The 43383-nt window shown below is 67.4% G+C and carries 36 protein-coding genes, 2 tRNA genes and 1 pseudogene; 17 read left to right on the top strand and 22 right to left on the bottom strand.

Annotated features, from left to right (window positions below; all coding sequences use genetic code 11):
• Nucleotides 1-2: 2 nt before the first annotated feature.
• The 3 genes from ACR2MZ_RS11065 to ACR2MZ_RS11055 form a co-directional block, all read right to left on the bottom strand.
• Nucleotides 3-75: transfer RNA gene (locus ACR2MZ_RS11065), tRNA-Thr, on the bottom strand.
• A 74-nt stretch (nt 76-149) separates the two neighbouring features.
• Nucleotides 150-383, bottom strand: coding sequence for a trp RNA-binding attenuation protein MtrB (mtrB, locus tag ACR2MZ_RS11060; protein WP_434005094.1), 234 nt, complete (start codon nt 381-383; stop codon nt 150-152).
• Complete coding sequence (locus ACR2MZ_RS11055) at nt 370-4026, bottom strand: DNA polymerase III subunit alpha (RefSeq protein ID WP_434005093.1); 3657 nt, start codon at nt 4024-4026, stop codon at nt 370-372. Before ACR2MZ_RS11055 ends, mtrB begins: the two co-directional genes overlap by 14 nt.
• Before the next feature lie 212 nt (nt 4027-4238).
• Between ACR2MZ_RS11055 and ACR2MZ_RS11050 the strand changes: the two genes are divergently transcribed.
• Nucleotides 4239-4700 (top strand): DoxX family protein, encoded by a 462-nt coding sequence (locus tag ACR2MZ_RS11050; protein ID WP_434005092.1) that lies wholly within the window; start codon nt 4239-4241, stop codon nt 4698-4700.
• Nucleotides 4701-5116: 416 nt separating this feature from the next.
• Here ACR2MZ_RS11050 and ACR2MZ_RS11045 read toward each other — a convergent pair whose 3' ends face one another.
• The 11 genes and pseudogenes from ACR2MZ_RS11045 to ACR2MZ_RS10995 form a co-directional block, all read right to left on the bottom strand.
• Nucleotides 5117-6370 carry a class I SAM-dependent RNA methyltransferase gene (locus tag ACR2MZ_RS11045; RefSeq protein WP_434005091.1) on the bottom strand — a complete coding sequence of 418 codons (1254 nt, stop codon included), beginning with the start codon at nt 6368-6370 and terminating at the stop codon, nt 5117-5119.
• Complete coding sequence (locus tag ACR2MZ_RS11040) at nt 6367-7176, bottom strand: histidinol-phosphatase HisJ family protein (protein ID WP_434005090.1); 810 nt, start codon at nt 7174-7176, stop codon at nt 6367-6369. The genes ACR2MZ_RS11045 and ACR2MZ_RS11040 overlap by 4 nt, the downstream gene beginning before the upstream one ends.
• Before the next feature lie 111 nt (nt 7177-7287).
• Nucleotides 7288-8037: an anti-sigma factor gene (locus ACR2MZ_RS11035; RefSeq protein ID WP_434005089.1), complete on the bottom strand. Its 750-nt coding sequence runs from the start codon at nt 8035-8037 to the stop codon at nt 7288-7290.
• Nucleotides 8027-8617 (bottom strand): sigma-70 family RNA polymerase sigma factor, encoded by a 591-nt coding sequence (locus ACR2MZ_RS11030; RefSeq protein WP_434005088.1) that lies wholly within the window; start codon nt 8615-8617, stop codon nt 8027-8029. Before ACR2MZ_RS11030 ends, ACR2MZ_RS11035 begins: the two co-directional genes overlap by 11 nt.
• A 25-nt stretch (nt 8618-8642) precedes the next feature.
• A complete protein-coding gene (gene gatB, locus ACR2MZ_RS11025) occupies nt 8643-10046 on the bottom strand; it encodes an Asp-tRNA(Asn)/Glu-tRNA(Gln) amidotransferase subunit GatB (RefSeq protein ID WP_434005087.1) in 1404 nt (467 codons plus the stop codon).
• A complete protein-coding gene (gatA, locus tag ACR2MZ_RS11020; RefSeq protein ID WP_434005086.1) occupies nt 10036-11463 on the bottom strand; it encodes an Asp-tRNA(Asn)/Glu-tRNA(Gln) amidotransferase subunit GatA in 1428 nt (475 codons plus the stop codon). Before gatA ends, gatB begins: the two co-directional genes overlap by 11 nt.
• Entirely contained in the window at nt 11463-11759 is a 297-nt protein-coding gene (gene gatC, locus ACR2MZ_RS11015) for an Asp-tRNA(Asn)/Glu-tRNA(Gln) amidotransferase subunit GatC (RefSeq protein WP_434005085.1), read from the bottom strand. Before gatC ends, gatA begins: the two co-directional genes overlap by 1 nt.
• Before the next feature lie 10 nt (nt 11760-11769).
• Nucleotides 11770-12138 carry a hypothetical protein gene (locus ACR2MZ_RS11010; protein WP_434005095.1) on the bottom strand — a complete coding sequence of 123 codons (369 nt, stop codon included), beginning with the start codon at nt 12136-12138 and terminating at the stop codon, nt 11770-11772.
• Between the two features lie 96 nt (nt 12139-12234).
• A pseudogene (locus tag ACR2MZ_RS11005) lies at nt 12235-12303 on the bottom strand (zinc-ribbon domain-containing protein); the annotation flags it as partial.
• The gene (gene ligA, locus ACR2MZ_RS11000; RefSeq protein WP_434005084.1) at nt 12300-14276 is read right to left on the bottom strand and encodes an NAD-dependent DNA ligase LigA; all 1977 of its coding nucleotides are present in this window, start codon (nt 14274-14276) and stop codon (nt 12300-12302) included. The gene ligA and the pseudogene ACR2MZ_RS11005, both read right to left, overlap by 4 nt.
• Nucleotides 14273-16474 carry an ATP-dependent helicase gene (locus ACR2MZ_RS10995; protein WP_434005083.1) on the bottom strand — a complete coding sequence of 734 codons (2202 nt, stop codon included), beginning with the start codon at nt 16472-16474 and terminating at the stop codon, nt 14273-14275. Before ACR2MZ_RS10995 ends, ligA begins: the two co-directional genes overlap by 4 nt.
• Nucleotides 16475-16571: 97 nt before the next feature.
• On the opposite strand from ACR2MZ_RS10995, the gene ACR2MZ_RS10990 reads away from it, so the two are divergent.
• The 9 genes from ACR2MZ_RS10990 (at nt 16572) to ACR2MZ_RS10950 (ending at nt 24339) form a co-directional block, all read left to right on the top strand.
• Entirely contained in the window at nt 16572-17579 is a 1008-nt protein-coding gene (locus tag ACR2MZ_RS10990; RefSeq protein WP_434005082.1) for a hypothetical protein, read from the top strand.
• Nucleotides 17580-17671: 92 nt separating this feature from the next.
• Nucleotides 17672-18013 (top strand): hypothetical protein, encoded by a 342-nt coding sequence (locus ACR2MZ_RS10985; RefSeq protein ID WP_434005081.1) that lies wholly within the window; start codon nt 17672-17674, stop codon nt 18011-18013.
• Nucleotides 18010-18993: an FAD:protein FMN transferase gene (locus ACR2MZ_RS10980; RefSeq protein WP_434005080.1), complete on the top strand. Its 984-nt coding sequence runs from the start codon at nt 18010-18012 to the stop codon at nt 18991-18993. The genes ACR2MZ_RS10985 and ACR2MZ_RS10980 overlap by 4 nt, the downstream gene beginning before the upstream one ends.
• Nucleotides 18990-19604 carry a ferric reductase-like transmembrane domain-containing protein gene (locus ACR2MZ_RS10975; protein WP_434005079.1) on the top strand — a complete coding sequence of 205 codons (615 nt, stop codon included), beginning with the start codon at nt 18990-18992 and terminating at the stop codon, nt 19602-19604. Before ACR2MZ_RS10980 ends, ACR2MZ_RS10975 begins: the two co-directional genes overlap by 4 nt.
• Nucleotides 19604-20845, top strand: coding sequence for an NADH-ubiquinone oxidoreductase-F iron-sulfur binding region domain-containing protein (locus ACR2MZ_RS10970; RefSeq protein ID WP_434005078.1), 1242 nt, complete (start codon nt 19604-19606; stop codon nt 20843-20845). The genes ACR2MZ_RS10975 and ACR2MZ_RS10970 overlap by 1 nt, the downstream gene beginning before the upstream one ends.
• A gap of 5 nt (nt 20846-20850) precedes the next feature.
• Nucleotides 20851-21081: a ferredoxin gene (locus ACR2MZ_RS10965; RefSeq protein ID WP_434005077.1), complete on the top strand. Its 231-nt coding sequence runs from the start codon at nt 20851-20853 to the stop codon at nt 21079-21081.
• A 4-nt stretch (nt 21082-21085) separates the two neighbouring features.
• The gene (locus ACR2MZ_RS10960; RefSeq protein ID WP_434005076.1) at nt 21086-21757 is read left to right on the top strand and encodes a response regulator transcription factor; all 672 of its coding nucleotides are present in this window, start codon (nt 21086-21088) and stop codon (nt 21755-21757) included.
• Nucleotides 21754-23070, top strand: coding sequence for a sensor histidine kinase (locus ACR2MZ_RS10955; protein WP_434005075.1), 1317 nt, complete (start codon nt 21754-21756; stop codon nt 23068-23070). Before ACR2MZ_RS10960 ends, ACR2MZ_RS10955 begins: the two co-directional genes overlap by 4 nt.
• A gap of 177 nt (nt 23071-23247) precedes the next feature.
• Nucleotides 23248-24339, top strand: coding sequence for a hypothetical protein (locus tag ACR2MZ_RS10950; RefSeq protein WP_434005074.1), 1092 nt, complete (start codon nt 23248-23250; stop codon nt 24337-24339).
• A gap of 178 nt (nt 24340-24517) precedes the next feature.
• Here the strand turns inward: ACR2MZ_RS10950 and ACR2MZ_RS10945 are convergent, their stop codons facing one another.
• Nucleotides 24518-25630, bottom strand: coding sequence for an amidohydrolase family protein (locus tag ACR2MZ_RS10945; RefSeq protein WP_434005073.1), 1113 nt, complete (start codon nt 25628-25630; stop codon nt 24518-24520).
• Between the two features lie 78 nt (nt 25631-25708).
• Here ACR2MZ_RS10945 and ACR2MZ_RS10940 point away from each other — a divergent pair, with 78 nt between their 5' ends.
• On the top strand, nt 25709-25957 hold the full coding sequence (locus tag ACR2MZ_RS10940) for a DinB family protein (RefSeq protein ID WP_434005072.1): 249 nt from the start codon (nt 25709-25711) through the stop codon (nt 25955-25957).
• Nucleotides 25958-26279: 322 nt separating this feature from the next.
• Nucleotides 26280-27470: an IS481 family transposase gene (locus ACR2MZ_RS10935; RefSeq protein WP_434005071.1), complete on the top strand. Its 1191-nt coding sequence runs from the start codon at nt 26280-26282 to the stop codon at nt 27468-27470.
• Between the two features lie 10 nt (nt 27471-27480).
• Here ACR2MZ_RS10935 and ACR2MZ_RS10930 read toward each other — a convergent pair.
• Nucleotides 27481-27556: transfer RNA gene (locus tag ACR2MZ_RS10930), tRNA-Ala, on the bottom strand.
• Nucleotides 27557-27645: 89 nt separating this feature from the next.
• Between ACR2MZ_RS10930 and ACR2MZ_RS10925 the strand changes: the two genes are divergently transcribed.
• Nucleotides 27646-28245, top strand: coding sequence for a DinB family protein (locus ACR2MZ_RS10925; protein WP_434005070.1), 600 nt, complete (start codon nt 27646-27648; stop codon nt 28243-28245).
• A gap of 96 nt (nt 28246-28341) precedes the next feature.
• Here ACR2MZ_RS10925 and ACR2MZ_RS10920 read toward each other — a convergent pair whose 3' ends face one another.
• From ACR2MZ_RS10920 to ACR2MZ_RS10895, 6 genes are all read right to left on the bottom strand, one after another.
• Complete coding sequence (locus ACR2MZ_RS10920) at nt 28342-28560, bottom strand: hypothetical protein (protein WP_434005069.1); 219 nt, start codon at nt 28558-28560, stop codon at nt 28342-28344.
• Nucleotides 28561-28625: 65 nt separating this feature from the next.
• On the bottom strand, nt 28626-30314 hold the full coding sequence (locus ACR2MZ_RS10915) for an L-lactate permease (RefSeq protein WP_434005068.1): 1689 nt from the start codon (nt 30312-30314) through the stop codon (nt 28626-28628).
• A 53-nt stretch (nt 30315-30367) separates the two neighbouring features.
• Complete coding sequence (locus ACR2MZ_RS10910; RefSeq protein WP_434005067.1) at nt 30368-30625, bottom strand: hypothetical protein; 258 nt, start codon at nt 30623-30625, stop codon at nt 30368-30370.
• Nucleotides 30626-30671: 46 nt separating this feature from the next.
• Entirely contained in the window at nt 30672-33869 is a 3198-nt protein-coding gene (locus ACR2MZ_RS10905) for a DEAD/DEAH box helicase (RefSeq protein ID WP_434005066.1), read from the bottom strand.
• Between the two features lie 211 nt (nt 33870-34080).
• The gene (locus ACR2MZ_RS10900; protein WP_434005065.1) at nt 34081-35208 is read right to left on the bottom strand and encodes an MFS transporter; all 1128 of its coding nucleotides are present in this window, start codon (nt 35206-35208) and stop codon (nt 34081-34083) included.
• A gap of 50 nt (nt 35209-35258) precedes the next feature.
• Nucleotides 35259-35915 carry a CPBP family intramembrane glutamic endopeptidase gene (locus ACR2MZ_RS10895; protein WP_434005064.1) on the bottom strand — a complete coding sequence of 219 codons (657 nt, stop codon included), beginning with the start codon at nt 35913-35915 and terminating at the stop codon, nt 35259-35261.
• Between the two features lie 93 nt (nt 35916-36008).
• Between ACR2MZ_RS10895 and ACR2MZ_RS10890 the strand changes: the two genes are divergently transcribed.
• From ACR2MZ_RS10890 to ACR2MZ_RS10875, 4 genes are all read left to right on the top strand, one after another.
• Entirely contained in the window at nt 36009-39386 is a 3378-nt protein-coding gene (locus ACR2MZ_RS10890) for an ATP-dependent helicase (RefSeq protein ID WP_434005063.1), read from the top strand.
• Entirely contained in the window at nt 39338-42388 is a 3051-nt protein-coding gene (locus ACR2MZ_RS10885) for an ATP-dependent helicase (protein ID WP_434005062.1), read from the top strand. The genes ACR2MZ_RS10890 and ACR2MZ_RS10885 overlap by 49 nt, the downstream gene beginning before the upstream one ends.
• The gene (locus tag ACR2MZ_RS10880) at nt 42352-42711 is read left to right on the top strand and encodes a hypothetical protein (RefSeq protein WP_434005061.1); all 360 of its coding nucleotides are present in this window, start codon (nt 42352-42354) and stop codon (nt 42709-42711) included. Before ACR2MZ_RS10885 ends, ACR2MZ_RS10880 begins: the two co-directional genes overlap by 37 nt.
• Nucleotides 42712-42780: 69 nt before the next feature.
• A complete protein-coding gene (locus tag ACR2MZ_RS10875; protein ID WP_434005060.1) occupies nt 42781-43344 on the top strand; it encodes a hypothetical protein in 564 nt (187 codons plus the stop codon).
• Nucleotides 43345-43383 lie beyond the last annotated feature (39 nt).

Genomic DNA, 43383 nt, shown 5'->3' with positions numbered 1-43383 from the left:
GGAGCCCACGTCGGGATTCGAACCCGAGACCTCTTCCTTACCAAGGAAGTGCTCTACCGACTGAGCTACGTGGGCGCTGCGGAACGCCAGCCGGAAGGTGACGTCCGCTCGCCGATTCTAGCCGCTGGTCAGGCTCACTGCCCGCAGGGCTAGCTGCTCTCCACAGTGCCCACAGCAGTGTGGATCTCCGCCTTGCCGCGGATCTTGATGGCGGCAGTCGTCGAGGTGAACTGGGCGATCAATACCTCGCCGCGGTCGAGCCGCTCTGAGTGATGGGAGCGTGTATCGCGTCCTCGGGTCAGGCCCATGATCACCACACCGTCCTCCAGCGCCTTGATCAGCACGTAACCGCCCGTCTGCTCCTGTGACTCAGAAGCCGCCATCGAAGCTTCCATTGCCGCTCGCCCTCCCCTGTCCGTTCCCGTTCCCCGGCCCGCTCGGCTGGCGCCCCTCCCGGCTCTTCTTCCCCCTCACCATCTCAAAGCTGGTCACCTCCTGGCCGAAGCACTCGTCCAGCTCCGTCTTCAGAGCCGGTCCCGCCATGACCCGGAAGTGCTCACCCAGGCCCACTTCCACCAGCTTCGCATCGACCTCGATGTTGAGGACCACCGGATCACCGCCCGGGTGCCGGCCAAAGACAGGTACCAGCCGTTTCATCAGGTCAGGAGCGGTTCCCGCCGGCACCTTGACCACCGCCTTCTGCTGACGCGCCACTGGCACGCACTCCGGGTCGTCCCAGGCCCAGACGAAATCTGCGATCACCGCAGCCCGCTCCGTCTCCTCCTCAGCGACCAGCTCCTCGGTCCCGCCAAGCGTCGGCGCTGGCGCCCCACCGCCGCGCGCCAGTTCCACGGTTCCCTGCACGACCAGCACCCGGTCCGGCTCGAAGAGGTGCCTGTACTCCTCGTAGGAGCGAGGAAAGAGGGTCACGTCGATGCTGCCTGTCAAGTCCTCCAGCTCCGCATAGGCCATGATCTGGCCGCGCCTGGTGACAACGCGGCGTATCTGTCGAATCAGACCGCCCACCCGCACCTCGGATTGGCTGATGTCGCTCGTCACCTGCGCTGCCTGCGTGTCCGTCAGCTTGGCCAGCTCAGTCTCGATTCGGTTCAGCGGATGATCCGACAGGTAGAGGCCGAGCAGCTCCTTCTCCAGCCGCAGCTTCTCCTCTCCACTCATGGGCGGCACCTGCTGCAGACCGTAGTCGAGGGGCTGCTCGATGGGAGCGTCGACCAGTCCGAAGAGCGACGTCTGGCCCGACTCCCGATCGCGCCTCGCCTGCTCCGCCCGCTGACGGGCCCGTTCCATGGACATGAGCAGCTGGCTGCGTTCGCCCAGGGCATCGCACGCCCCACAGGCGATCAGCGACTCGAGCGCCCGCGAGTTCAGATCCTGGGTCCCGGCCAGGCGTTCGCAGAAATCATCCAACGAGCTGAACTCACCGCCGGCCAGGCGCTGGGCGACTATCTGCTCCACAGCACCCCGACCGACATTCCTGATCGCCGCCAGCCCGAACCGGATGCTGCCGCCACTGATCGAGAAGTCGATCCCCGACTCGTTCACCTCCGGCGGGAGCACCTCGATCGAGCGCTTCTTGCAGTCGACGATGGTCGTCGCCACCTTCTCGGCGCTGCCCTGCTGATGGATCAGGAGCGCCGTCATGTACTCAATCGGGTAATTGGCCTTCAGGTAGGCGGTGCGAAAGCTGATCACCGCGTAGGCAGCTGAGTGGGATTTGTTGAAGCCGTACTCGGCGAACTTGGCAATCGCGTCGAAGAGCTCGATCGCCTTGCCCTGCGAGATGCCGTTCTCGCCGCAGCCGGCGATGAACTTCTCGCGCTGCAGCGCCATCCTCACCTTGTCCTTCTTGCCCATCGCGGCCCGCAGGAGATCCGCTTCCGAGAGCGTGTAACCAGCCAGCTCGCGAGCGGCCATCATCACCTGCTCCTGGTAGATCATCACGCCATAGGTGTCGCGCAGGATGCCCTCCAGACGGTCGTGCATGTACTCGATCGGCTCCCGCCCCTGCTTGCGGGCGACGTAGGCGGGAATGTTCTGCATAGGCCCGGGCCGGAAGAGGGCGACAGCCGCGGTGAGATCCGCGAAGGACTGCGGCCTCATCTCCTGCAGCATCCGCCGCATGCCGGCGCCATCCAGCTGGAACACGCCGCCCGTGTCGGCGGCGGCGATCAATTCATAGGTCTTGGCGTCCTCCAAGCCGATCTGCTCAAAGTCGAGCTTCAGCCCCCGCTGCTCCTCCAGCAGGCGCAGGCATGTGCTGATGATGTCCAGGTTCAAAAGCCCCAGGAAGTCCATCTTCAGGAGCCCGATCTCACCGACCGCCTTCATGTCGTACTGGGTGATGACCTGGCGCTGGCTGTCGTCGGCCGCGCTCGAGCGGGGACCGTACTGCAGAGGCGCGTAGTGCACCAGCGGCTCAGGGGCTATGACGACGCCCGCCGCGTGGACGCTCACGTTGCGCGACACCCCCTCTAGCGCCCGGCCGATGTCAAGCAGCCGGCGCACGTCGTAAGTGCCGCTGGGGCCCGGCTTAGGCCCCGCGTGGTACGCCTCCCGGAGCTCTGGCACCTCTTTCAGTGCCTCGTCCAACGACTTGGACCGGCCCTGGTACACCGGGATCAATTTGGAGAGACGGTCGCATTCCTTGAGTGGCACGTCCAGCACCCGGCCGACGTCGCGAATCACCGCCTTGCTGGCCATCGTGGTGAAGGTGACGATCTGCGCCACCCTGTCGCTGCCGTACTTCTCGGTCACGTAGCGAATCACCTTCTCCCGTCCCTCGACCGAGAAGTCGCAGTCGATGTCAGGCATCGAGATGCGGTCCTTATTGAGGAAGCGCTCGAAGATCAAGCCGTGCGGCAGCGGATCCAGGTCGGTGATGCCGAGGCAGTAGGAGACCAGGGAGCCAGCCGCGCTGCCACGGCCGGGACCTGTCACGACCCCGTTCTGACGGGCGAAGCTGTAGAAGTCCCAGACGATCAGGAAGTAGGAGGCGAAGCCGGTCTGGGCGATGACTGCCAGCTCTTCCTGGACTCGTTCTTTGGCGCCCGTCGGCGGCCCGGCAGGATAGCGCCAACCCATGCCCTCATCCACCTTCTGGGCCAGGTACGCCTCCGCAGCCCTGCCGGCCGGGACTTGGAACGGCGGCAGCAGGTGACGGCCCAGCTCGAGTTTGAGATCGACCCGCGAGGCCACCTCCAGCGTCGCCGCGAGAGCCTCAGGTGAGTCGGCGAAGACAGCCGCCATCTCGGCCGGCGTCTTCAGATAGAAGTCCTGCGACTCGAAGCGCCAGCGTTTGGGATCGTCGAAGTTCTTGCCAGTCTGCAGGCAGAGCAGCACGTCGTGCGCTTCGGCGTCGCTCTGGTGGACGTAGTGCAGGTCGTTGGTGGCCACCGTCCGGAGCCCGAACTCCCGGGCCAGACCGCGCAGGGTCTCGTTGACCTGCTCCTGCTCGGGCATGCCGTGTCGCTGCACCTCCAGGAAATAGCTGTCAGCGCCAAACATGTCGCGGTAGGTGGCGACTGTTTCGCGCGCCCCGTCCGGATCGCCGCCCAGAATCTTCGTCGCGACCTCGCCGCCCAGGCAGCCGGAGAGAACTATCAACCCCTGCGAGTGTTGAGCCAGCACCGTCCGGTCGATCCGAGGTTTGTAGTAGAGGCCCCGCATCTGACCGATCGAGCAGAGGGCCATCAGATTGCGGTAGCCGTTGGCGTCAGCCGCCAGGACCGTCAGGTGATAGGGGTCACGGTCCACCCGGCCTTCGCGGTCGTCCAACCGCCGGGGCGCTACGTACAGCTCACAGCCGAGGATCGGTTTGACTCCCTTGCTGAGGCAGGCCTTGTAGAAGTGAATGGCGCCGTACATGACACCGTGGTCGGTCAGCGCCAGCGCCGGCATCTCGAGCTCGGCCGCCCGGGCGACCATGGCCTGGATGCGGCTCGCCCCGTCCAGCAGGGAGAACTCCGTGTGGTTGTGCAGGTGGACGAACTGGTCAGGAGCTTTCAATTGGCATGCTTCAACGGATTGCTGGAGTGGCGGGCTCCCCCGGCCCTCGATTCTAGTGGACGCCGGCCGCCCCTGGTGCTGCTTGGCTGGCGGCGCTGGGGGGCAGGGCGCAGCCCCTCGTTCCAGCTAGTGACGCCCGGCGCTTGGACTTAATATGGGCGTGTGAAGAAGTTCCGCCAAGAGATGAACGAGTCAATCCGGGGAGCGCACCTGTGACGAGCGTCGGCCTGCTGCTGCTGCGGCTGGCAGCTGGCGGAACCCTGATGGTGCATGGCTATCCGAAACTGTTTGGAGGGCCTGGCCGTAAGGCTCCCGAGCCGATCGCGAAGTTGTTGGGTTCCAACTACCCGGCGGCCGTGGAGGCCGGTGGACCCAAGGCTTTTGCCCAGAACCTGGAGCGCATGGGCGTACCACAACCTGAACTGGCCGCCTATCTGTCAGGCCTCGCGGAGTTTGGCGGAGGGCTGCTTCTGGCCGTGGGAGCGTTCACGGGAATCGCGTCCGCCGCAGTGATTTTCAACATGGCGGTGGCAGTTCAAAAGGTGCACTGGAAGGTCGGCTTCTACGGTCAGGGAGGCTTCGAGTTCCCCGCACTGCTGGCGGCGGCGGTCGCCACGATCGGCGTGTCGGGTCCGGGTGCTCTTTCGCTGAGCGGTTCCCGCGCGCGGCGCTGATCCAGACACCGCCACCTACGATCGGGCAAACCGTTTCACCCGCGCCGAGCTCAAGCGCTCGACGGTCCTACTGACTCGACGCTAAGCCGCCGCACCATCCGCCCCAACTAGCGTGTCCGGTCCCCGAGATCTTGAGAAGCTGAGCAGGCATTTTGCGTCCTCCCCCCGCAGGGCGGGGGGAGGCCCGGAGGGGGGCGTCGGCGGCCCGCGTTGCCCCGCCGCACTGTGGTGAGACCTTGCGTCCCAAGGTCCGTCAAACCCCTCTCGAGCGCTCAGGAGCTGGGGCGAGATGCCCAGGACACGAAATGGCGGCTCTGGTCCAGCCTGCAATCCAAGCCCCCCAGCTGCCTCCCCCCGAGGCGGGGGTAAGGACGACCTCAACCAAGAGCGTCTCAGCTACTCGGGAACCGGACAAACTAGCGTTCGAGCAGGGCGACAGACTCGATGTGATAAGTCTGCGGGAACATGTCGACCAGCACCGCTCGCCGAACTCGATAACCGCCCTGCACCAACAGCGCGAGGTCCCGGGCGTGGGTCGAGGGCTCGCAGCTGACGTAAACCAGCCGCTCGCAGCCCAACCGGAGAAGCTCAGCGATGGCGGCCGGCTCGCAGCCCGCCCGCGGCGGATCCAGCACCACTGCCTGATGGTCGCCCAGCCGGATCTGCCGCAGCGCCAGCTCGACCCGGCCGGGCAGCGGATGGAAGTTGTGACTGCCGTTGATCCGCGCGTTGAGCTGCGACAGCTTGACGGCGGCCGGGTTCTCCTCCACGGCAGTCACCGAGCCGGCTTGGCGGGCGACCGCCAGGCTGATCGTCCCGATGCCTGCGTAGAGGTCCAGGATCGCGTCACCCGGCCCCGCCGCCACCATGCCCAGCACCGCCTCGTAGAGCATGAGCATCTGGCTGTAGTTCGTCTGCAGGAACGTGTCGCTCCGGCAGCGAAAGCTCAGATCCCAAAACGATAGAGTCATGGCGTCGTCGAGCAGCACCTGATCTGGCAGCAGGTCGCTCGCGGCCGCCGCCAGCTCGCTGTTTCGGGCAGCCTCTCGGGGGCTCTTCCAGCGCGTGCGCCAGAGCAGGCCGCGACCCATCGGCTCGACGGTCAGGAGCAGGCTGGTCAGGCCCTGAGCGCCGGTCCTCTCCATCGCCTGGCGGAAGGCGAGCATCGCCTCCTCGATGCGTTCGTCATGGATGGGGCAGGCGCGGACTGGGAGAACTGCATGAGAGCGCATGCGGTGGAAACCGAACTCGAAGGACTCGGCCCGGTACCGGGCTTCGAACTCACCCCGGATTCGGTAGCGCCAGGGCTCGGCCATGCCTAGCAAAGGTGTGTCTGGAGGCAGCCGCAAGCCCGCCCTCTGCCAGGCGGCTGCCACCACCTGACGCTTGATCTCCAACTGCTGCGGATACGCAGCGTGCTGCCACTGGCAGCCACCGCAGGCGCCGAAATAGGGACAGCCGGGCTTGACTCGTGTCGCCGCGGCCTCGACCACCCGCTCGGCGCTCGCGTAGGTCAGGCCGCCGCGCCTTCCTCGCCCCCGAGCCTGCACCAATTCACCCGGCAGGGCGTAGTAGACGAGGTACGTGCGACCCGCGTCGTGGGCGATGGTCGCCCCGCCGTGGGCGGCCGCCTCGGCGCGCAGCAGCAGCAGCTCGGGCTCGGCGCTCAACGCAGCCAGTGCCCGGCTGGGTCGTCGTTAGCTCGAAACCCGGCTGCCTCCGCCAGCTGCGCGGCCTCCCGGAACCCTGCCGCGATGAAGGCCGGCTCATGTGCGTCGCTGCCGAAGGAGATGGCTCGACCTCCCTCCTCCGCCCACCAGCCCAGCACGCGCGCGCCCGGACAGAGGCCGCGCTCGGCGGGCGCACCGCGAGTTGTGTTGACCTCCAGCGCCGAACCGCGCCGGCTGAGCTCGCGGAGAATTGCGCGAAGCTCAGCCTCGAACTCGCCTTCGTCGTAGGTGAGCTCTCTATGCGGCCAGTAGCGCTTGTAGTAGTCGAGGTGAGCCAGCGCTGCGAACGGCTGCGGGGAGGTGACCAGCGCCAAGGCTTCCGCCAGATAGGCGCGGACGGCGGCCGGCGTCTCGGCCGCGGGAACTTCCTTCAGCTGCGAGGCGTCGATCTCCCGGCCTCGCCAGGAAAAGCAGTGGACCGAGCCCAAGACCCGATCCAGCGGACCGGCTCGCAGCACCTCGGCCGTTTCCATCGCATGCCTGTGCGGCTCGCCGAGTTCTACCCCGCTCACTATGCGCAGCGCCGGAAAGAGCGCTCGGCAGCGCTCGATCTCAAGCAGGTAGGCCTGCACGTCGAGCGGCCGCATATCGGCGTGCACTCTGAAGGCGAAGTCAGCGTGCTCGGTGAAGGCGACGGCGCGCAGACCGACCCTCAAAGCCTGCCTGCAGGTCGCCTCCATGTCGCCCCTCGCCGCATCCCACGAGAACTGCGTGTGCACGTGGAGATCGCCAGGCAGCTCACACACTCGTTCAGCCTACGGAGTGGGCGTCAAGCGAAAACGCGCCGCTGACCCGGAACCGAAGCTGCCGAACAGCCGTAGACGGCAACGACCGCCCCTCACCCCATCGGCGAGTGCTTAGCTGATCGAGCCGGTCAGTTGAGGTGTCTGCGTCGGAGCGGAGGTGCCGTCGGGGCCGTCCTCGACTGTCACTGCCACCTTCCGGACGCCGCGAACATCCCGGTTGACGACCAGCGTGTAAGTCCCCCGCTGGTCAGGTGTGAAGACACCTGCGGGCAGCGGCTTGCCGTCGTCGCCGATGAGCCACAGCTCGTAGACCTTGCCGGCGGGCGCCTGCGGCATCTTCTCGAACGAGACCAGCGCCAGCCGGTCCTGCGAAACCGTCGTAACCGTCGCCTGGGAACCGGCCATTTCCCCCTGACCGAGGATTTGATGGGAGGCGGGCGGCCGATTGAGCTGTTGCTGGAGATTCACGTTCCAAGCCCCCAACCCGAGGAGCCCTATGGCGAGCACGGCTACCGCCGCGTTGGATGCCCAAGAGGGCCACTCCCAGCGTGGCTGGGAGGATCGCCGCGAGATGCGGGAGCGCTGTAGAGGCAGCACGCGAGCCGGTCTCCGCTCGGCGCGTTCACCCGGCGGGGTGGCCGCGGCCGCGCTCAGAATCTGGCTCCTCAGCCGGCTGGGCAGCCGCACTTCGGCCACCGCCAGGGGGATCGCCGCAGCGGCCATCGAAAGCCGGTTCAGCAGCTCCCGGCAGCTGGCACAAGCCTGGATGTGGGCACCGACAGTCTCCTGCTCCTCCGGCTCCAGGGCGCCGAGGGCGTACGGCGCTACCATCTCTTCCAGGCTGTCGTGGTTAGGCGTCATCTATCAGACCTCTGCCCTGCAGATACGAATGAAGCTTCTCCAAGGCAAGTCGCATCCTGCCTTTGATGGTGCTGAGCGGCACGTTGACGCTCTCGGCTATCTCCTTCTGCGTGTAGCCGTGATAGAAAGCCAGTTCCACCGCCTGGCGCTGCTCCTGAGGCAGGCGCTCCAGCGCCTCCTGGATCAGCTCCCGCTCCATCCCCTGCACCACCTCCCGCCAGGGATTCGAGCCCTCGCCGGCTGCCTCGGCGTCGAAAGGTATCTCCCGCTCCTGCCGTTCGTGCGCGGCCCGGCCTCGAAGGTGGTCGATGGAGCGGTTGCGGACGGCGGTGATCAGCCAGGTGCGCAGCGAGCCGCGGTTGATGTCGAACCTGGAGGAGCTGTTCCAGAGCTTCAGAAAGCACTCTTGAACGACGTCCTCTGACCGACCGTGGTCGCCCAGGACGCGCATGGCAACTGAGTACGCAAGCGTGCCGTAGCGGTCATAAAGGCGCTCCAAGCCGGCAACATCACCTCGCTGCAGGGCCTCCGCGATGGCGCCGTCTGAGTCGTCAGCGTCCTGCCTCAAGCGGATTGCCATGCAAGAGAGGTACGCAGCGCGCGTCTCACTGCGACAATCTATCCCTGAGCAGGCGGCTGGCGACCTTGAGATTGGCGGTGCCACCTGTCCTCTGCTTGACAGCTGCCAGCAGGGCCCCCACCGCCTGCTGCTTGCCCGCCCGGAAGTCGGCAACCGCTTGGGGTTGCGCCGCGATGACCTCCTCGATAACCGCTGCCAGCGCGTTCTCGTCGCTCACCTGGGCCAGACCCAGCGCCTGGACCACCTCCTGAGGCGGGCGCTCGCTGGCCTCGGCCTCGCGCTGAACCTCGCGGCCCTGGTCCCGGTTGATGACACCCTGCTCGATCAGCCGCAGCAGCTCCGCCAGGTGTGCCGGACCGAGCTTCGGGTCGGCGGCAATGATCCAGTTGGCAGTCGTCCTGGCCTCGGCCCCCGCGGCCACCGTCTCCTCCAGCAGGCGGGAGCGGTCCGGATCTTCCACGAACAGCCTGGCGGCTGAGTCCGAGAGCCCGTACTGGCTGCGGAAGCGCTCCCTTTTTCGGGCCGGGAGCTCCGGCAGCGCCTGGCGAAGATGGCTTACCCAGGCACCGTCCAAGTGGAGCGGCGGCAGATCGGGCTCGGGAAAATAGCGATAGTCGTGCGCCTCTTCCTTCGAGCGCTGGGTGAAGGTTCGCTGCTGCGCCTCCGACCAGCCCCGCGTCTCCTGCAGCACCTGGCCGCCCTCCTCCAGCACGTCGACCTGGCGCTCGATCTCATGCGCCACCGCTCGCTGCAGGGCGCGGAAGGAGTTGATGTTCTTGAGCTCGGTCTTGACGCCGAGAGCACTCTCCCCCACTGGTCGGACTGACACGTTGGCCTCCGCCCGGAGCTGGCCCTTCTCCATGTCGGCCTCCGAGACGCCGACCGCTCGGAACAGATCCCGGAGCTCGATCGCGTAGTCCCGGGCCGCCTCTGCGGAGTGAAGGTCAGGCTCGCTGACCACCTCCATGAGCGGCACGCCGGCGCGGTTCAGGTCCACCAGCGACTCCTCAGCGCTGTGCAGTGCGTCTCCGGCGTGAAGCAGCTTGCCGGTGTCCTCCTCGAGGTGGACCCGCGTGATGCGCACTGTCCGCTCGCCGACCTGGAGGCTGCCGCCGCGCGCGATGGGCAGGTCGTATTGGCTGATCTGATAGCCCTTGGGAAGGTCGGGATAGAAGTAGTTCTTGCGATCGAACTTCGTGTGCTCGGCCACCTCGCACTGCAGGGCTACGGCCGCCTTGACCACCTTCTCAACAGCGCTTTCATTGGCGGTTGGCAGTACGCCGGGCAGGCCCAGGCAGACCGGGCAGACGTTGCCGTTCGGCAGCGCTGCCAGGTAGTCGCTCGAGCAGCCACAAAACATCTTGGTGCGGGTGGAGAGCTGCACGTGCACCTCCATGCCGATCACCGGCTCCCAGTCACTAAGCGGCATCGCGCACCATCTCATAAGCCCTTGCGACGCGAAGGGCCCGCGCGTCCTGCCAGTGCGGGGTCAGGACCTGCAGGCCGACCGGCAGGCCCTCAGAGGTGCCGCAGGGAACGCTGATCCCCGGCAGGCCGGCCAGGTTGCCACCCAGCGTGAGCACGTCGTTCAGGTACATGGCGAGTGGGTCGTTCATCTTGGCTCCGATCTCAAAGGCCACAGTCGGCGCCGTCGCGCTGACAATGGCGTCGCAGTCGCGGAACGCGCGCTGAAAGTCCTCGGCGATGAGCGTCCTGATCTTCTGCGCCTTCAGGTAGTAGGCGTCGTAGTAGCCGCTGGAGAGTGCGTAAGTGCCTAGCATCACGCGCCGCCTGACCTCCGGGCCGAAGCCCGCCCGGCGCGTCCGCAGATAGCTCTCGAGCAGGTTCGGGGCCGACTCGTCGCGAAGCCCAAAGCGCACCGAGTCCATCCGAGCCAGGTTGGACGAGCACTCGGCGGGCGCGATAATGTAGTAGGCGGCCAGGCCGTAATCGGTGTGAGGAAGCTCCACGTCCACCAGCTCCGCCCCCGCTCGCTCCAATCGTCTCAGCGCCTCCTGGACGGCGCTGCGCACGCCCGGCTCCAAACCCTCCACCTGGAAGTACTCGCGCGGGACGCCGAGCCGCAGCCCTTCGACTCCGGCCTCCAGTTCGCTCAGGAAGTCGACAGGCCGGTCGGCGGAGGTGGCGTCGCGCGCATCCACGCCGGCAATCGCCTCCAGCACGAGCGCGGCATCCTCCACGCTGCGGCTGAGTGGACCTACCTGATCCAGGCTGGAGGCGAAGGCGATCAGTCCGTATCGGCTGACCCTGCCGTAGGTGGGCTTCATCCCGACCACGCCACAGAGTGCGGCCGGCTGCCGGATTGAGCCGCCTGTGTCCGTGCCCAGCGCGTAGACCGCCTCGCCGGCTGCCACCGCGGCCGCGCTCCCGCCGCTGGAGCCGCCGGGCACCCTTTGCGGATCATGGGGATTGCGGGTGACGAAGTAGCCCGAGTTCTCAGTCGAGCTGCCCATGGCGAACTCGTCGCAGTTGGTGATGCCGAGCAGCACCAGCCCCGCCGCCTTGAGCCTGGCCACGGCTGTCGCATCGAAGGGCGGCCGGTATCCGGCCAGGATCTTGGAGCCGGCGGTGGTCTCCACACCCTGCACCGAGAGGACGTCCTTGATAGCTGCCGGGATGCCTGTCAGCGGTCCGACCGGCCCCCCTTCCCGAAAGAGCCGGTCAGCCGCCTGGGCCTGCGCCCGGGCCAGCTCGGCTGTGAGCCGGAGGTACGCGTGCACCCGCGGCTCCTGCTCCTCGATCGTGGTCAGCTGCTCTTCCAGAAGCTCGCCGGCGCTGATCTCGCGCCGGCCGAGCCGATCGTGAAGCTCGCTGATGCTGGCCACTAAGCGTCGCCGGCGTCCTGGATGGCCTTGACCACGAAGTAACCGTCGCGCGTTTCCGGTGCGTTGGCCAGCGCTTCTTCAGGCGAGAGCCGGGGCAGCGGCTCATCCTGGCGCAGGCGGTTGGCCAGGGGCACCACCTGCGCTGTCGGCGGAATCGCCTCCGTGTCGACCTCTCGCAGGCGGTCGATGTGGGCCAGGATCCCGCCCAGCTGAGCGGCGTAGAACTCCTCTTCCTCTGGCTCCAGGCCCAGCCGGGCGAGCAGTGCCACGTGCCGGACGTCCTCACGGGAAAGCACGCGTGGGAGTTTACCGGCGGCCGCCGGCGACTGAGCTGGAGGCAGAAAGCGGCCGCCAGAGGAAGAAGATGACCACCGCCGCCACCGGCAGCGCCACGCAGGTGAGGCTCCAAAGCGCCGCCGCCACAGTCGCCACAGGCTTGGCCCAGCGCTTTCCGAGCGTCAGGCCGATCGCCGCCACCACGTGACTCAGGCAGAGCAGCCCTAAGTAGACGACCACGAAGATGACTACCTGGCGCAGCGCGCCGCTGTCGATCTTCTGCGCTGCAGCCGCCTGGCTGAGGGTGTCCGGCAGCACCAGTCCTATGGCGTAGAGCAGGCAGAGAGCCAGGCTGAGCCCGGCGCCGAGCCAGTAGAGCACTGTGATCCAGACGCGCACCCGCGCCGGCCGGGCAGGTGCTTGGGCAACAGTTGGCTGCCAGCTCGCTGCCGGCCAGGCCGGGCTCGCCGCCGGCGCGCCGTCTGCGGTCAGGGGAGCGCCGCAGTAGCCGCAGAACCGCGCTTCTTGCGGGAGCCGGCCTCCGCAACGCGGGCACGCTATCACCTGCCGAGCAGCTCGAAGAACGATTCCTCATCCAGCACCTGCAGCTTCAGCCTCTGTGCCTTCTCCAGCTTGGAACCCGCCGCCGCCCCCGCCACCACGTAATCAGTGCGGGCGCTGACGCCGCCCGTGGCCTTGCCGCCCAGCTGCCTGACGAGCTCCTCCGCCTCGGGCCTGCTCATCCGCTCCAGCGACCCCGTGAAGACGAAGATCTTGCCTGTCAGCGGACCCTGCGGCGCGGCGGCCACCGGCTGCGGCCGGACTCCGGCGTCCAGTAGGCGGCGGGCGAGCTCGCCTCCGGCGCCGGCAAAGAACCGATGGATCTCGGCAGCCATGCTGGCGCCCACTCCCTCCACCCTGATCAGCTCTGCCTCGTCGGCTTCGGCCAGCCGTTCCAGAGTGTTGAACTCGTGGGCCAGCAGCTCGGCGGTAGCGCTTCCGACCTGGGGAATGCCGAGGGCGTAGAGGAAGCGGTCGAGCGGCCGGTCCCGGCTCTCCTGCAGTCGCTGGAAGAGCTTCTCGGCTGACTTCGTGGCAAAGCGATCCAGCTCGACCAGCTGCTCTAGTTGGAGCCGATAGAGATCGGAGGGGTCTTGAACCAGCTCTCGCTGGATCAGCTGCTGCAGCGTCGCGAGCCCCAGCCCGTCGATGTCCATCGCCCGCCGGCCGGCAAAGTGGCGAAGCCGCTCCAGCCGCTGCGCCGGGCAGAAGGGATTGATGCAGCGGTGGGCGATGTAAGGCTCTTCTCGCACCACGTCGCCGCCGCAGACAGGGCACTTGGCTGGCATCTGCCAGCCTGGCTTCGGGTCGCGGACGGAGACCACTTCGGGGATGACGTCTCCCGCCCTCTGGACCACCACCGTGGCGCCGGGATAGACGCCCTTCTGGTTGACCAGGGCCTCGTTATGCAGGGTCGCGTTGCGAACTGTCACGCCGCCGACGATCACCGGACGCAGGTGCGCCACAGGCGTCAGCACTCCTGTCCGGCCCATGTAGCAGACGATCTCCTCGACCTGCGTCTCCTGCTGCTCGGCGGCGTACTTGTAAGCGACCGCCCAGCGCGGCGAGCGGGCGACGAAGCCCAGTTCCTGCTGCTGGTCGTGGCGATCGACCTTGACCACGACCCCGTCGATCTCATGGTCGAGTTCGTGGCGGTGCTGCTGCCAGTGGTGGTGATACTCGATCACTCCCTCGATGTTCTCGAAGCGAGCTCGGTTGGGGTTGACCCGGAGGCCCATGGCGGCCAGGCCTTCCAGCACCTCCCACTGGCTCCGGCAGCGGCCGGCGGGATCGAGGGCGTACATGAAGGTCTGCAGGTTCCGACCGGCGGTGACCCCGGGATCGATCTGGCGCATGCTGCCGGCGGCAGCGTTGCGCGGGTTCATGAAGGGCTGGCGGCCAACGGCCTCCATGTCCCGATTCAGCTTCTCAAAGGCGGCCAGAGGGAAGTAAACCTCGCCGCGCACCTCGAAGGTGGCCGGCAGGCCCGGCAGCGGCTCGATCGCCAGCGGCACGCTCTTCAACGTTCGGACGTTGGCGGTCACGTCTTCACCCACCTGTCCGTCGCCGCGCGTGGCCGCCCGCACCAGCTTGCCGTGATCGTAGGTAAGGCTCATCGCCAGCCCGTCGATCTTCAGCTCGCCGACGTAGACGAGGCTCCGGCCTGCGAGTGCCTTCACCCGCCGGTCGAAGGCCAGAACCTCCTCCACATCGAAGGCGTTCTGCAGGCTCAGCATCGGTGAGCGATGGCGGACCTTGGCGAACTGTTCGCTGGCGGTCCCACCGACCCGCTGGGTGGGCGAATCAGGCTCGACCAAGTCGGGATGCTGCTCCTCCAGCTGGCGCAGCTCCAGGAAGAGGGCGTCGTACTGAGCGTCGGTCAGCTCGGGCTGATCCAGAACGTAGTAGAGGTGCTCGTGGCGGCGGATCTCGGCCCGCAGCTCCTCCAACCGCCGCGCGGCCGGGGCGACTCTCACAGCCTTTCGAGCGGCGCCAGCGAGGCGCTCAGGATCTTGAGCCCCGCCCCGTCGAACTGCACCACCAGCTCCTCGTCGGTGCGCGTGAGGGTGCTCTTCATCACGCTGCCGGTGCCGAAGCGAGGATGCGCCACCCTGTCTCCCGCCGAGAAGCGCTGCTCCAGCGGCGGGGCGGGCGCGGCTGCCACCTGGCGCTCCTGCAGGCGTTCCCGGTAGCCGCCGCGGGGCGGCGCCACCGGAGCCGCGCCGCGACGGGGCGGGGCGATCAGGGCCTGGGGGATCTCCTGCAGGAACCGGCTCGGGAAGCCCGGCTGGGCCTGCCCGTACAGGTGGCGTCGGAAGGCGCAGGTCAGGTAGAGGCGGTCGCGCGCACGCGTGATGCCCACGTAGCACAGGCGCCGCTCCTCAGGCATCTCCTTCGCGTCCTCCACCGCCCGGCGGTGGGGCAGCAGGTTCTCCTCCAGGCCGGCCAGAAAGACAACAGGAAACTCGAGCCCCTTCACCATGTGCAGCGTGATCAGGGTCACGCCCTCTTCGTCCTCGGCGTAGGCGTCCACGTCAGAGCGCAGGGTGATTTCTGTCAGGAAGAGCTCCAATGCCTCAGCCCGATCAGCGTGGGTGTCGAACTCCTCGGCCAGGCCGCGCAGCTCGCGCAGATTCTCGAGCCGAGCGTCACCCTGCGGCGTGCCGTCCTGGTAATGGCCGGCCAGGCCGGTTACGTCGATGACCTGATCGATGAGCTCGCTAGGCGCCAGTGCGCCGACTGTTGCCCGCAGCGACTCGAGCTGACCTCGGAACTGGCCCAGCGGCGCCAGCGCCGCCTTGGGCAGCCCGACCACGGTTGCGGGTTGGGCCAGCACGTCCAGCAGCGAGCGATTCTGCTCCCGGGCAGCGGCGATCACCGCCTCGACGCTGACCGGACCCACCTTGCGCCGCGGCACATTGACGACCCGGGCGAAACTGACAGCGTCGGCCGGATTCTGGAGCAGACGCAGGTAAGCCAGCAGGTCCTTCACCTCGCGGCGCTCCCAGAAGCGCACACCGCCGACCAGCCGGTAGGGGACGCGCCGGCGGCCGAAGACGTCCTCGAAGGCGCGGGACTGGGCGTTGACACGATAGAGGACGGCGAAGTCGCCGTAGCGGCGGCCTTCTTTCCGGCGCAGCCGCTCCACCTCGTCGACGACGAACTCAGCCTCCTCCACCTCGTTGTAGAGCTGGGCCGCGTTGACCCGCTCGCCGCCGATGCGTTCGGTCCAGAGCCTCTTGGGCGCTCGCTCCGAGTTGTGCCGGATGACGTGGTGCGCGGCGTCGAGGATCGGCTGCGTGGAGCGGTAGTTCTGCTCCAACCTGACGACCTTGGCCTCCGGATAGTCCTTCTGAAAGTCCAGGATGTTGCGAATGTCAGCGCCGCGCCAGCCGTAGATCGATTGGTCGTCATCACCCACGACAGCCAGATTTCGGTGTTCAGCCGCCAGCAGGTTGACAAGCACATATTGGGCCCGGTTGGTGTCCTGATACTCGTCCACCAGCACGTAGCGGAAGCGATCCTGCCAGCGCCCGAGCGCCTCCTCATCGGCCTGGAGGAGCCGCACGGTTCGGGCCAGAAGGTCGTCGAAGTCCAAACCACCAGAGCGGCGGAGCAGGTCGTCGTAGCGCTCGAAGCAACGGCGGACTATCTCGTCGTTGTAGCTGCGGTTGGGGTAGGTCTCGGGCGTCTGCAGTTCGTTCTTGGCCTGCGAGATCAGAGCCCGGATGAGCGCCGGCGGGTTCCGCTTCGGGTCGAGCTTCAGCTCGTCCATCACCCGTTTCAGCGCCGCCCGGCTGTCGTCCTCGTCGAAAATCGTGAAGCTGCGGTTCAGCCCGATCTTGTCGGCATCCCGCCGCAGCATCTTGACCGCCGTGGAGTGGAAGGTGCCCACCCACATGTCGCCCGCCCCGTTGACGAGCCGCCCGACCCGCTCCCGCATCTCCCGGGCAGCCTTGTTGGTGAAGGTGACGGCGAGGAGACGGTCGGGCCAGACCTTTCGCTTGGCTATGAGGTTGGCGATCCGGGTGGTGAGGACCCGGGTCTTTCCACTGCCCGCGCCGGCAAAGATCAGAAGGGGGCCGTCAAGGTACTCGACTGCTTCCCGCTGAGCTTCGTTCAGCCCGGCTATCAGCTCTTCGAGAGCGGCAGGCAGAAGCTCGGTCGAAGGCATCGGGTCAAGCCAGTCTAGAGGTGGCGGCGCTGGGCCAAACGGGCCCAAGACTGCCAAACCTCATCAAATCTCTCTATTCTTTGCAGCAGTGAGCGCAATGAATGTGCTGCTGCCGTCCCTCTCCAGTCTTGTCAGCTTCGTCTTCGCTGGACTGGTGCTGCAACAGTGGGCGCGCCGCCGGCGCTCCTTTCAACTCGTCTGGGCGGTCGGCCTGCTCTGGTACGGCATCGCCGCCGGCACGGAGGCGCTCGGCAGCGCTTTCGGCTGGAACCCGCTTCTCTACCGGCTCTGGTACCTGATCGGCGCCCTATATGTCGCCGCCTATCTCGGCGCGGGGACCGTCTACCTCTTGAGCAAGACCCGCTTCGGCTATGTGGCGGCAGTCTCAGTCCTGATCGGAGGCCTTCTCATGCTCGCTTTCTCCCCCCTCTACCCCGGCTCCGGACCCACCGCCTGGGTGGCTTTTGCCGGCGCCGCTGCGACCTCACTGGCGATGATCTGGGCCACGCCGCGGGGGCTGTCGGGCCACGTGCTCATGCTGTTCCTGCTGGCTGCATCGATCGCCGGGGCAGCTCTGGTCCTGACGGTCCCGCTCAGCGGCCAGGGCTTCGCTGTCGACCCCCACAACCACGTCCCGGTGGGGTCGGCGTTTCCGCCGGCCGTGCGCGTGGTGACCGGGCCCTTCAACATCCTGGGCGTCCTCTGTCTGGTCCTCGGCGCCAAGTTCTCGTTCTACATCTACATGCCCAAGCACAAGGTGCTCAGAGCTCGCCGGCTGGCGCCGGTGCTGAGGCAGATCTACGGCTTTGTGGCGGTGCTGGTCAACCTGTTCGCCTCGCTGCCGGGCGCGGTCCCAGCCATCCTGCGCGGCAGGGTCAACTCGCGTGTCCCGGCCACGCTGTGCATTGCGCTGGGGGCGGCGGTGCCGGGCATCACGAGCGGGCTCGACCGCTTTGGCATCACCTGGGCGTTCTTCCTGGGCGAGCTCCTGGGCGTCCTGCTCATCTTCCTTGGGTTTCTGGTCAGCGAGGACGTCTTCGCCCGCCGCCGGGCCGCCGCTGCGCCGGCCGGCACCTGGCAGCCGGCCAGCTCGGCCGCCGACTAGAGGGCCATCGCCTTCGCGGCCGGCGGCGACTTCGGGCGGGCCAGACAAACCTCGTAACGAACCCGAAAGGTGAGGAGTGCGAGGATTGGCCCATGACACCGCCACGGCGACTCTCCCCTGACACACGCGAGAGAGCGTTTCGAAGGCTGCGCCGCCTCACCGTCGGCACAGTGGTCGGCGCGTTCGCGGCCACCGTCGCCCTGGCGACGCTGGCGGCAGCAACCTACCCCGGTACCAGCAAGACGACGGCGACCACTCCCAGCGGAGCACCTGCCGCACAGCCGAGCGCCGACCCCACCCCTCAGCCAACCGACTCGAGCGCGCCCACCGCCGACCCCAACTCACCCGGCAGCGGGAGCCTGCAGCCGACACCTCAGCCGCCGGCGAGTGGCTCGTCGGGCAGCGGCCACGCCACCACCGGCGGATCCAGGTGAGCGTCACGCCGCGCAGCTGGCGAGCGCTGGGCTCCAACGTTCTGCTGGTGGTCACGCATGCCGAGGCCGCCGAGCCGGCGGCGCTCGCGGTGAGAGAGGTTCTGGCCGCTGTCGACGCCACTTACAGCAGGTTCCGACCGGACAGCGAGCTGAGCCGGCTCAACGCGCAGGCTGGGAGGCGGATGCGCGTCAGCCCCCTGCTCGCGCAGGCAATCGGAGAAGCCCTCCGAGGCAGCCGTCTGAGCGGCGGCGCAGTCGATCCCACAGTGGGGCGGGCGATTCGCCAGATTGGCTACGAGAGGGACTTCTCGCTCATCGCCGAGCAACGCGGTCCCCTGAAGCTGACAGCTGAGCGGATCCCAGGCTGGCAGCTGGTGAAGCTCAACCCGATCTCGCGACTCCTCTCGATGCCGATGGGCGTGGAGCTCGACCTGGGTTCGACGGGCAAAGCGCTGGCCGCCGACCTGGGTGCGGCGGAGGCGATGAAGGCAGCCGGCCGCGGCGGCGTACTGCTCAGCCTCGGCGGTGATATCGCAGTCGCCGGCGAACCGCCGAAGGGCGGCTGGCGCGTGCTGGTCGCGGAGGACTCAACAGTCCCGCCCGACGGCGAGGGGCAAACCATCCGGATCACCTCTGGCGGCCTCGCCACCTCGAGCATCACCGTGCGTCGCTGGCAACGTGGCAGCGAGGAGATGCACCACATCGTGGATCCCGCCACCGGCCTGCCGGCACGCGCCGCCTGGCGCACTGTGACAGTTGCCGCCGCCACCTGCGTCGACGCCAACATCGCTGCCACAGCGGCCGTCGTCAGGGGTGAGCAGGCGCTCGAGTGGCTCGAGGCGACCGGCCTGGACGCCCGGCTCGTAGCCCTCGACGGCCGGGTGGCATACGGCGGCCGCTGGCCGGTGGAATTGGATTCCGGCTCCGTCGAACCGGCCCGCGAAGTCGGCGAACATTTGGAAGGCAGGAAGCCGAAGTGACCGATACGGTGCTCTGGTATGCCGCGCGGGGCGCGGGGGCAGTCTCCCTCCTGCTTCTGACGGGCGTCGTGACGCTGGGTATTCTCGCCGCCCTGCGCTGGCGGACGAGTGCCTGGCCGCGATTTCTCACCGTCGCCTTCCATCGCAACCTGGCGCTGCTTGCCGTCACGTTCCTCAGCCTGCACATCGTCACCGCAGTGGTGGACCCGTACACCTCGCTGGGCTGGGGTGCGGCGCTGATCCCCTTCTCGTCGTCCTACAGGACGTTCTGGCTGGGTCTCGGCGTCATCGCCGTGGACCTCTTGGTCGCCGCTTTGCTGACCAGCCTGATTCGCGGGGTGATAGGACACCGAACCTGGCGGCTCATCCACTGGTTGGCTTATGCCTGCTGGCCGCTCGCCCTGGCACATGGGCTCGGCACCGGCTCCGACAGCTTCAGTCCCTGGCTGTTCACGATCGAGCTGGCCTGTCTGGGCACAGTTCTGCTGGCGGTTGCGCTGCGCCTGCTCCTGCAGCCGGCCCCGCTGAAGCCCGTGGCGGCGGACGTCTCAGTACCCGACTGGGGGGACCTCCACGACGCCAGGGCTGCCGCCACGAGGCAGGGACGCTGATGCTCCACCGCAAGCCGGGGTTGCTGGACGGTCCGCCATTCGCCGCCGGCGCTGAGAGCCTGGCTGCACACCATGGCCGCCTGGGCTTACTGCCCGCCCGGCGGGACCGCCTGGAGCTCGTCGCAACGGTGGAAGCCAGCGGACTCCAGGGCCGGGGTGGCGCCGGGTTCCCGGTTGGGCGCAAGTGGCGCACGGTGGCTGAGCGGGCCCGCGGTCACGCGGTGGTGCTGGCCAACGGCGCGGAGGGCGAACCGCTGAGCGCTAAGGACCGAACCTTGATGGCAGCCCGCCCGCACTTAGTCCTCGACGGTGCGCTGCTGGCCGCCGATGCGGTCGGCGCGGACAGGATAGTTCTCTACGTGGGGGAGGAGCATCACACAGCGGCCGCCGCTCTCGACCGCGCCCTGGGAGAACGCAGGCGCGAGTTCGGGCGCAGGGCTCACTTGGTCCAGGCACCCGTCGGCTACGTGAGCGGTGAGGAGACAGCTGCCGTCCACTATGTGAACGAGGCCGACGCCCGGCCGACCACCACCCCACCTCGCCCGTTCCAGGCGGGCGTCGGCGGCCGCGCCACGCTGGTGCAAAACGTCGAGAGCCTGGCCCTGACGGCACTGATCGCACGCTTTGGCGATGACTGGTATCGGGCGGCCGGCCGGGGCTCCACAGCGGGCTCGGCCCTGGTGACCGTCTCGGGTCCCGTTCCCTACCCGGGGGTTCGCGAGATCGAGCTCGGCACCACTGTCGGCGAGGTGGCCGCCGCGGCCGGACATCTCCGAGAGCCCCTGGAAGCGGTTCTGGTGGGCGGCTATTTCGGTGCCTGGGCGCCGATCGAGGAAGCCTGGCACGCCGCGCTCGATCCAGCCGCCATGCGAGCTGCCGGCCTCGCCTTCGGCTGCGGCGTCGTGGGGTTCCTCCCCCGCGAAGTCTGCGGGGTTACCGCAACCGCTCGGATCCTTCGCTACATGGCCGCGGCCAGCTCAGGTCAGTGCGGGCCCTGCGTCTTCGGTCTGGCAGCGGTGGCCGAGGCCACCACCAGGTTGGCTACCGGTGCGGCGTTTCGTGACGACCTGGATCGGCTCAACCGTTGGTGCGGGCAGCTGGCCGGACGCGGAGCCTGTAGGCATCCGGACGGCGCAGGCGGCCTGCTGCAGAGCGCCCTGAGTGTGTTCGGCGCCGAGTTTGCCGCCCACCAATGGCAGCGGCGCTGCAAGCATGGCAACCTGCTGCGGAAGGCGGCCTGAACATGGTGCCTGACGTCATCAGCGTCGACCGTATCCGCTGCGATGGGCACGGTCTCTGCGCTGAGCTGCTGCCCGAGCTGATCGACCTCGACGACTGGGGCTACCCCCTGCTCGGAGGGGGTCACGTGCCCTATCACCTGCGCGATCACGCCAAACGAGCGGTGGCGGCCTGCCCGGTGCAGGCTCTGCGGCTACAGGCTGGGGTGAAGACAGCCGGGCCCGGCCGGAAGGCCTGAAAGCATGCGGGTTCTGGTCGCTGAGGATGACCCGGGGCTGCGGGAGGTCCTGGTCGAGGGCCTGCAGGAGGCGGGCTACCAGGTGGACGCTGTGGCTCGTGGTGACGACGCCGTCGAACAGCTGAGGTTCTACGACTATGACGTGGCGGTGCTGGACTGGCGTATGCCTGGACTGCCCGGCGTGGACGTCGTGGCCTGGCTCCGGCGGCACCATCGCCCCACCGGCATCCTCATGTTGACGGCGCGAGATACGGCAGCCGATCGCATCTTCGGCCTGGACGCGGGCGCTGACGACTACCTGGTCAAGCCCTTCGACTTTGGTGAGCTGGTGGCGCGGATCCGGGCGCTGCAGCGGCGGCCGCGGGGAATCGACGGGGCCCAGGTGGTGCGGGGACGCCTGTCCCTTGATCCCGCTCGGCGGCAGGTGAGCCTGGACGGGGGGCCGCCGCTCAATCTCACGCTGACCGAGTACAACATCCTGGAACTCCTCATGCGCCGCTCCCCAGCAGTCGTCACCCGCAAGCTCATTGCTGAACACGCCTGGCAGGACGAGACGGAGCCGCTGGGCTCCAACGCCATCGACGTACAGCTCAGCCGGATGCGCGGAAAGCTGTCCGAGGCCGGCGTCCGCATAGTGACCGTGAGGGGCGCCGGCTACCGGCTGGAGGAGGCATGAAACCGTGGCGCGCTCTAGGCCTTTCGCGGGTCGCGGTCCTATCCGCCCGGGTCGCGCTCATCACCACTGCGATAGTGGCATTGGTTTACCTGGGCATCGCAGCGGGAGTGGTGCTGATAGTCCAACGCAACCTGACAGCGCAGGTCGACCAGCAGCTGCAGGCGTCACTTGCCCACCTCGCCAACGAGCCACGCGGCGACCAAGGCGGGTTCCACCCCCCCGCGGGCGTTCCCCCCGGAGGCGACCGTTTCGGACCCCCTGTGCTGACCTGGACCATTCACAGCGACGGCACAGTCACCAACTCCGATGCAACCGCCGACCTCCCGAACCAATACAAGGGAGTGCGAGATCCCCAGACGATCACGGTCGGCGGATCGTCAATTCGCGTCGCAGGCACCTCGATCGGAGCTGACTACGTCGTCGCCGGGATGTCGATGAACAGCGTTGAGCAGGCGAGGAGTGAGCTGATCCTGGCGGAGGCGATAGTGGGGCCCATCTTGCTTTTGGTGGTCTTTCTCGGCGCGCTGACGATCGGCCGCCGCGTGGGGGCGCCTATCGAGATGGCCCGCCGCCGCCAGATGGAGTTCACAGCCGACGCCTCTCACGAGCTGCGCACGCCGCTCTCCGTCATCGAGGCCACCACCACGCTGGCGCTCTCCCGCGACCGAGATCCTGCCTGGTACCGCACGGGATTCGAACGCGTCCACGTCGAGAGCCAGCGGATCCGGCACTTGGTGGAAGACCTGCTCTGGCTGGCTCGCTTCGACGCCACCCGCGGCCAGCCGAATGCCGAACCGGTTGACCTGGGCGTGCTCGCGGAGCAGGCAACTGCTCGCTTCGCCGCGAGGGCAGAAGCTCGCGGGCTCACACTCTCGCTGCATCCAGGCGCTGAATCGGCGGTGATCAACGCACCGCCTGAATGGCTCGACCGCCTTCTCGGCATCCTGCTCGACAACGCCTGTAAGTACTCCAACCAAAACGGGAAGGTGACGGTGGCGGTGGGCGCCGACGGAAACCGAGTGCGTGTCAGCGTGGACGATTCCGGACCTGGCATCCCTGCCGGCGAGCGCGTGCACATCTTCGATCGCTTCCGCCGCGCGACCGAGCAGCCGGGGGGAGCCGGTCTGGGTTTGGCCATCGCCGACGCAGTTGTGCACGCCACCAACGGTCGCTGGGCTATCGGCACTTCAGCAGCCGGCGGTGCCAGCATGTCGGTCACCTGGCCGCGATCACTGGCGGGGTCACAGGGCGCGGCCCGCTCCTCAGGCGAAGGGGCTCAGCGCCGGCCCGCGGCGACGCTGCCTGGCGAATAACCTCACCACAACATGGTGCCCGCCAGGGTCGGGCGCCCCCGGGAGGATCGTTAGCGTCGCCTTAACCCGCCCCTAAGGGACTTGCGAGCAGGCTGCATCAGGGGAACTTGAAGCAGTTGGCCGCCCGCCCCACCTTTCGGGAAGGCCTGTGAAGGAGGTATGGCGATGCTCACATCGGTGGCGCTCCGTTCCGTAGTGGTTGGGCTTGTGGCGGTTCTTCTCGCGCTGGGCACGAGTCGGACCGGTGCCGCAGCCGGTCCGGTGGCTGCTCCCGGCTACGACCTGACCACGTTTGCAACCGGAGGTCGTTCGTTCAATCCTGACTCGGTGACCTCGGGCGGCGGCCACATCTTCGTCGGCTACCAGAACGCCACCCCGCCTGACGGCTCCGCCGGTACGAGCACGATTGTGCAGTACGGGATGGACGGGAAGGTGACCCGAACCTGGACTGTGGCTGGCAAGAACGACGGACTGCGTCTGGACCCCTTCACCGGCAAGCTTTGGGCGACGCGCAACGAGGATGCGAATCCAGCTCTGACCATCATCGACCCCAAGACGGGCAACAAAACCGACTACAGCTTTCCCGCGCCTACCCCGCACGGCGGCGGTTACGACGACATCGCGTTCACGCGGCAGGGCACCTTCATAGTTGCTTCCAACCCCACGACTGCGGGAGCCCACGTGCCGGCCGTCCAGCGCGTGACCGGCCTGGCAGGTGGCGTAGTCGGTCTGGAGCCCATCCTCTATGACGATTCGACGGCCATCGATCGCAGCTCCGGCAAGACCACAAATCTGGCGCTGAGCGATCCCGATTCTCTCTGGATCACGTCTGGCGGTAATCTCGCCTTGACCGCTCAGGCTGACCGCCAGGTCATCTTCATCAAGCATCCCGGCAGTCAATCGCAGCGGAACGAGGTGGTCAGCGTCAAGGCGGCCGGCGCTGCTGAAGAACTGGACGACAGTGCGGCTGTGAAGTCCCGTCAGGGGTTCCTGCTCGTGGTGGACCATGACACCAACACCATCTACAAGCTGACCAAGGACGGCGGTTTCCACAGCGGTCAGACGTACTCGGAAGCTCCCAAGGGATCACCAGTTGGCGGCGTCGTGGGCACGCTCGATACGCGCACCGGCAACCTGAGCCCGGTCGTCACTGGCTTTATCAACCCAACCGGCCTGCTCTTCGTAGCGACAGGCGAGCCCTCGGGCGATGATCAGGGCGACAGCGGCGACGGCGGCGACCAGAACAACCAGCAAGGCGGTAATGACTAGAGCGATCAGCAAGCCCGGGCACGACAACGATTGAGCAGACCGCCTGAGTCCGGCTGAGCCAAACCGGGAGGGCGGGGGGCCGACTTGGACAGGTCTCCCCGCCCTTCTTGCTGTCCCTCAGGCCGAGAGTCGAAGCGGGTGTGTGGGCAGCGCGGCGGGCACTCGTCCCGGGCTTGGCTCAGGCCAATGCGGAGGCAAGGTGGTTGGTAGCTACCACACGACCATTGAAGAGAACGACCTCCGGCCGCGGCTGGAGCGTCAACGCCTCCCCCCAACTGCTGGCAGCGTAGATGACCAGGTCGGCGCGCGCGCCCTCCTGAATCCCGTAGGCGTCGAGCCGCCAGGCGCGGGCCGCGTTCTCGCTGACGGCTCGGAGGGCGAAGTCGAGCTCTTGAGAGGTGCCCAACTGGGCGGCATGGGCCGAGATCAAAGCCACTTCCAGCATGTCGCCCCGCCCGAACGGATAGAAGCCATCCTGAACGCAATCCTGGCCAAAGCAGAGGTTGACCCCCGCCCCCCGCAGCTCCCTGATGCGGGTGGTCCCCCGGCGGACCAGACCCCGATCTGCACGTCCTTGAATCATGAGGTTGGTCACCGGGTTCGAGACGATCGTCATCCTCGCCTGCCGGCACTTTTCGATGACCCGCTTCACGTACCCCTCATCCGCCGCCGACAGGGAGCAGACGTGCCCAGCCGTGACCCGGCCCAGCCAACCTCTGGCGAGTGCTTCGTCGGCGACCATCTCCAGCGTGCGGACAGCGCCGTCGTCAGTCTCGTCGACGTGCAGATCGAGATCGCGATCGAACTCCTGCGCCAGGTCAAAGCAGAACCTGACGTGCTCCAACTGGTCCTCTGGCGTCCGCTCCCAGTGAGGCATCCCGCCGATCAGATCGCAACCCATCTCCAGCGCTGAACGCATCAGCCGGGCGGCCCCGGGATCGCTGAGGATGCCTTCCTGGGGGAATGCGATGGTGCGCACCTCCGCCAGGTGACGGCAGTCCTGAGCCGCGAGCATCACCCCAGACAGGGGAATCAGCCCTCCGATGGTGTCGACGTCGACGTGGGAGCGGATCCGCGTGGTGCCATGGCGAACGTGGCTGCGGATGACCTCTGCGGCGCGCTCGCGAACGTCGTCCTCTGTGTAGCGCCGTTTTCGCTCATGGCTGGCAGCTATGGCGCCCGAGAGGGTGCCGTCGTGGTCCGCCAATTGGCTCCGGATCAGCGCCTTGTCGAGGTGCATGTGGGTGTCTATGAAAGCGGGCAGCGCCAGGTACCCGGCGCAGTCAAGCACTAAGCCATCGGCGGGGGCCGGCCCTGACCTAAACCTGCCCTCCCGGATGGCCAACTGGGCCCTACTGCCGTCTGACAGGTGCAAATTCTTGAGCAGCGCGACCTCGGTACCGACCGCGATCGCAGAGGGCATGCTCATGACGCAATTGTTGCGTTGCGGCGTCTCACGTCGAAGGGAGGGCATCTGGAGCGCATCGCGCTGGCGGACTGGGCCCGCAAAGGTACTCATACCGAACTCGGCTCGTACGGCGTGGAGGACTGGCTACGTATCTATGCCGACCACTGTCACGACCATGCCGCGCAGATACGCGTCGCGTCGCAGCGCTGAAAAAGTCTGGCGCAACCCTTGCTGCAGATCGAGGCTAGTCAGAGCTCCCGCGCGTTGGCGCCAGTAGGCGCCTCGTATCAGTGCGGGCTGGGTTAGCACCATGGTCGCGGCGAGACTGTCGATTGTGAGCTAACCAGGAGGCGGATGACTGAGGTCCTGATGAAGTTCAAGAGCCACCGCGAGAATCGGTTCCCCTGAGCAGGCTGTGAGCGGCTCACTCGAATGGGAAGGTGCCGGCGCGGGTGTGTGAGTTCAGTAGATAAGCGACTGGGTCGCCTGCGCATGTCTCGGGTGATAGTGGACCGCCACAGGAGGTGGCGGTATGGAAATGGGGCGCTATCTGGTCGAGGCGGTCGTGTTCGGGGGCCAAAGCCCAAACCAGCTGGCCAGAAGCCACCCCATCTCACGGAGTTGGCTGTTCCGCCTTCTCGCCCGCTATAGACGGGGTGGCCTGGCCGCCATCGAGCCGCGCTCGCATCGGCCCAAGTCATGTCCACACCAGGTCGATCCTGCACTCGAGGCCGCAATCCTCGAGCTCCGAGGGGAGCTGACCCGCGCCGGCTTCGACGCCGGCCCCCAGACCATCCTCCATCACCTCGCCGAACGCTTCCCCCAGCTGCCTTCGCGCGCCACCGTCTGGCGTGTCCTCAAGCGCCAAGGGCTCATCATCCCCCAACCCCACAAGCGTCCCAAGGCATCCTTCAATCGGTTTGAGGCGGACCTCCCCAATCAGCTCTGGCAGGGCGACCTTACCCTCTGGAACCTGGCCGACGGCGCCCAGGTCGAGATCCTGAACCTGATCGATGACCACTCCCGGCTGCTTGTCGCCTCCCATGTTCTGCCCCGATTCAAAGCCGCCGATGTGCTCCGAAGCTTCCTCGCCGCCGCCGATGACTATGGCCTACCGGAGTCATTGCTCACTGACAATGGCGCCGTCTTCACCGCCAACTCCCGCCGCGGCAAAGTGGTCCTTGAATCGCAGCTGGAGCTCTTGGGCGTACAGGCCAAGCACTCAACTCCCTATCACCCTCAGACCTGCGGCAAGGTCGAGCGTCTCCACCAGACCCTGAAAAGGTTCTTGGACAAGCAGTCGCCGGCCAGCTCGGTGGCCATCCTCCAGCTCCAACTCGACGGCTTCCGCACCTACTACAACCAGCAGCGGCCACACCGCGCCCTCGAAGGCAAGTCTCCACTGCAAGCCTTCCACGCCCGAATCAAAGCCGGCCCCTCGCAACCCGGCTCGACTACTGACTACCGCATCCGACGTGACCGTGTCGACGCCGACGGCAAGGTCAGCTTGCGCTTCCTCAGCCAGCTCCGTCATATCTATGTCGGCAGAGCCCACAGTCGGACATCTGTCCTCCTCTTCATCGCCGGCCCCTACGTCCGCATCTGCAGCGACGACGGATCCCTCTTGCGTGAGCTCGTCCTCGACCCGAGTCGCAGCTACCAGCCCTCGACCAGCCCTAAAGTGGTCGCCAATCAATTGAGACAGCGGTCCACTGTCTCCTGAGACATGACAGTGGTGGACCCGAGGGGATTCGAACCCCTGACCTTCTGAATGCCATTCAGACGCGCTCCCAACTGCGCCACGGGCCCTGGTCGGACAGCCCGACATAATACCGGGCGAGCTGGCTGGGACTGGTCGAGCCGGAATGGAACGCGGCAGCCGAGCGGTTGGGTGATGAATGATCGATTTTGGACCCTATCGCCGCAAGGAGAAGACTCTCCGGGAGCTGAGCCAGGGGCTCGACCGGAACGACTTGAAGCAGCTGACCGATGAGATCGTCGACCAGCAGCTGCAGCTGATCGCCGAGGTGCAGGACGAGGACGTTGTGTTCGTTCCGAACGACCCCCAGGCCGACGACACCTTCGCCGCGGCGGAGAGCGAGAGAAATCTCGCCTGGACTCTGGGCCATGTCATCGTCCACGCCACGGCGTCTTCGGAAGAGGGCAGCGCCCAGGCGCTGGAGCTGGCGCGGGGAGTCGAGATTGCGCTCGGCGCCCGGTCCCGGTCAGAGGTGCCCTGCGAGAAGGCGACCACTGCCCAGTTTCTTCGTCAGCGCCTGACGGAGAGCCGCCGTATGCGCCAGTCAATGCTTGACGCGTGGCCGGATGCGCCCGATTTGCTCAACGAATACAAATCCCGGCCGGAGAGCAGTGGTCGGAACGCGTTTGATCGCTTTCTCGCCAGCCTGAGCCATGACGAGGGCCACCTGGCGCAGACCGCCGAAATCGTGCGCCAGGCTCGCACCGCCAGGTCGAGCGTCCAGCCCAGCGTGACGTAGGCAGCCTCAGATCGACTGCAAGGTCGATTTGCCAGTCGCGGACGATTTCGGCGCCGGAGGCCGGTGTGGACCCCTGGCTGCCAGGGCAAGCGCGGCTCAGCTACGGAGCCAGCGGGGGACGCCCTTCAGCCGTTCGCCGGCCAGCGCTCCCGATCCTCCCACCACGCAAGCCAGGTTGACCAGCACCGCCAGATAGAGCGGCTGCATCCAACCCACGCCATTCCAGGCTCGGGATGCGAAGTAGAGCCAGAACCAACCGGCGCCGATCCGAATGGCAGCCTGAAGCGAGCCGGCGGCAGGCGAGCGGGGGATCATGACGCGCTGCTGAGGCTAGCGAAGCGCGCCGTCGAGAAATGCGACGGCGCGCCTACGCCGCGCCTCTAGTGCGCTTGCATCGTGCCCGGGAAGAAGACGTAGAACAGCACGCCGATCAGGATGAGGTAGGCGAGCAGGACCAGCGTCCAGCCCATGTTGTGCCTGATCGCTGCGCCCTCGTTGCGGACATAGCTGGTGGTCGCCACGCCCACGCTGCAGGTCTGCGGGGCGACCGGCTTGCCCACCTCAGCACCCACCGAGTTGAGCGACGGCAGCAGCAGCGCCGGAAAGCCCAACAGCTGGCCGACTGTTTTCTGGAAGGCCCCGAACAGCGCGTTGGTGGAGGTGTTGCTGCCGGAGAGGGCGACGCCGATCCAGCCGACCACCGCCACAATCAGGATGTAGGCAGGGCCGATCTTGGAGAAGCCGTAGGCCATGGAGTTCGCCATGCCTGAGAAGTTGAAGACGTTGGCCAGGCCGAAGATGAAGAACGCAACGAGGAAGGCGCCCCACATCTGCTTCCAGCTTCGAGCCAGGACCGCGGGCAGCAACTTGCCGAAGTTGGGCTTGATGGTCACCGCGAGCAGCGCCAGGATCAGCAGCCAGGCGACGAAGATCGCAGTGCCGGCGACGCCCGGTGCCCAGCTGAAGGTCACTGACCCAGCCTTGCCGGAGATGGAGGAGAGGTAGGCGGCCGACGCCTTGAAGGGCATGTACTTGGGCAGCGGGGACCAGGGTCCCGTCCACAGCACCACGACGATCACCAGGATGATGAACGGCGCCAGGCCCAGCCAGAGATCCGTTCGCGTCTGGGGTCGATTGGCCACCTCAGTCAGGGGCGCGTGCTCGCCCGCAGGCACAGCCGGCGTCAGGACCTCCGCCCGCTTCTGCGCCTCAGGGCTGACGGGCACCCCGCCGAAGCCGAGCGTCTCCTTGGGCTGCCAGACCTTGATGAACAGCAGCAGCACAGCAAAGCAGACGAGCGAGCCGACGATGTCGGGTAGGTAAGGTCCCAGAAATTGGGAGGTGGGGAACTGACCGGCGATGTAAGAGAGCGAGCCGACGATCGCCAGCGGCCACCCGGTTCGAATGCCCCGCCGGCCGCTGACCAGGAAGATCAGCACCCAGGGCGGGAGCAGAGCCAGCACAGCGACGATCTTCCCGATCGAGGCCGAGAGCTCATACAGGTTGAGCTGGGTGACGGCGGCCAGGCCGATGATGGGCGCGCCTAAAGCGCCATAGGAGACAGGCGCGTTGTTGGCGATGGCTGCCACGCGGATGGCGTCGAGTTCGGCGATGCCGAAGGCGATCAGGATAGGCGCCACCACCGCCCACGGGTAGCCAAAGCCCACCAGTCCTTCCAGCAACGCGCCGAAGGCCCAGGCCAGGAGCAGCGTCTGGACCCGGATGTCCGCCGTGGCCTGGACCAGCAGCCAGCGCTTGAAGCTTTCGAACAGTCCCGTGAGCACGAGAGTGTTGAAGATCATCACGCCCCAGAAGGTGATCCAGTTGACGGCCCAGAGGCCCGTCGCGCTGCCCAGCACGTAGGCTCGCAGCGAGCCGTCCAGCGGAGCCTGCCAGAAGAGCAGGCCCAAGAGCAGCGTGACGGCGGAGCCGATGATCACTGCCAGCCAGGCGGTGATTCGGAAAACTGCCAGCAGAAGAAGCAGGAGAATCACCGGCACCAGGGCCAGCAAAGTGGTCAGCAGCAGGTTGCCGGCCGGGTTCAGGACCTGATGAAAGGCTAGAAACATGCTCCCCTCTCCTACTGGGTGAGTCCGCCGCTGTTGTCAGCGCATCGTACGACTCAGCGCGTCCGGTTGCTCCGCTCCTGCAGGTTCCGCCGCTTGGCCCGCTCGCTGGCCGTCGCGGCGAGCAGCAAGCCCGTCAGTACTCCGCCCTCGAGAATCCCGTAGAGGATCGAGCGCCAGAGCGGTTGGTTGAAGGGGCCGAGGTTGGCCGCGAAGAGCAGGATGACCAGCGGTGGGAAGGAGATTGCAACCTGCACAGGCGTTGAAAGCGCCTCCCAACGCTCAGGCAGGCTGGGGCGCGGCCTCGGAGCCATCCCTGGAGGATAGCGGCGTGCACCCTTGCCGAGCTCGGCCGGAGGGCTATTCCCCCGCTTGGCTCACGTCGAGGTTCAGCGGCGTCTGGCCCGCGGCGGCCCGCCGGCGCTTCGCTGCCGGCTGTGCGCCGGCTTCCGCCGCGTTCCGCGGGAGCTTCTCAGCGGGTGGCCGCCTGGCAGTCGCCGGGCGCTTGGCGGAGGTCTCCTTCAAGGCTGGCTGTTGAGGGGCAGCGGCGGGCTCCGTCAAGCCTTTGCTACTCCGCCTGGCGCCAGTCGGGGCGGGCCTGCTCTCGTCACCCTTCGGGGTGACCTCCTCACCGTTCGGTTGGCCGTTAACTCGCTCCGGTGAGGGGCGTGCCCGGCGCGATCGGACTGGTTCCTGGCGGCGGACAACGGCCAGGCCACCCTGCTCTTGCGCGGCCGCCAGGATCTCCCGAATGGCCTTGGGCTTCAGCCCTACCGATCGCGTTGTGCTGGCGCGGGTGTCAAGAGGAAGCTGGACGAGCTCGACAGCTGTCGGCCGCTCCTCTGCGCCGTCATGGGAGCCGGGTCCCTGACCGCCCCGTTCCCCCGCGGCCGCCGCCTGAGCCGGGTCTCCGGATTCCGGCCCCTGGGGGCCGGAGCCGTTCCGCGCAACGGCAGCTTCGGCGCCACGCTGTTGATCCGGCGCTGCCCCCCGTCGGGGTCGGCGCCGGCGGCCCCCACGCCCGTTCCTGGCTGCGGCTCCGCCAGCAGGGGCATGGTCGCCAGTCTGGTCTGAGGCACCGCCGGCGGACTTGTCGGCGAGGTCCGTCTGAGCAACTGCCGGGGACTGCGCCGCAGCAGCGGTGGGCTCGGATCCGTCCGGGCGTCCCCGCTCGTCCTTACCGGCCGGTGCGAGAGCGAACTCTTCTGCCTGCAGCAGCTCGGCCGTCTCCCCGCTGGTAACTCCCTGCTCCAGCGGGGCGAGCTGCGGCCCGCGGCCGTCCGAACCGCGCCGTCGCCGGCGATTCCGTCCACGCTCGCCGCGGCGGGGCCGAGACAGCCGCTGGACCTGCGAGCGGACGCCGACCCGCTGGCAGGCGGTGACCACAGCTCCCACGCCGGCCACCAAACCCTCTTCCTTGGCGTGCTCGAAGAGCGGCCCGAAGAGCTCGGGCGCGCCGCCGATGACTGTCTTGGAGTCGCCCACCACCACCAGCAGCTTCTTGGCTCGGGAGATGGCGACGTTGACGCGGTTTGGGTCGTTCAGGAAGCCGATCGCCGAGCGATCGTTGGAACGGACCAGCGAGAGGATCACCGCGTCGGACTCGCGGCCCTCGAAGGCGTCCACGGATTCGATGTCGTCTGGCGGCACTATGCCCTTCAGGGCCGAGACGAGCCTGTTCACCTGGGACGAGTACATGGCGATGACAGCCAGGCGCGACTTGCGCACGCGGCGCCGGATGATCGATGTGATGTCCTTGCAGAGCGCCACCTCGAACTCGTTCGCCACCGAGCGCTGGGCGTCGCGATACTCGTCCTGGGCGCCTGTGTCAACCCAGACCAGCTCCCGGTCGAACGGCCAGGGCAGCGGCATGCGCTGGTGAGGCGATTCGTGGATCAGCTTGCCTTCGTAGAACAGATCGGAGACCACCCGGCCGATGGGCTCCCGCATCCTGTACTGGCGCGGCAGCATGATCTTCGCTCCCGCCGGCGATTCGTCCCAAGCCCAGCCGTAAAAGCTTGAATCACGCACGAGCTCGTCCAGCGGGCTCCTGATCTCGAAGCCGATCGCCGCCTCCTCCATGACCGGCGGCAGCTGGTTCATGTCGCCGATCATCACCCAGCGCTTGGCGAGCGGCAGCAGTGACAGCGCCTCGTTGGCGCGCACCTTGTTGGCCTCATCGAGGATCACCCAGTCGAAGACGCGGAAGCGCAGACGCGAGTCGATGGCAAGCCGGTTCACGGTTCCTGCCACCAGGTTGAACGGCTCCAGGTCGTCGCCGTCGACCAGCGTATGGCGCAGCCGTCGCGGCACCTTGCCAGGCTCGGCGATGCGGACCTGGCGGACGTGGCTGAAGCCGAGCAGGCGCTCCTGGCCGGTGTCCACAGCATCGTTGGAGTGCGACGAGAGCAGGATCGAGGCCTCGTTGTTGCGGCTCAGGATGCGGCGGATCGACTCCACGATGGCTGTGGTCTTGCCGGTTCCCGGTGGTCCCTGGATCAGATACATCTGGCCCGGCCGCATGCCCATCACGCGGCTCACCGCTTCCGACTGCTCGTCGTTGGGTTGAGGCAGGTGGGCGGCACGCTTGCCGTCGAGGGAAACGCGGGGCGGGATCCCGAGCCACCCGGGATCGGCGAGCTGGGCGCCGAGGGCGCCGGTGCGAGGCGAGCCGATCATCAGCTGCCGGATCACCGAACGCTGCGCTTCGAACATCTCCACACTGGCCGTGGGCAGCACCACTCCCTCGTCAGGCAGAGGGTCGTAGCGGCGGAAGGAGACGATGAGCGTGTTGCCGCTGGCGCGGTCAAGGGTCATGCCGCGGTATTCAGGAAAGCTGGGCGAGCGAACGGTCAGGGAGTCGATGCCACGGTAGATGCGGGCGTCTGTGCCGTCGACCAGCTGCAGCGCAGCTCGTACATACTCGCCGCCACGCATATCCTCGCCGCATTCAGGACATTGAATGCCCAGCGAGATCGGCGCCCGGTTCTCGCAGCGGGGGCATTCGATCCACTGCTCGGTGGCCTCGAAGCGGCGGATGGTGGCCTCCGCGAGGTGTTCGCGGAAGTCGCGGAGATGCTCGATGAAGCGCAGGGTTGAGTCCAGGATGGGCAGGGTCTTGGCCTTCTCTCGCAGCACGAACGAGGTCAGCGCCTCCAGCTCGCCGTCCCACTCCTGGACCAGCGCCAACTCGGAGTAGCGAAGGTTGAGACGAGCCTTCTCGATCTCGAACTCCTTTTCCAGCTGCTGCATCTCGGTGATCTCGAGCGCGAGGCCGCGCTGAGTGCGGCCCAGGCGGCCGGTGACCAGCGTCTGGTCCACCTGGCCCATGAAGTCAAGTGGCCGGTCCGCCTTGCTGACCGTGTAGGTGCCGTCGATCTCTCGGTGTTCCTCCAGCACCTGGCGCAGCCACTCGGGGCCGCCCGGGATGAACTCCAGCTTCTGAGCGGCGGGGCTGCCGGGGCGGACGCGGATGCCCAGGCGTCCAGTCTTGATGACCTCCCCCGGCAGATCCGGATCCCACAGGGGCAGGATGTCGCCAGGGTTTGGTGTGCTCATGGGCTAAAAGCCGCCGCCCACTGCCCAGACAGATGGGCGCAGACGCGCGGAAAGGTTGGGGCTGGAGCGCCAGCCACGTCAGTGGCCGAGGAGAAAGGTGGGATCAAGTCGTTTCCCGGGCACGCCCTCGCGCCGAGCGCCTGAGATCAGGCTGGCCGGTGCCCTGCAGGGAGTTTACACATTCGTTCGAGCCAACAGCGCCCGAGGTGTGTCAATCAGGCAGTCGTCCGCCTGAAGTGCCCGGCAGGAGCAGGAGCAGCAGCGCCCCCCCGACTCCTGCCGACATCATCAGCAGCAGGCTCCGGCCAAGGCCCAGCTGGGGTTCCACAAACCCGACCAGAAGAAGCCCGGCCGCCCCGCCCGCGGCGGCCGCAACGGCCGCGGTGGTGTCGGCGGTGGCCCGAGCTCGCGTCGGGAACAGCTCTCCCAGCCAGGCCCCGGCAATGGCCACGTTGGCGCCGGCGAGCAGCGTCCAGAGCAGGTCGCCCGCCAGGTAGGGCCCCGGTCCTCCGGCGAAGCTCAAACCGGTTGTGAGCGCGGTCGCCAAAGCCAGCCCAACCGCCGGCAGCCGGCGATAACCCCTTGCCGCCAACCACGAGCCGGCGGCGAACCCAGGGAGTGAGCCGAGGCCCGCCGCGACGAAGACCAGACTGATCACCGTTGCACTCAGATGGAGCTCGCGCTGTCCGAAGAGCGCGAGCAGCAGGTTGGCAGGGCCGAAGAGGGCTTCCCCGAGCGCTGTGGCGAGCGCCAAGAATGCCAGTCGCTGCCGCCAGGGAGGGGCCAACAGCAGGCGCAGGCCCCCGGGCGCCGCTTCCAATCTGCGCCAGGCGCGGCTCTCTGGCAGCCGGCGCAGAAGCAGGGGCAGCGCCAGCAGCCCGGCGGCGCCCAGGGCGTAGAGAAGCCGCCAGTTCGGCGCCAGGAAGGGATAGAGAACCACGCTCAGCCCCGCCCCGGCGCCGCCGGCCACCGCCAGAAATGACAACGCAGTGCCGCGGCCGCGGGCCGGCGCCTGCTCGACAGCGTACGCCGCTGCCGTCCCCGCCACGGCGGTCTCGAGAGCGACTGCCAGGAGCCGGCTGGCGGCCAGCCAGGGCAGACCGGGCGCAGCGGCGCTGAGCAGGTTCGCAAGCGAGAAACCTGCCACCCCGGCCACTATCACGCGGCGCCGGCCGAAGCGGTCGGCGCTCACCGCCAGGGGCAGGCCCAGAAGAGAACCCACGGCCAGGAGCGCCCCCAGAGCCGCGAGGGTTGGAACATTTGCGTGGAACTCTTGACCGATCGCCGGCAAAGCGAGGGTGAGGATGGAGCTGTCGAAGCTGACCAGCCCGACAGCCAATCCCGCCAGAGCCAGGCCCAGCTGACCGGAGGCCAGCTGCCGGAGGCGCCTTAGTGTCCCCAGGCCAGAAGTCTCAGTCGCCAGAGGAGCCAAGGGCCTGGGCCCAGGAATCCGCAGGTGGCACCGGCATGGGCAAGGCTCACCGCCAAGAGAGACGGCGGTCCGGGCAGCAGCCAGTAGAGAAGCGCCAGGGGCATTCCAACCAGGGTGGTCGCCGCGACCTCCTGCCAGGCCCAGGCACCTAACCGGTGATACAGCACGTACGCGGCAGTGGCTGCCGGCAGGCCGAGAGCCGGGCCCGCGAGTGCGGTGAGCGCACCCTGGAGCAGCCCGCGGAAGACAGCCTCCTCGAGCGGAGCGTTGAGCAGGAGGTAGTAGCCGGCCTGCAGCCACAGATCCGCGCCTGAGCCCGGAACGGCCAGCGCCCGGCGCCGCCGGCTCAGCCCCAGCTGTACTGCAGCACCGCCGAAGAAGAGCAGCACGGCGCCCACCGCTCCCGCGGCCAGCTGTGTCGACGGGTCGCCAGCGCTCACGCCCAGCCAGCGCGGTCGGAGCAGGACCCAGACGGTGACGACCACCGCCGCGAAGGGAAGCAACCGCCGCGCGATGTCCTGGCGCATCCAGCCGAGGCTGTCGCTGAGCTGGCTGCGCCGAACCTCCACCCGTTCGGGCGGGTGGGCATACTGCTTCCTCAGGCGAAGGGCCACCCCCGAATTGTGAGGGTGCGCGCCCTGCCTTGGTGCAGGGCGCCTTCCTTAACAATGGACGGCCCGAAATCCCGGCCTCATAATTAGGAACGCATGTTCGGTAACGCCCTGTCCGCCGCTGAATTCGACGGCCCTGTCCGGCTGATCGCCGGCCCCGGCGCCGGTAAGACCAAGGCGCTGGTCGACCTCTACCAAAGTCTGATCAGCACAGGTCGGGCCACGCGCGGCGAGATCCTGGTTCTGACCTTCTCCAAGGCGGCGGCGGAGGAGCTGGCGCGCCGGATCGACGACCGGCTGGTCGACTCCTATCCGGAGGCCTGGATCAGCACGTTTCACAGCTTCTGCGCCCGCCTTCTTCGCGAGCAGGAGCCACGTTCAGAAAAGCTCCTTCTGAACGGGTTTCAGGAGTGGCTCTCAATGCAGGCGGCGCTCACGGGCATGCCCGCAGCCGAGCTGGGCGGGCTCTCGGCAGTCGCCCCCACCGACACCTTCGCCCAGGACGCCCTCGGCTTCGTCGCCATGCTGAAGCAGAACCGCGTGGGCCATCGCGAGTTCCGGCTCGCGGCTCTCACCAGCGGCTCGGAGCGCGTGCAGGCGCTTTCAGCCGCCTACAGCGCTTATCAGGAGCGCTGTGAGGCGGCCGGGCTGGAGGACTTTCGTGATCTCATCGCCAATGCCATCCATCTGTTGGAACGCCGGCCTGAGCTGTGCGAGCGGCTTCGCCACAAGTTCCGCTTCGTGCTGGTCGACGAGTTCCAGGATGTGGATCCTGCGCAGTTTGCCCTGCTGACACTTCTGGTTCCCCCAGCCAGCCGGCCCCGGCTGCTGGTCGCCGGAGATCCGGACCAGTCGATCTACCGCTTCCGGGGCGCGGTGCCAGATCTCCTGACGAAGAGGTTCGCGGCAGTCTATGGCGGCCATTTGCTGGAGCTGAACCTGAGCCATCGCTGCCCGCCTGAAGCGCTCTCCGCTGCGGGCCGGCTGCTGCGGGCGACGCAGCCTGGAGCGCCCCAGCGCGAGTTCCAGAGCGCGGTGCCAGCGACTGACTGCGTGAGCGTGGCTAGGGAGGCCAACGCCATCGACGAAGCCTTCTTCGTCGCCCGTGAGATCCGCCAGCTCCTGCTGGCCGATTCCACCCTCCGGCCGGGCGACTTCGCCATTCTTCTCCGCTCGACTCTTCAGAACGCGGCACCGTTCGAGGAAGCTCTGCGCGCGCTCCACCTGCCCTCCGAGGTTCGCGGGGCAGGTGGCTTTGTCAGCAACGAGGTGGTGCGCTTTCTGCTGACCATGCTGCGCGCATTGAACGCCCCTGAGGAACCAGAGTCGTTGGCGGCAGTTGTCGCCTCTCCGTTGAGCGGTGTGCCGGCGGCAACCGCTAGCCGGCTGCGTCAGGAGTGTTTGGAGCAGGGCAAACCGCTCCCGCGCCTGGTGAGGCGCCTGATGTACTGGCTCCACGAGCTGGACGCGCCGCGCTATCCATTGCCCTGGGAAGCCGGCGGACCGAGGCTCGCAGAGGCCCCGCTCGGTCCCGCCCCGGGCATTCCGACCGGTTCTGGCCCTCACCCGCCCACCGATTCGACTCTGCCGCACCTGCCTACCGACGGCTCCCCGGTGGCGGCCGAGACGCCTGCCGACCCAGGCCTCGACGGCCCCGCGCCGGCAGTTGAGATCAGGCCGCCCGCGCCGGCCGGCTATCTGACAGAGGCGGAGCTGGACGCTCTCCACCGAGCGGTGACCACCTATTACCGCGGCTCCCGCAAGGCGCGCCACCTGCCGCTGCGCGCGCTCGCTTACTGGTTGCTCATGGAAGCCGGCGTCATGCAGAGGCTCTTGCTCGCGGCGGGAGCTAGACCCGCTGAAGAGCCCGCCGCGTCACTGGCTGCCCTCAACGTGGCGCTCACTGCACTGGCGGATCTGGAAGGGGCCTGGCAGCGGCTCCACGGCCGGCCGCCTCTGCTGTCGGACGTCGCGGCGCGGCTGGAGGGCCTGCTGGCTCGAGCTGTCGACGATGTGGAGGCCGCCGCGCCGAGCGGTTCGGGGGTCCAGATCCTGACGGTGCATCAGGCGAAGGGGCTCGAGTTCGCGGTGGTCTTCCTGTCAGGCTTCGGCGAGGGCATCTTTCCCCTGGCGGCGCGGCCGAACCCAGTCCTCGAGGAGGAGGACCAGGCCTGGCTGGCCGCTGAGCTGAAGGGCTTCATCCCCAGCTGGCCCGCGAGCGCCGAGGAGCACGTGGCCGAGGAGGGCAGGCTGGCTTACGTGGGACTGACCCGCGCCAGGCGCCGGCTGTACGTCACCTATGCCGACGAGTACAGCCAGCCTGTGGCACCGTCGCCCTTCCTGGAACCGGCTCTGAACGAGGTTCGTCACTGCGAGCTGTCGCGCAGCGGCCTCGGCGTGGATCCGGAAGCCGTGCTCAGCCTGACAGAGGCTGAGACGCTTCTGACAGGTGTGGCTCTGACCGCGCAGCAGGCGGACCGGCTGCGGGCTCTCGGCGCGGACACAGCCTTTCTCGGCGACGCCGCTGCCGGTCAGCCGTTCCAACCTGAGCTTGTCCGTCCCCAGCACGTGGCGCCGGCGAGTTTTTCGGCCACCGCCATCAACGACTACATCAAGTGCCCGCGCCTCTACTGGTTCAATCAGCATCCCGGCCTCGCCAAACCTCTGCGCGGGGTGGAGCTGTCCCGCGGTGGCTTCATCCACGATGTGCTGGAGGAGTTTCACCGCCGGGAGGACGAGTGGCGCGACGGCACATTGCAGGCCAAGGGGAACCTGCTGCGCGCCATCTACGAGGAGCGGTTGGGATCCTATCTGGACCAGCAGGAAGGCGTCTTGGACCGCAAGCGTGAGGAGCAGCTGGTGCATCGCATCCTGCGCAACTACATCGAGTTTGTGGTGGCCGGCAGCCAGCCGCTGCCTCGGCGGTGCACGCTGGCCGTCGAGAAGCGTTTTGTCCTGCAGCTCGAGGGAGCCGAGATTCACGGCAAGATCGACCGCGTCAACGACCTCGGTGACGGCACCTGCGAGGTGATCGATTACAAGTCGGGCAAGGCGTACGGCGCCCAATCCAAGTACAGGGAGTGCTTCGGAGACGATCCTGTCGACGTCCAGCTCCTCCTCTACTACCTCGCCTGCCGGGAAGGGGTGGACGAAGAAAACCGGCCGCTCGCATTCAATCCCCGCTATCTCTCCCTGTGGTATCCGAAGGAGTACAGGAGCAAGTACAAGGAGATCAGCCAGGTCATGTTCGCCATCGGCGAACGGCTGGCGGGGCCCAAGGCGTGGCAGCACAGACTCCTGACCGATGAGGACCTCAGCCAGGGCCGGGCAACTGTTGTCAGCGCCATCCAGCAGATCCGCTCAGGCGATTTCCAACCGCGGCCCAGAGCCGACGTCTATGGCACCTGCCTTAACGCCTTCAGCGGTTGCCCGCACGCAACGATCTGCCACTACGGGCGGGGACCAGCGGAATGATCGGTCAGCTGCCGATTACAGAGCTGACCCATGAACAGCTGGCCGCCACCCGGGCCGGGGTGGATGGCGCCTGGCTCATAGCTGCCGGTCCCGGAACCGGCAAGACGTTCACGATCGTGGAGCGCTTTCTCTGGCTCGTTCAGGAGATGGGCCTGCGGCCTGACAGCATCCTGACCATGACGTTCACCGAGGCGGCGGCGGCGGAGTTGCGCGAGCGACTGCAGGGCCGGCTGGAGCAGTCGTTGGATGAGGCTTGGATCGGAACCTTCCACGGGCTGTGTGGGCGGCTGATCCGTGACCATGCCTATCTGATCGGCCTGCCCCGCAACCTGCGGACCCTGGATGACCTTGGTCAGCGCCTCCTCCTTGACCGCCTTCAGGCGCAGTTTCGAAGCGGCGCCGAGCCGGGGCTGGAACATGAGTTCAGGCAGCTGCAGGCGGACGACCTTGAGATGCTCCTCAAGGCAGCACCCAACTTCACCCTGAAGTTGAAAGGGAGGGGCATCTCGCCTGACGAGTTCAAGCACCTGGCCGACGCAGCACATGTGCGGCAGGAGCATCCCACCCCCGAGTCCGCGCAGGCTGAGCTGGAGTCGATCGAGGTGGTCCACACCTTCTTCAGCGCCTACGAGCGCAGGCTGCGCGAGGCAGGCAGGCTGGACTTCGACGATCTGATCCTGCACACGATTCATGCTCTCCGCGCCCGGTCCGAGTTCCAGGGCAGGTGTCGCCGCCAATTCCGTCACCTCCTCATCGACGAGTTCCAGGACACCAACGGCATCCAGCTGCAGCTGATCGAGCTGCTCGCCGCGCCGGGCTTTGGCAACGTGACTGTCGTCGGGGACGCCAAGCAATCGATCTACGGCTGGCGCGACGCCGAGATCGAGAACATCCGGACCGGCTTTCCCGGCCGGCCGCTGCCGCTGACAGTCAACCGCCGCTCCCGTCAGGAGATACTCGACTGCGCCACCGACTTCATCCGTCGGGATCCTGACTTCAGCTCGGAACCCGACCTCATCGCGACCAGGGGTCCAGCCGGTCAATGCGTGACAGTGATGATGGCCGGGGACGCCGCGGACGAGGCGCGGCTGGTCGCCGCCGAGATCGAGCGGCTGGTCCGCTCGGGGGCGTCCTATCGGCACATCGCGCTCCTCACCTATTCGACACGCCACCTACCACCGGAGTTCGAGCAGGAGCTGCGCCGGCGCGGCATCCCTTACGTCACCGCCGGCGGATCCGGCTTCTTCGATCGGGAGGAGACCAAGGACGTGCTGGCGCTGGTCAGGCTCGTCGCGGACCCGCTGCACGACGGCGCGCTGGCCCGGCTGCTGCAGGGCCCGGTCATCCGCCTGGATGATGCCGCCGTGTATCGGTTGGCGTCGCGACGCTTCGGTCGCTGGGGGATGCGCCTGCGCGACTGCCTCAATGAGTCTCAGGCTGAGGGCTGGCCGGAGGTCCCCCTGGAGTGCGTTTCGCGCCTGGAACGGAACCTGGAGTTGGTGGACGAGCTCGCCCGGCGCTCGGACCAGCTGTCGGTTGCCGACGCGTTGAACCAGCTGCTGGAGGGGTCGGGCTACCTGCGCCACTGCCAGCTGAGGTCCCGCCGGGAAGGGCCGCGCTCTCTCCGCAACGTACGCAAGGTCTTCGAGCTGGCCAATAGGTACGAACAGGAGGAAGCGCTGGGCGGGATCGCAGGTTTCGTCAGCCACCTGGACCGCGTGATGGCGGGCAGGGACTTGAGTGAAGCCAGTCCGCCAGAGGCGGAGGAGGCCGTCCGGCTGCTGACGATTCATGGCGCGAAGGGCCTGGAGTTCGGGACAGTGTTCCTTCTGAACGTCCGTACACCGAAGCCGACCAGTCGGGATCAGCTGTTCTTCGATCAGCAGCTCGGCTTTCTGATGAAGAGGTGGAGGGGCGAGCCCCACCCGCGCTATGACGTCCACAGGCCGGATAGTGCAGTCAAGCGGTTGACCACGCGCGAGAGGCGGCGCGCCGTCTATGTGGCGCTCACCCGGGCTCGCGACTCCGTCTACATCAGCGCCGCTCGCAGCGAGAGCCACCCAGGGGAGATAACAGGGGAGCTGGAGCCAGACGACCATTTCGGTGAGCTCTTGGAGTGGGCTCTCGAGCACCCGGCGGCTGCGCGGGTTGTCACGGCCGAGCAGCTGCAGCTGGGCGGCGGGCTGACGCCGGCGCCAAGCGCCGCACAGGCCCCCGTCGATGTCGAGGCACTGATCGAGCGCCTGGAGCTGCTGGACGCCTCCGGTCGCTCAGCGCCCATTGACGGGGATGCCCGTCGGCGGCTGAACGTGAGCTTCTCCCAGCTTCATCAGTTCGAGCTGTGCCCGGTTCGCTACCGCTTCCAGCAGGTCTGGCGGGTGCCTTGTCCGCCCGACGAGCTCCTGCCCCAGGCGGCGGCCTCGGAGACGGGGGGCCTCGATCTCGGAGCGGCGGTCCACGAGGCGCTGGCCGCTTGGCACAGCGTTGGCGGTGAAATCAGTGCGCACTACTCGGGACCCCCGGAGGGCCGGCAGATGCTTCTGGCGTACGCCGCGCAGCCCCTGGCTAGGGCCAGAACCCTGGCGACCGAGATTGACTTCACCCTGCGATTGGACACCGGGAAGCCGGCCGGAGAGGTGGTCCTGCGCGGGGTCGCCGACCGGATTTGTGAGATGGACGGGCGCACCCTCATCGTCGACTACAAGACGAACGCCAACCTGAACCGAAGGCTGCGGCGGGCCTACGCGATCCAGCTCCAGTTGTACGGGCTGGCCTTGGAGCAGGGTCTGCTCCCAGGCCACGCGGATGGTTACCGGTTGGCGCTGTGCGACCTTCGGCGGGGTGAGCTCATCGAGATCGAACCCGATGCCGGTGCGGCCAGGGGCTGGGTCACCGAGGCTGCCCAGCGCATTCGCGACAGCGACTTCCAGCTTGGTCCGCAGCATCACGACAGGCCCTGCTTCTTGTGCGCCTTCCGGCCGATCTGTTCCGACCGCAGGTGAGGGGCGCCGACGGGCTGGAAGTCCGCTATTTCCAACGCCGCGATCTGCCGGCGGCGATCGAGTTTGCCGAGGCCGGGGGCATCGCCGTTCACCGCAACTTTGACCGCTATCACGGCACGCTTTCTCCCCGAGGTATTGCCATGGACAGGCCGTTCCTGCACGTCATCGGGCTCCGCTCGCAGCTGCAGGCGTGGGGCGCCGGCTACGGCCTCCGGCCAGAGTGGATCCAGCCGGAGAAGCGGCGCCGAGTAGCTCACTACGACGTCTTCGGTGAGCACGCCGAGCGGCTGCTGGAGAGGCTGGGAGTGGCCGGCGAGGTGTGACGCATCGCGTCAGATGCGTTACAATGACGCATAGCGTCAATCAATTCATCGCCAAGGAGCGACTTTCCCATGAACGAAGACACGAAGACCCTGCAGGAGCGGACGGCCGACACCACAGCCGGCGTGATCAAGGAGACCGCTAAAGCGGCGTCGCAGCCCCGTCGCAGCGCGCGCAAGCGCATCACGAGCCTGGAGCGCAGCGGCGCTCCCACCGTTCGGCGAGCGCGGCGTCAGGCTGCCCAGCTGGTGACCGAAGCGGCGAGCGCGACGACAGCTCTCGTGGACGGGACCATCACCTCGCAGATTGTGCTTCGGGGTCTCGGCCTGGTGAGGTCGCAGGCCCGGCGCCACGACCTGGTCGGTGAGGCCGCATATCGGACTCTGCAACTGGTGCACGACGGCTTTGCCAACGCTGTCAAGTCATTTGCCCGCTTCGAGGCGGCCAGCGAGCCCCCTGTTCGGACCAGGGTGAGCCGTGCTGCTCCGTCGACCCGCACAGCAGCGGCTCGCACCCGGCGCCGGACCAGCACCGCTTCCAACCGGGCGGCTGCTCGGCCGACAGCGGCCGGAACACCCCGAAAGCGGCCCACGACGTCGACCCGTCGTGCCGTCACCAGGGGGTCCACCACCTAAGCCCAAGGCGGACGAGGAGCGCCGGACGCTCGTGCGTCC

It is taken from the genome of Candidatus Dormiibacter sp. (assembly GCF_050999135.1).
GTDB classification, from domain to species: domain Bacteria; phylum Chloroflexota; class Dormibacteria; order Dormibacterales; family Dormibacteraceae; genus Dormiibacter; species Dormiibacter spiritus.
Note: the sequence above shows the minus strand (reverse complement) of the source record. Positions and strands in the feature narration are given on the sequence as shown.

Bases quoted from the DNA above. Each gene is read 5' to 3' on its own strand.
- ACR2MZ_RS10955 (WP_434005075.1), top strand. From the start codon at position 21,754: ATGAAACCGTGGCGCGCTCTAGGCCTTTCGCGGGTCGCGGTCCTATCC.
- mtrB (WP_434005094.1), bottom strand. From the start codon at position 383: ATGGCGGCTTCTGAGTCACAGGAGCAGACGGGCGGTTACGTGCTGATC.
- ACR2MZ_RS10990 (WP_434005082.1), top strand. From the start codon at position 16,572: ATGAATGTGCTGCTGCCGTCCCTCTCCAGTCTTGTCAGCTTCGTCTTC.
- gatB (WP_434005087.1), bottom strand. From the start codon at position 10,046: ATGCCGCTTAGTGACTGGGAGCCGGTGATCGGCATGGAGGTGCACGTG.
- ACR2MZ_RS11030 (WP_434005088.1), bottom strand. From the start codon at position 8,617: ATGGCAATCCGCTTGAGGCAGGACGCTGACGACTCAGACGGCGCCATC.
- ACR2MZ_RS10995 (WP_434005083.1), bottom strand. From the start codon at position 16,474: ATGCCTTCGACCGAGCTTCTGCCTGCCGCTCTCGAAGAGCTGATAGCC.
- ACR2MZ_RS11035 (WP_434005089.1), bottom strand. From the start codon at position 8,037: ATGACGCCTAACCACGACAGCCTGGAAGAGATGGTAGCGCCGTACGCC.
- ACR2MZ_RS10905 (WP_434005066.1), bottom strand. From the start codon at position 33,869: ATGAGCACACCAAACCCTGGCGACATCCTGCCCCTGTGGGATCCGGAT.
- ACR2MZ_RS10875 (WP_434005060.1), top strand. From the start codon at position 42,781: ATGAACGAAGACACGAAGACCCTGCAGGAGCGGACGGCCGACACCACA.
- ACR2MZ_RS10920 (WP_434005069.1), bottom strand. From the start codon at position 28,560: ATGATCCCCCGCTCGCCTGCCGCCGGCTCGCTTCAGGCTGCCATTCGG.
- ACR2MZ_RS10970 (WP_434005078.1), top strand. From the start codon at position 19,604: ATGCTCCACCGCAAGCCGGGGTTGCTGGACGGTCCGCCATTCGCCGCC.
- ACR2MZ_RS10985 (WP_434005081.1), top strand. From the start codon at position 17,672: ATGACACCGCCACGGCGACTCTCCCCTGACACACGCGAGAGAGCGTTT.
- ACR2MZ_RS10915 (WP_434005068.1), bottom strand. From the start codon at position 30,314: ATGTTTCTAGCCTTTCATCAGGTCCTGAACCCGGCCGGCAACCTGCTG.
- ACR2MZ_RS10935 (WP_434005071.1), top strand. From the start codon at position 26,280: ATGGAAATGGGGCGCTATCTGGTCGAGGCGGTCGTGTTCGGGGGCCAA.
- ACR2MZ_RS10925 (WP_434005070.1), top strand. From the start codon at position 27,646: ATGATCGATTTTGGACCCTATCGCCGCAAGGAGAAGACTCTCCGGGAG.
- ACR2MZ_RS10910 (WP_434005067.1), bottom strand. From the start codon at position 30,625: ATGGCTCCGAGGCCGCGCCCCAGCCTGCCTGAGCGTTGGGAGGCGCTT.
- ACR2MZ_RS10960 (WP_434005076.1), top strand. From the start codon at position 21,086: ATGCGGGTTCTGGTCGCTGAGGATGACCCGGGGCTGCGGGAGGTCCTG.
- ACR2MZ_RS10890 (WP_434005063.1), top strand. From the start codon at position 36,009: ATGTTCGGTAACGCCCTGTCCGCCGCTGAATTCGACGGCCCTGTCCGG.